This is a genomic window from Cryobacterium lactosi, from assembly GCF_004403945.1.
GTDB classification, from domain to species: Bacteria; Actinomycetota; Actinomycetes; order Actinomycetales; family Microbacteriaceae; genus Cryobacterium; species Cryobacterium lactosi.
On sequence record NZ_SOHM01000039.1, the window covers coordinates 1 to 51074 of the forward strand.

Genomic DNA, 51074 nt, shown 5'->3' on the forward strand with positions numbered 1-51074 from the left:
CCAGGCAACCCAAGCCCCCGGCCCTACCGGGCCGGGCCTGCATCAACGACCCCCGCAAGAAACCCAAACCCAACCTGTCTCAAACAGGTTGACAAATACCGTGCGCCGGACGCAATCGTCCGCTTCGGCAACAGTTGTCCGGCTCGGCTCACCCCAACCCATTCCAACCCAAGGAGAATGACAGTCATGGCCACAATCGGCGTTCAAGCAATGATGCTCAAGGACAACTTCGCAGCGGTTGGCGCGTTCGAAACGCTCCGTGCGGTGAGCGAGATCGGCTATCACGCCGTCGAGATCTCGCAGATTCCGATGACCCCCGCCAACGTCGCTGAGCTCAGCCGCGCTCGCACCGAGCTCGGTATGGACATCGCGTCGCTCTCGGCGTCGCTGTCGACCATGCCCGGCCGACCCGGCGAGTCCCTCACCGAGGGTTTCGACAAGATCGTCAGCGACGCCAAGACGCTGAACACCTCCATGGTGCGTATCGGCATGCTGCCGTTCGAGGCCATGGCGTCGATGGATGCCGTGCTCGAGTTCTGCGACGCCACCAACGCGATGGCCGCCCGGCTGAACGACGAGGGCATCGGGCTGTACTACCACAACCACCACATCGAGTTCGCGAAGTACGACGGCACGCTGCTGCTCGACATCATCGCCGAGCGCGCCCCGCTGATGGGTCTGGAGATCGACGTGCACTGGGTGCAGCGCGGCGGCCTGGACCCGGTCATCACGCTGAAGAAGTACGGCGAGCGGGTGTCGATGGTGCACCTGAAGGACTACCGCATCGGCCAGATCCCGCCCACCGCCTTCGAGGCCCTCGCCGCCGGTGACCACGCCGCATTCATGGCCGCGTTCACCGGAGTCGTGCAGTTCGCGGAGGTCGGCGAGGGCAACCTCGACTTCGCCGCGATCATCGACGCCAGCGAGGAGATCGGCGCCCGCTACCTGCTCGTCGAGCAGGACGAACACTACGGGCGCACCCCGCTGGAGTGCCTGCAGACCTCGTACGACAACCTGGTCGCACTCGGTTACGGGCACCTCTTCTAACGCGCAACTGTTGAGAGTCAGCTGCCCAGCTGGGCGCCGCCCTGGGCAAAGGCCGATTCCAGCATTGCCCTCGGCCACAGCGTGAAAAGAGCGTGGTCGCCGGGGATCTCATCCAGCGAAATGCCGGCGGCCGCACACGAGCGGATGGTGTCGGCCACCTTCTGCAGGGAATCCCTCTGGCGCAGCACGAAGTCCCGGTGCACCACCGCACCGTGGCCCGGCACGACAATGTCTCCCGGCTGGATCATCTGCAGCAGGCCCTCGAGCACGGCGGGCCAGCCCAGCGGGTAGCTCCCGGACCCGAACATGGGCGGGCCGGACTCCTCGACGACGTCGCCGAGCAGCCACACCCGGCAGTCCGGAATGAAGACCGCCAGGTCGGTGTCGGTATGGCCGGGGTCCAGCGGAATCAGCTCGATCGTGCGCCCACCGGCCACGACAGAGAAGGGCGCCGCGACCGGCACGCCGGGCGGGGTGAGCACCACATCGGCCCACCGTTTGTCTGGTTCGCGGGACGGGTCGGCCTGTTGCACGGCAAGCCGTGGACCTTCGTACTCGGCGTAGTGCCGGTCTATGAGGTGGTGGCCGTAGATCGGCGCCGACGGGAGCGCGGCGAAGGACTGGTTGCCGAAGGTGTGATCGTAGTGCGCGTGGGTGTTCACGACCGCCACGATCGGGAGTTGGAACCGGACGGCGATGTCCTGGATGAGCTCGTCGGCCTCGGCCGGGTTGTTGCGGGTGTCGACGACCGTGAGGCCGGTGGGCCCGACCACCACGATCACAGAGACATCCATGGGGTCGTAGCGGCGCTGGAAGACGCCACGACCCACCTCGAGCCAGCTGGATTCGGTCATGGCTCGAGGGTAGTCGCCTCCTGGCTGGGCGCTACTCGGCGTCACCCTCGAGCAGGATCGCGAGCTCGTCGAGTTCGACGTCCCAGCCCTCTCGGTTCTGCTCAAGCCGTTCGCGACGGTAACGGGTGCCGCCGGGGAGTGTGTCGAAGCCCGATTCGATCACCGTGACATCCGTCCCGGTACCAGCATCGGCGACGGTGAAGCTCACGTGCGTCGCGTACTCGTCGAGCTCGTCGGCGGGGATTCCCGACCACCGGAAGCCGAACGATTCGTTGGGCACCACCTCGGTGATTTCAATCGGGAAGCTGCCGTAGCCGTCCCAGTCGATGCTGCCGGTGGCACCGGGCTCGAGCGCGGCGAACCCCACGGCGTCGCCGAACCATTTGACCATCACCTCGGGGTCGGTCAGCGCCGTCCAAACGCGCGCGCGCGGGGCCTCGATGTGCACGGTGCGGGTCACGGTGTGGCCCTTGATTCTTGCGTGGTCAGACACGGTGTTTCCTTCACGTTCGAGCTGAGCTCGACGGGACAGTGCCCGCCGAGCGGCACGTCAACCAGTTCTGCAAACGCGCCTCATCGAGCGTACCCATGATTACGAAATCGTTCACGAGCAAGTGAGACGCTGGTCGCCCGATTCTGCTTGGCGTGAGCGCGCACTGGTCGTCAGCCGCGCGTACATGAACATGTCGCACGGTTTGCCATCGATCCGCTCCCAAGCGCGGAGTAGGCCCTCGCGTTCGTAGCCCGCGCGCTCAGCAGTTCGCCAAGAGCCGCTGTTCCATGGCTCGACGTACAGTTCGACCCGATCAAGTTCGGCGAGGTTCAGCGCCCAGGCCGTGAGTATGCCGAGCGCCTCCGCGGCGTACCCCTGACGGCGTTGGGAGGGCGCGATCCAGTAACCCACACTGGCTCGCGCGCCCGCGCCAGATGAGAAGAACAGTCCGATGTGCCCGACCGCGACGTCCGACGCGTCAGCGATCGCAAAGACATAACCCGCGCGCGTCGCTAGGCGATCTCGTTGGCGAGCAATGAAAGCCAGGGCCTCAGCTTCACCGTCCGTTGACGGGACAGTCGTGAGGATGGGGATCAGGGAGTCCCCGGAGGCTTCTTGAACTATCGGGGCGTCCGAGTCACGCCATTCACGCAGGATCAATCGCCGGCCGTGAAGGGTCGGCAGGTCAAGGGGGCCGTCAGTCATACCGTGATCCTTTCACGGGCTGATGCTCATGGTCGGCCTGGAGTTCTCCGGGGTAGGCCTGTTCGACGGCACGGCGCTGAACAGACCCGGAGGCGTATTCCGTCCCGGCACCTAGGTGAGCCAGTGCCGCGGCCGGCGGAGGACAGCCGGCAGGACGGTTGTGTTGTCGCCCTGTGCTGCATCGATTTGTGATTGGGTGAGAAACAGCGCATTCGATAGGTCCGCACCCTCGAGCCGCGCGTCGCGCAAATCGGCGCCGAGCAAGTCGACCCCCGCCAGGTCGCCTCGTCGAAGATCCGCGGCAATGAGGTACGCGCCACGGAGATCAGCTCCGCACAGACGAATCGATCTCAAGTCGCGGCCGACCAGGTCCGCTGACGGATGCAGGTCGTCGCTCATGCCGGTTTCGGCACTGGCGGCATAGCCACCGCGCGCCTCCTCACTCACATCGATCAACGTTTGCCGGACTGCTGCGCGAATACCTTCGACATCAGACGCGAGGACCGTTGACGCGTCGCCGTCGAGGGTTCGCAGGATCTCCCGTCGGAGCTGGGCCGTCGCCCCACAGAGCTCGGAGGTGGTTGCCCGTTCGGCCGCTTCGACGAGGTACCAGAGCATCTCGTGCAGCTGCCGGACGACGGAAAAACTACTGAACATCTCGGCGCTGGTGTCGGGCCGTTCCCGCCAGCTCTTTCCGCCGAACAGGTTCTGGGACACGTATTGGCCCGCACCGAAGCAATCGAAGACGGTGCACCCGCGAAAGCCACGTGGTCGCAAGGAGTCGTGGATGGAGCACGAGAAATCGTCTGCCAGATTCAGGCATGGAGTGCCCGCCGGCTTGTCGATCGGGAAGTCGGCGGATCTCTGGAACCCGAAGGCTGTGCAGCAGAGGGCGAAGCAGTCGGCGCAGTTCGCGCGGAGGGCCGAGCGGTCGTCAGTGGATGCGTCGGGAGAGTCGGTGGAGGTCATGAGTGAAGGGTCTTTCCGGGATGGTTTCGACAAGGGGCCAGGGTGCGGGGGAACTCCACCGGAGCTCCCCTACCTGGCGCACGAAATCACCGCCCCTCGTTGGAGGAGCGAACGGGTGTCGCTGAAGGGCCTCTGGGTCACAGAGAGAAGGAAGGTTTCACTGACGTCAGGGTAACCCTTCGTGCGCGCTGTCGGAACCCGCCGATGAGCGGGGGTGAATCTGAAATGATCGATTCCGCGCGCACGTTGGACGTGACCCGACGTGCCCGCATCGCTAGCGTGAGGTGCATGTTCGGACGACGCAAGCCATCCCACAGGAACAGCGTGCAGAGCCGCTCGAGCAGTTCGTACCCGGGCCCCGGCGTGTGTCTACGTGCCGGTGGGCGTCGTCACAGCTACTTTCCGCGCTGCGGCGCGACGCGGGGTGGCCGGAGGACCAGTACGTAGAGCGCAACCAGCGCGGCGATGAGGGCAGCCGAGACAAACACGATGATCCACGCGGCCGCGGTCGAGGTCGCTGCTCGTGACGTGTCGGTGTTCGAGGTCAGCGATGTCTCTGACAGGGGGTCGGTGTTCGGTGTGGGGCTGTTGGTCTGCCCAGACGGACCAGGGGTGCTGGTGGGTGTCGGGGCGGAAGACGCGACCACACCCTTCGGCTGCTCTGTGGTCGCGGGATCCGGTGTGGCTGCCACCTTCGGGGTCAGTGTTCCGGCTGGCGTGCCCGACGACGAGTCTGCTCGTGGAGGGGCGACCTCGGGCGCGACTGCAACGGGTGCAGGCGCAGGTGCGACGGCCACTGGTGCGACTGGAGCTGGTGTGACTGCGACAGGCTCTGGTGCGGGGACAGTCACTGGCGCCACGGGAGAGGGCGCTGGGTCAGGAACCGGCTCAGAAGTTGGGGCAGGCTCAGGCACAGGCACAGGCGCCGGGGTCGCATCGGAGGGTGCTTCCCCGGGGGCGGTTGCGTCGCTGGGCGGCATGCAGCCACCGGAGACGAGGGTCCACCCTGGGTTGCAGGTCCCCGCGCTGGCGGGCGTGGCGGCAAAAAGGCCGCCGAGGACGAGCGCACCGGATGCCACAACGGTGAGGAGCGCCCGCGTGAACGTGCGGGTCGCAGGCGGCGCTGCGTCCGGTGGCTCGATCGAATTCATGGTGTTCCCCCCAAAGGAATGTGATGGTGCCCGCTCAGCGTATTGGCTGACGGGTTGGCGCGGTGACGCTGGCGCTCTGGGTCGACGCCGTGTTCAGTTAACGCTTCACGCGGTCGCACTTTTTCTTTGTGTCTGTCTGGCCGGTCATCGTAGTTCGCTTGCGCGCCTTCCCCGGATTGCGCGTCCTCGATCGGTATGCCCCGAGCTGACGGGCCAACTCCAGTGAAGTGGTCACACCTTCGGTCGCCGTGATGCTCTAACGCTGTTATCCACCGCAATGCAGTCTGGCGCCCGCTCCGAAACAGCTACAAGGCGTCCTGCTTGGACCTACCTTCGCCAGGACCATGCGGGTCGGGTGGCTGCCGGCAACGTCAGTGGCGTCAGCTTGCGTCGGGGTCCTCGCCGTTCGCGACGGCTTCGATCCAGTCCGTCGCGGCATCTGAGAGTGAGAAGCCCGCCGGGCCGATGTGATAGATCCACCAGGGATCCGCTATGACCGACCCGCCTGCCGCCCTGATCTCAGTGACCATGTTCGAGGGTATGGATACAGAATCGCCGTTGTTGGCTGTCAGCCACTCCTGCGTCTCAGGCGACAACTTGGTCCACCACTGCTTTATGTCCATGCCCTCGAGTCTGTCACTCGGCACGGGGCCGCGCTGTTCTTATTCCGCGCCAGATTGCGTGCACTACGGCGCTCCCGCTCTCAACCGATTTCTCTTGACAGGCAGGCAAAAGAAAGAACGGGTTTCAGATGTGTCCAATCGGGGCCCGAAGGGCTCAGCCGAAAACGAGAAAACCCCCTGATTCCCTTGAAACACAGGGAAGCAGAGGGTTTATCTGTGGCGGTACCGGTGGGATTTGAACTCGCCGAACAACCCTGAAACGACGGGCCAGCATTCCCACTATCCCGGAATTACGCGGGTTTTGGGTCCGTTTGAATTTGCTCAATCGGAGTGGATTGTGGGGAGTTGTGGGGTTTGCGTGTGGGGTTGCCCGTTTCTTGCACCACTTCCGACTCGCTCGCCAGCTCGGCCATGAGGCGTCCGCGTTCGATGCGGATCAGCTCGGCGGCGATGATTGCGCCGGCTGCGTTGATGCACTCGGTGTATGTGCGGGTGGGCTTGTCCACGGTCATCGGGACTCAGATTCAGGGACCCCAAGTTCGGCAGCGGCGAGCCGCTTCTCGGCCAGGTCGTACATGGCGGCGGCAATGAGGACGCCGGCGCGGGCGAATGCGGCGTCGGACGGTCTGCCGTTGGCGGCCATCAGGCGGCCTGCGATTCGGTCCGTGCGGGCGTGGGGGTCGGCGTGGTGTCATCCATGGGCCGAGGCTATGTGTCTGCGCCAAACTGCCGGTAGCCCCCGATCGGGTCCGACCATGTCGCCCGAGTGGGCGCGATGGTCGCAACGGGGAGCCTGCATCATTTCGTTGGAGTCAACGAAAAGGTCGCGTGCAGCTGCTGGAGGGTCTGCGGAGTGTGCAGACCCTTCGTCCGATCCGGATGTTTTGCCGGCAGGGTCAAATCGTCCCGCCCGTCCCGGACAGGGGTAGGCACCAGACGCGTACCCTCCCGATGGGGTGATCACAGCTCACCCCACCGCGCACACCATATTCGTGACCTCACGAACATGGTCCATGGGCCGTTGAAACGGACCATGTTAGGGGGGTGCCTGAAATGGCCCGCCGGCCGGGGGTCCACACTGTGGACACCCCTGGCGCTCGATGGGGTACGCCAGACGGACCTCACCGCTACCGCTCTGACGTTATGGCCCCGGGCAGGTCGCGTTTCAAACGCGAGATGAATACGACGAAGTCACCGAGAATTTCGGAGGGGTCGCGTTTGAAACGCGACCCTTTGCGAGCTTCGGCTTGGTCGCATTTGATATGCGAGCAAGAGTTGCGGGCCAGCACGGCGGCGGCACGGGCATTGCTCACGCAAGGGGTCCCACGCGGTGGAAACCCTTGTCTCATCCGAAAAGGCACATGTACAGTGCGACCGCCGCGGCCTGGAACCGCCGCGAGGGTACTCAGATCTGAGTACCCTTTGCGAGCTCGGCATTGCCGACCCCATCGACTCCAGATCATTTCCGTGCGATCACGAACATGATCCGGGCTGCGGCATCCGAGGCCCCGCCGATCATTTTAGGGGCGTCCCTAAATCGTTCACGATGAGCGGGAAGGGTCACCACGTTTTTGTGGAACCCCTGCGGAGGTGCCTAAGGTTTGTCCACCGGCAGAGCGTCCAGCCAAGCGAGCAGCTCCTTCACCGTCAGGATCCGCTTGCCGTCGATCCAGCGAACGATGACGTCACCGCGCCTGATGATCTCCTCAAGCTTGGCCGGCGAGATGCCTACTGCCTCGGCGGCGTCCTTGACGGCGTAGTCGAGGGGCTGAGACCTGGGACGGAGGTCGGCAGTCACGGGGTCTTGCGGTCTAGCCAGTGACGGGCCGGCGGCATCGCGCCAGCAATTTTGGCCGGCTGCTCAGTCGGCTTCCATTGCAATCCCCCGAGAAGGAGCCAACCAACCGTGCTGAGCGATCCGAGGATGAACAGGCCAGCCGCAAAAGCCGACATGCCCAAGCCACTCAAGCCCATGGATCCGCTCGCGAGGAACAGCATTACCGAGAGGACCAGGCCGATCGGGCCGATTGCAAACAGTGCTGTCGAGTACGGGTTGGCCTTCATTGTCTGAGGCTAGTGGTCGCTGCACATCGGCGCTGCCCCCGAACCGGGGGCGCGACCACGACCGCCTTACCGCTAACCTCGGCGGGACACCAGGGGGCACCATGACCACACCATTCGTCGAGCCAAAGACCGTACAGGTCGAGCGCCGCAATCCGTTCGAGCTGGCGCTGGGGTTCGGTGCGATCGCTTCCGTGGTCGTCGGGCTCATGCTGTTCGTTGCGGCAACGTCGGCGTACAACCGCAACGGCGACACCGGAGCCCTCGTCTGGGCTGGCCTTGCTACGCAGCTGTGGCAGCTCGGTGTCGTCGTCCTCGTCGGGATGACCTTCTATTGGATGGTGCAGTGGAACAAGTCGAGCACGGAGCGGCGGCCTGTCGACGCCGCATCGATCGACTGAGCGTGAAGTCTCGCCCGGGACGAGAGTTGGCGAGGCCTGCCAGGGCGTCCGCGGCCGTGGACGCCCTCAGGGAGTAGCGAAACGCGACGCCCCTGCGTGAGACGGCGCGGGTCGGGCTGTCGCTACTTCCGTCGCTCAGGACGACAGAACCGTCACGAGGCGCCACCCTGAGCGTGGAGGTAATCGAGCCACGCGTTCACGTCAGCTTCGGAGTACCGCACTAGGCGCCCCATCTTGAATGAGCGAGGCCCAACCGGCTTCCCGTGCTGGGTCTGGGAGCGCCAGTTGCGTAGCGTCTGGACCGGGAGGCTCGTCATCTTCGCAACATCCTCAGTCGTGAGCGCGTGCGGGTTCCGGGCAGAGTGGCTCGGCGCCCCTTCATGCCTTGGAACGTTGGTACCTTCGATGCCCAGATCTAGCAGCGCAGCGCGCACTTCCTCACGAATGATCTGGCGCATAAGGGACTCGAATGTGGCTGACTCGCTTGGTGTCGTCTGTTTCATGGCCAGAGACTATCGACCGCCCGCCATGCCGACACGCCCAGGAATGCCCGCAGCTTGCGCACCGACGAATGATTCGGCGGGGGACCAGTAGGACTCGGGTTCGGTCTCGACGGGCGGCTCCGGGGCAGGTGTTAGATCACTAACACCTCGGCTCGCGGCCAAGTCCTTCGAGATCGTGAAGTTACTCACGCCGACAACCGGAGCAATCGCACGAGTGCTGAGCCCGGCGTCCGAAAGTTCCAATAGGCTCCTGACACTTCATCGGGGGCTTCCTCCAACACTCTGCCCCAGCTAGGCTCAGGCAGCCGATGAGGGGGCACTGTGACTGCTGGGGCTTGGTTCTTGATCGTGGTCGTGCTGCTCGTGATCGGATCAGCCGTCGGACTGTGGAGAGCGGCAGGCGCATCGATGGCGGCGAAACCGAAAGTCAGCTCGGCGTCGTTGGCGCCGGCCGTCATGACAGAAGACGTCCAGTCGGACGCACCCATGGATGCACTCATGGCCGAACTCGCCCGAAATCAGCCCCTTTACGCCGCGGTGCACGAGGCGCGAGTGCTGCGCGGTCGGGACGTGTCCGAATGGCTCTTCGAGGTCAAGCGCTTGAAGGCAGAAGGGCAGCTGGAAGAAGCGCTGGCACTGGCCTATGAATGCTCCGACACCCAGGAGAGATCTCACGCAATCTTCGCCCAGATCACACGTGACGGCGTGCCCATGCGCACATCCCCGTACTGGTCCAAGGACATCGCAATCATCCTGCGGAAGATGAAGGACTACGACGCCGAAGTAGGGTACCTCGAGGAGAAGCTCGACGCTGACCCCGAGAACATGGAGATCAACGCTCGCCTATCGAAGGCTCGCGTCTTGGCGGCAAAGGACGCCGCGCTGTAAACGTCGCGCCGGCAGCAAAAGACGACCGTTCAACTGCGTTAGCGTGGTACAGTTGAACAATGAGCGAGTCAATGAGCGTGAGGGCATCAGCCGCGGTTCTTGGCGTCAGCCCGACAACCATTATGAAGGACCTGAAGCGAGCCGAGGGTTACGCACCGGACGACACCGGCCGGATCGCGGTTGGGAAGGTCATGGGACTCGATGGGAAGGTAAGACCGTCGAGGCGCGTGGACACAACCGAGCGTGACGCTCGCATCTCCGAGCTTCGCGCGTCCGGCATCTCGATTCGAGCCATTGCGACCTCAGTGGGGTGCTCCGTCGGGACGGTACACCGCGTATTGAAGCCGCGCCCAGTCCGCCAATAGCCACCCGGAGCTCACACATGCCGAAACCAACTCCGATCCCCCCGGAAACCCGCCGACGCATCGCCTCGCGCATCAGCATGGGCGCCGGCCGCAATCAGATCGCCCGCGAGTTCGGGATCTCCACTGGAGTGGTGTCCAAGATCGCACGCGAGAACCGGCTCTACTTCGAGAACACCGGTGCTGCATCAGTGGCCACCCAAGCACGACAGATCGACCAGTGGGCCGTGCGCGTCGACCGCGAAGACGAACTGGTCCGGGCGTATCTCGCACTCACCAAGACACAGCGAGCGGACGGCACACAGACGCGAGAAGAGAAGCGGCTGTCCTACGCCCTCTACAACATCAACCGGCACCACAAGGGGCAATACCGCTGAGCGGACGTGAACCGGTCACGCCTACGCGCGCGCAGGCAGTGTGTACGCGTGTACGTCAAGGCCCCGGCTGCGAGTGGTCGCTGCAACGTTCGACAGCAAACGTGCGCAGGCGTGTGCGCGTGTAGGTCACGGTGAGCGCGGCGCAGCTCAAGCACGTTCTCGTGCTCTACCCCGACGCCGGCCGCGATCGCTTCGAATGAGGTGACAGGGGCGTCGTCGTGGGTGAAGATGGCGGGGGTGGTCATGACTGCAACTCCGATACGATTCGGCTCATGGAATGGTGGGGATGGGTTGCCTGGGCGCTGTCTGTGAGCGCCGGTGCGTACGGGGCCTGGCGGTCATGGAGAACGGACCGATCGCTGAAGCTGCTCGGCAAGAAGTGGGAATTTGTGCCCGATGGTGAACACAGGGACATGTACTTGCTCGCCAACCGGATGCCGCGCACTACTCGATATGTCGAAGTCACCGGTCCCATGGGGAAGATCATCGATCGATACCCGAAAACAGACCGCTTGGACTTGGGGCCGAACGAAGAGGCAACCTTCTACATCTTCACGTCGTACGACAATGAACCGGGACCGATGGTGGTCACTTGGAGTCACCGCCGAAACGGGCAGGGGAAGCGGCGAACCTGGCGCGGCCATCTGCCGTCACCTGTTGCACCGCCACCCTTTCAGCGAGGAAAGTGACACGTACCTCACTCGCTCGCTCGTAGGTAACGCTTCACGTCGAGGCGCACGAGGCTGCCTCTGCGCTGTTTGAGCCCGTACTTGTAGCGGAGGTTGGTCTGAGCCAGTTTGCGGCTCCTAAGGCGGTCTGAGAGGGCAGCCATGCGCCTTGCGGTGAACGTGTCATAGTCCAGCTGTTCGGCGACCAGGGCGCGCATTGTCTTCATCCAGGCGTCGTTCTCGGTCTGGTCGACCTCGAGCATCTCCATCTGCATGGCGCGGTTGGCGAGAGCCGCCCACGCTTGGGTGTCATCCCGCGCCGGCCAGCTAGTCCGGGCGCGTTGCACTGTCCCGTTCCTTCTCGTCGCGGATCTCACGCTCAATGAGCTTGGTAACGGTGTTCTGCGACTTCGCCCGGCTCGCCCCCGCCTTGAGTCGCCTGGCCATCTCGGCCCCGAGTCCGCTCTTCGCGGCGGCCAGCGCATCGCCATCGAGCCCAAGCGCGTCGATCTTGGCGAGCTCCTCTGCACGCCACTTGATGGCTTCACTCGCTGCCCGCAGCTTGGCCTTCCGCGTCTCGGTCTTCGAGCGTCTGATGATGTTGTCCGTCATGTGTGCCTCCGGTGTTAGGTCAAGTTGTCAGGTGCTGCGAGCTCGGCGCCGACGATCAGGCGTCATACCCCTGCGAGCGGAGGTAGTCATCCGTGATGCGCTTCTCACGCTTCGTCACTGAGTCCTGCAGCCGCTTCGCTTCGTTGTTGTCGATGAGACCCGCTCTATACGCGTCAACGATGTTCTGCATCGTTGGTATACCGGTGACCGGGTTCGAGTCGAGCCGTGCGAGGAGTTCAGCCATCGTTGCTTTTGCCATGTGATGATCCGTTCGTGTGATGGTGGGTGAGTGCGGGTGCCGCCCAGGAGGCAGCACCCGCGGCCGCCGTGTCCCCCGCGCCTCTCAGCGCGGCAGGGGTGGGACACGACGGAGCTTGTGAGGTCGAGGCTAGCGGCGGTACTTGGCCCGCAGAGCGTCGATAGAGGCGCTCAGGGCATCCGGCTCCGTGTCGTCTCCGTCCTGCCCGTCAGCGCGCTCCTGCGCCTCGATGTCGGCACGGCGTGCAGCCACGGCGGCATCCCTTGACGCCGACACGGTTAGGACACCCGCGCGCTGATGGCGCTCGGCTTGTCGCCACGGAGCACCGACTCGAGCGAGGGACCGTAGGGGATGGTTAGGCCGCCGTGCATCTCTGCGACCTTGTGCGCCGCTGCACGTACCCACAGCGAGGGCTCCTGGGGGATGTAGGTGATGCCGTCGCTGGTCAACGACGTGACCTGATCGCCCTGGGCCACACGCGCGGAGTTGGCCGGGTCGTGCTCGGCCGGGATACCTCCGTCCCATCCGACGACGGCCACGCCGCCGCGGGACATCTCGTGGTACGCGTCATCGAGCAAGGCGGTATTGCCCTTGATGACGATTGCCAGCCGGTCGAGAGCAACCACGGCTTCGTCGTAGGCCACCAGCGGGTCCACGTACTGACCGCCCGTGAACATCTTGGCCACGTCGACCTTGGTCTTCGCGCGGAGGTCGTCAGCGTTCTTGAGGCGCTTCGCCTCCGCTCGGTCTTGAACGCCCTTGAGAACGAGGCGGGCGAACGAGACTCGCTCCTTCGCCGCGGTGAGGTCGGCAACGGTGACGTCGCCGCCGTCGATGACCTGCTGCTCGAGCTGCGCCAGATCAGCTTCGGCTGCTTCGGGGGTGGCGGATTCGGGTGTGGTGGTCATGTCGTTCTCGTTTCTGCCAGCGGTGCTGGCGGTTGGGGTGGTCATACGGCGATTGCCGTCGACCGGTAGAGGACGCCGGTAGTCGGGTGCACGTAGAGGTTCGGCTTCTCTGTGGTCTGGGGCAGGCCGGTGATCGCCACCGCGGTTGAGGTGACCTGCACAGACTTCGCACCAGCCACCAGGGCGGCTGCTGTGGGCGTCACCCGGGCGAACGCGGATCCGGTGGCATTGGAGAGCACCACGCCATCCCCAGCGATCGCAGCGACCCACCCGGCGCCACTCCACGCGAGCCCGGGGTATCCGGAGGGAGTGACACCCAGAGTCGCGGACGGTGAGCCAGCCACGGTGATCTCGCCGCCGGCGCCGACGATGAGGTCACCTGTCAGGAGCGCGTTCCCGATGAGCTTGAGCAGTCCCGCGATGTCGATGTCACCAGTGACGTTGGTCTTGCCGATGATGTTCGTCGCACCCGTGATGTCCGTGTCACCGTCGAGGTCCGTTGGCCCGGTGACGATGACACGGCCGGTAAATGCGGCGTTCCCGTTGACCGCGAGGAGCCCGATGATGTCAAGCAGCCCGGTGACGTACTCCGAGCCGTTGACGATGATAGATCGGGTGCCGTTGAACTCCGTGTGACCGTCCGTGACCGACGTGCGAGCGAGGGGCGTGGCCGTGGCCAGGTTGCGGATCCGCCGGCCGACGTCCTTCTCCGCATTGCGGCCCAGGATGTCTCGTTGCGCCATCACTCACCGCCGATCGGCTGAAAGGTGGGCGTGAACGAGCCAGACAGGTCGCCGTCGATGGCCACCAGGATGTTGGGTGTCCAACCATCAGGGATGATCGGGTCGCCCCACGAGCCGAGCCGGAACGTGTCGCCCATCCGCAGTTCAGCAACGCTCGGGCCACCCTCGGTGCCAGGGGTCAGCATCTTGGCTGACCACTGCTCGGTACCCGTGGAGAAGGTAGCTAGATCGGCGTTAGCGTGCGCCTGGAGCGCGTCGTCACCATCGTCCCTGCCCTTGTACTCTTCGAAGCCTTCGACGGCCACGCTCGAGGTGGCGAGGCGCGCAGTCTTCACCGCCATGAGCATCTCTGACCCCGTGCCAACGGCGAAGGATACGTTGCGCTTCTTGATGCCGTCGCACTCGTATTCGACGTCGAAGAGGGCGGGCTCGTTCGAGTCCAGAGGGAATTCCCACGTGGTCCCAGCCAGCAGCGGGCTTCCGACTCGCAGGTTGATGAAGAACCGGCCGGTGGTCGCGTCCTTCTTCGGCTCCAGGTCGACGTCTGGGCCGTCCGGCATAGTCTGGACTTCCTGCAGCGCCGCCTCGACCGTGGTGAAGTTGAAGTCCTGGAACTTGCGCGTGTACGGGCCCGACTGGTCACCTGCAGTGCTGCCAAGTGGCAGCCCCGTCTCCGCCCGGATCGGCAGGTTGTAGTTCGCTGTCGCCCCCTGTGTGCCCGCCCAGATGATCCAGGGGATCATTGCCTTCAGCGAGAAGCCGGCGAGGTTGAGGATGTTGTCCGTCGTGTCACCCGAGTAGCCGTTGGTGCCGAAGGTGAAGCGCCTCGAGAGCAGCGCACGGAAGTCGACATGCTTGACGGTCCATTCCTTCTTGGCACGGACGTACCTGGAGCCGGTGATGACGCCCCAGTAGATCGGGACACCGTTCCAGGAGGTGACGATGGACCGGTCCCAGTCGCGGGTGAGGTCGAGCCAGTCGAGCTTCGGGGCGTTGGAGTCTCCGAGCTGGAACACGGTGCGCTTCTGGCCGGCTGCCATGCCGAGAGCGCGCCCCCAGCCGGATTCACTGGGGTCGTCGATGGATACGAGCGACTCCCCTGTGTCAGTTCGGACGATGTCGTGGGTGAAAGTCATGCGGATCTTCTCCTTGGTGTGGGTGATGCAAGGTCGTGGGTTGGCAGGGTTCGGGCACGCCGAAGGCGCCGTAGGGCAGGCAGAAGCGGGCTCGCCGGCCGCTGCCAGCTCGGTTGATGACGGATGGCAGCGGCCAGGCACATTGATGCGCAACGATCACCGGCAGTAGGGCACCGTGTCGGCGACGTTCATGACGTCTCTAGCGCCCTGACTCGTTGAGGTCGTGAGACAGCCTCTAGATCGAAGAATCAATGGCACGAAGACATGGCGGTCGATTTCGGAGAAATTGACCCTGATCATTGGTGACTTATCAAGTAACTGGTCTTTAACTAATAGTGCGCAGTTCTTGCCGGTTCGTTACGCGAGAATTGCCGGTTCGTTGTGCAGGAGTTGCCGATGGTGTTGACGCGAATTGCCGATGGTCGGGCGACGATCCGGCAAGACTTGCCGGTTCACTCGTTCCACCGCATCCACTCGGGATCCTTCGCCCGGTAGCTGTCGGGCACGTCGAGCAGGTACACGTTCCTGAGCCATTTTCCATGCACGCTGCGCCGCTTCTCGATCGTCACGACCTTTCGCTCGACGAGCGTCTTGATGTGCGTCTGCACCGTTCGCACGCTCTGCCCGGTGCGATCGGCAATCGTCACGTGGCTGGGGAAGGCGCACCCGTACTCGGGGTTCTCGTGCTCCGCGAGGCAGAGGAGCGTGATCTTCTCCTTCATCGGCGATGACCCCTCGCCCTTGTCCTTCCATCGGACGTCCCAGGCCCAGTTGCGTGCTGAGATGCTCACTCATCACTCGCCTCTCCCGCGGTCGTGTCGTCGCGGATGATCTGACCGGCGGCACCACCGGAGCAGCGGTCCCACGCGTTGGCGGGCGCCATCGTGGCTGCCGTGATGATGAAACGCTCACGCTGATCGGTCGGGTTGTCGGCATTGGCAAGGAACGCCATGGTCAAAGTCCCGGGATCGACCACCCATCCGCTGCGATTGGCAACCTTCCAGGTCTTGGCGCCTTTCAGCGCGTCGGCCAGCACGACGGCCACACGCTCGACGAATCCGAGCGTGGGCACCTTCTCCATCGACTCGACACGCGCCAGGTACTGCGCCTCGCAGCCCACCAGGACAGCCGTGCGCTCGATGGAAAGGCCAGCACGCTCCCGGAGCATGCCCAGCGAATGCACGGCGCTCACAGGGACACCCACCCTGCAGCGCTGGCGGCGTCATTCATGTCGACGCAACGCAGCGCGGCACGGGACAGGTGGAGTGCCATGAGCGAGGCCTGCATGGGGCTGATGTCGTCCACCTCGTGAAAGGTGTCGAGGTCGATCGTCCAAAGCGGCCACGACGCGGCCGACACAACGTAGTCGATCCTCATCGGGACGCCCTCGAGCTCGGGGCCCGTTGATCGGTGCAGGTTCTGGCTCGGATCGTCGGACTCGTGATCGAAGGCGAGGCCCTCGCAGCCGGCGACGGGGCAGTCGATGACGCTGGTCAGGTCCTTGATGCTCCGCACGGCGCTCACAGGGTCACCAGCTCGGCGCGAGGCTGGACCAAAGACAGGTCGGCCAGGTATGCGAACTCCTCGTTCGAGAAGCCGGCCAGGATGAGGCTGGTAGCGGGCTCGTCGGCCCATCCGGGGTGTGCCTCGAGATAGGCGCGCACCTTGGGCGTCTCGCCGACGCTGGCGGTCTTGCGGAGTTCGTTGATAGTGTGATTCACGATTCGTTTCCTTGCTTAGCGGTTGAGGTGCGGTCGTCTTCCCCGGTTACCGTTGGCGCGGTGCCGGGGTTTTTGCTTTTCAGGTGGAGATGGGCGCGGCCCGTGCGACGCGAAACGCGAGCTTCGCACTGCTCGAGGAGCGGCCTGAGGCTGTCCGAGTCGATCCAGAACCGGAGCCCGCTCTCGTGGGTGATCTGGTATCGACCAGGCAGCATGTTGCGGATGGCGCTGTCGGCCGTCGGGTCCCGGTATGTCAGGGAGTTGGAGTCGAGCGAGTGGTCAGCCTGACTTGGTGCGGGAGGTGAGCTAGCTGGCTTCACGGGCAGTCCCGGTGCGAGCGCTGCCCTCGACCCACTCGAGGACCTCGGACTCGACGTAGAGCACCTTCTTGCCGAGCTTTCGATATCGAGGCCCACCAGTGCCGAGGTAGCGCCACTGTGCGAGCTGCCCTCTTGTAATGCCGGGCAGCATCAGGACCACTTGGTCCGGAGCCAAAAAGACAGTGTTCATTTTTCCTCCTGTGAGATTTCAGCACTCATCCGTGTGATTTGTGATGAATTCGAACGTAGCACATGATCACGCAACGCATCACACAATCATTTGATACTGTGATGAAATGGAACTCTTCGACGGTCCGACCATTGGTGCCCGTGTGGCGCGCTATCGCAAGATGAACGGTCAGAGCGCGGAGGAGCTGGCGTTGCGCGCCGGTGCAGGATTCTCGCGTCCCGTGATCGCGAATATCGAAACCGGGCGCAAGAAGGAGTTGTCCGTTTCTCAGCTAGTCGGACTCTCAGTCGGGCTCGGGATCGCACCAGCCGCCCTACTGTTCGACATCTACAAGCCCTTCGGCAATAGCGGCATAAGACGCATCAACGGCAGCCAAGATGGTTCATATGCGCAGGTCATAACTGCAGTCGCATGGTTGGCCGGCCGCGCCACACTGCCCGAACTCGGGGATGAGATGGCTGCGGAAACCCATACTCAATCCGTTCTCGGGGGCACACAGCTACTTGATGCGGAGCGATTCCAGCAGGATGCCAACCGTGACCAGATCGCGCGGCTGCAACGGCAGATGGACACGACCGGATTGCCCGCGCGTGAAGTTGGCTGGCTTGAGTACCTCAAGGACCAGATGCAGGCTAGGGAGCAGAGAATCGCCGAGCTAGTCACGCAACTCACCGCCCTAGGGGTAGAAGTGTCGGAACCGAGCGAATGATAGGGCGCTGCATTGGAGCTGCAAGGACAGCCCGCCGGACGCAATACCGGTTTCACCCACGGTGCGCTGTGGCGTTGGCGAAACGAGTGCCTGCGACATCACGCAGCCACACCCCACCGTGCGGAGCTCTCCACCCAGGCGACCACCTCCGACTCGACGTACAGCACGGTCTTCGGCGTCGGCTTCCTGTAGTTCGGTCCCTTGCCGGTGAAGCGGAGCTGGGCGAGCTTGCCGCGGGTGAGGCCGGGGAGCATGGTGGCGACCTGGTCGGGGGTGAGGTAGACGGGCATGGTGTTCTTTCGGTCGAGTTTCCGGCAGCGACGCTCTCTTCGCCTCCGGAGAAACCAATAGGTGGTTCCAATAGAGGGCCATGCGGCACAACTCGCCGCTCCCCCGAAAACACGCGGATGTTGACCATCGACAGGGCCCGCCGCACAAGAGTCGCCGCATTCCTTAGAAGTAGAGGCACTTTCGCCCCTACGAACGGAGCACAGCATGGGTAGCGTCAACGCGTACGAGACATCAGAGGGCAAGCGATACCGGGTCAGGTACCGCGACCCCGACCGCAAGTCCCGCGAGAAGGGCGGCTTCGTCCGCAAGAGGGACGCTGAGGACTACCTTGCGAGCATCACCGTCTCCACACTGCGGGGCGAGTACGTCAACCCCCAGACGGCGAAGTCCACCATCGCGGACCTCGGCGCCGAGTGGATCAGCAACCAGACACACCTCAAGCCTTCCTCGTATCGTTCGCAGGAGAGCGCCTGGCGGGTACACGTCGAGCCGATGTGGGGTGCCCGTCGAGTTGGCGAGATCTCTCACTCCGACGTGAAGAACTGGGTGACGAAGCTCACGCCGGGTCGCTCTGCGACGGTGGTCATCCGCGCCTACGGTGTGCTCGCCGCAATCCTTGACGTCGCGGTGATGGATCGGCGACTGACGACGAACCCCGCCCGGGGCGTGAAGCTTCCGCGCAAGTCGAAGAAGCAGCGCAACTACCTCACGGCGGCACAGGTGGAACTGCTGGCGGCGCAGGCTGGCCCCAACACCACGCTCGTCTACTTCATGGCCTACACGGGCCTGCGTTGGGGCGAGGTAACCGGCATCCGGCTCCGCGCGTTAGACGCCCTGCGAAGGCGCGTCTTCATCGCCGAGAACGCGGTGGCGGTCGGGTCCCAGATCATCGTCGGGACCCCAAAGACCCACGAAGCCCGCAGCGTGCCCTATCCCAAGTTCCTCTCCGAGGCGATCGCCCGCCAATGCGAGGGCAAGGGCCGGGATGGGCTGCTGTTCGGGGACGGTGTCCGCCATCAGCCGCAGTCGAACAGTCACGGCGGCTGGTTCGCGAACGCAGTCGCGAGAGCGCAGGAAGTCGACCCAGACTTCCCCATGATCACCCCGCATGATCTCCGCCACACTGCAGCCAGCCTGGCCATCAGCGCCGGCGCGAACGTGAAGGCGGTACAGCGGATGCTCGGTCACGCGTCCGCCGCCATGACGCTCGACACGTACGCGGACCTCTTCGAGGACGATCTGAACGACGTTTCAGACCGCATGGATGCTGCACGGACTCAATCAGTTGTGGGGTTTTCGTGGGAATTGGCCGCTTCTGAGTAGCAAAAAACCCCCTGCTTCCCAATGAAACAAAGGGATGCAGGGGGTTTGATCGTGGCGGTACCGGTGGGATTTGAACCCACGGTGGAGTCTCCCCCACACAACTTTTCGAGAGTTGCACCTTCGGCCGCTCGGACACGGTACCGAGAGCGATTGTAGTTGAGAGAAGGGGTCTCGCGCGAATCCGGGCAACTGTCAGTAGCCGGATGTACTCTCTCGACGTGACAAACGACAGCTCTACTCCCCGCACTCTCGCCCTCACGGCCGGCGCCGTGGCCACCACCGCCGGCATCGGCGCCGCCGGCGCGGTCGCCTACCGGCGCATCCGTCGGATGCTGGCCGCCAACGCCGCCGAACTCAACGAGACCCTGCCGATCAACTCGCTCTGGTGGCGCACGCACGCCAAGGAAAAAGGCGACCTGCTCTACGTGGCCATCGGCGACAGCGCCGCGCAGGGCATCGGGGCCAGCACGCCCAACCGCGGCTATGTCGGCATCCTCGCCGACCACATCCGCCTGGCCACCGGCCGCACCCTGCGGGTGATCAACCTCAGCGTCTCCGGTGCCACCGTGGAGCTGGCCGTGCGCGACCAGCTGCCGCGCTTCGCCAAGCTGCAGCCCGACTTCGTCACGGTCGCCATCGGCGCCAACGACATCGCCCAATGGGATGCGGCCACGTTCGAGTCCGGCATCCGAGAGGTGTTCGCGGCCCTGCCGCCGCACGCACTGGTGGCCGATCTGCCCTGTTTCCACCTGCCGCACAACGAACGCAAGGTGGCCGAGGCGAACCGGATCGTCCGCGAGGTCGCGGCCGAGCACGGTCTCACCGTGGCGCCGTTGCATGCGACCACCCACCGTGAGGGCTGGCGCAGCGTGTTCACCCAGGTCGCCAACGACATGTTCCACCCGAACGACCGCGGCTACCGCGTCTGGGCCGAGGCGTTCCTGCCCGAGCTCAGCGCCGTCGTAGCGCACCGGATTCCCCAGGACGCCCCGGCCTGAACCACCGGTGTCGGCGGCCGCAGCTAGGCTCGCTGACATGGCTAAACCCGTCTCGAATTTCCGCTGCACCGAGTGTGGCTGGACCACTCTGAAATGGGCGGGCCGCTGCGGCGAATGCCAGCAGTGGGGAACCGTGGTCGAAGCCGCGGAAAAGACCGGAATCAGCCGGTCCGTCACCCCCTCTGTCGTGAGCGGTACCGGCGTGGCCCGGCCGATCACCCACGTTGATACGACCGCGGTGGCGCACTGGCCCACTGGCATCAACGAGTTCGACCGGGTTCTCGGCGGCGGCATCGTGCCCGGCTCGGTGATCCTGCTCAGCGGCGAGCCCGGGGTGGGCAAGTCCACGCTGCTGCTCGAGGTCGCGTCCAAGGCGGCCGTGGCCAAGTCCCGGGTGCTCTACGTGAGCGCCGAGGAGTCGGTGTCGCAGGTACGCCTGCGCGCCGAACGCACCGGCGCACTGCAGCCGGAGCTCTTCATCGCCGCCGAGACCGACCTGGCCACCATCCTCGGCCAGATCGACGCGGTCAAGCCCGACCTGGTCATCATCGACTCCGTGCAGACCGTGTCCAGCTCCCTCAACGACGGCCAGGCCGGGCAGCCCGGCCAGGTGCGCGAGGTCGCGTCCACGCTCATCCGCCTCGCCAAGGACCGCAACCTGCCGGTGCTGCTGGTGGGTCACGTCACCAAGGACGGCACCATCGCCGGACCCCGGCTGCTCGAGCACCTGGTGGATGTGGTCTGCCAGTTCGAGGGCGACCGGCACACCGCGCTGCGGTTTGTGCGGGCCCTCAAGAACCGATTCGGCTCCACCGATGAAGTGGGATGTTTCGAAATGACCGGAGACGGCATCAGCGAGGTCGCCGACCCGAGCGGGCTGTTCCTCAGCCGCGGCACCGCAGCGGTCTCCGGCACGTGTGTGACCGTGGCGATGGAGGGCCGTCGCGCCCTGCCGGTGGAGGTGCAGGCGCTGGTTATCGACACCGCCATGCCCAACCCGCGCCGGGTGACCAACGGCGTGGACGGCTCCCGCGTGGCGATGCTGCTAGCCGTGCTGGAGAAGCGGGCGGGCTACCCGCTGTCGAAGAAGGACGTGTACGTGTCGACGGTCGGCGGGGTTCGGCTGGTGGAACCGGCCGCGGACCTGGCCATCGCGATCGCGGTCGCTTCGGCGCTCAAGGACGAGCCCATCGCCCACAACGTGGTGGCATTCGGCGAGATCAGCCTGGCCGGCGAGATCCGTCCGGTGTCCGCGGCCAAGCAGCGCGCCGCCGAGGCCGCACGGATGGGGTTCAGCACCCGCATCGACGCCTCAAGCAGCACCGTGCAGACCGCGGTGAACCGGGCTCTGGGCACCGGCATTTCCCGGCGCGACGCCGAACTGGATGACGCGTTCCGGTAGCCCGTCGGGCTCAGGCGGCTACGGGGCGGGGTCCGGCTCGACCGCGTCGGCGCTGCCGTTCTCCAGGGGTCCGAGCGCGCGCAGCAGGTCGGCCGGAGCCGCCTGCATCACGGCGGGGCCGGCCACGTCGAAGAACACCATCTCCAAAGTCTCGCTGTGCACGGTGAGGAACTCCCTCAGCCACTGGCCGTCGGCGACCATCACCTGCGGATCAACCTCGTCGGGGATCATGCGGGCGTAGTTCTCGCCGGAGGAGAACAGGAGCAGGGTGCGCTTGTCGCTGCCCTCCCGCCCGAAGACCCGCACCTGCTCGGCGGAGCCTTTGACCACGAGCAGCGGCGCGATCACCACATCGTTGCGGAGCGCGTATGCCACCGCCGCCACATCCTGCTTGGCCAGGGCGCTGGCCAGGGCATCTGATCGGGTTTCTGCAGTCGCGTCTGTCACGTGCTCCATTCAATCATTCGCGGCCGGAGCGGGGCCACTCGAGGCCTCAGCCCGGAGCGAACACCGCCGGCGGGGCCGGCCGGTCGTCAGTTCAGCAGGAACTGGGTGGGGCTGGCGGACTCGACGCCGCCCACGCTGACCGTGAGGTAGTACGACGCGCCCTCGGCCGGCACGGCCTCCCGGTCGGTGATCTCGCAGGTCTCCGGGCTAGACCGGGTGCGGTCCCAGGTGAGCGGGGTCTTGGTGCTGACGGCGACGTTGGGTTCCAGGGTCACGGTGGCGTCAGCCGGGTCGCTCTGGCAGTCGGTGGACGTCCAGTACACATCCGCACCGCTGGTGATCGTGAACACCTGGGTGGAGGTGCCGGCGTTCAGGTCGCAGGGCGTGGTGCCGGTGTTGGTCACACTGAGTGAGAGTTCCGGGTCGTCGTCCGGGTCGTAGGAGCCCTGGTCGGTGATCGCCTCGACCTGCACAGTGGCGGGATCACACGCGGTGGTCGCGGGATCGCCGCCGGCGGGAGCCGCGGGATCGGCAGCGGCTGCGGGATCGGCGGTCGCCGCCGGGGACGGGGCGACGGCCTGGTCGTCCCCGCCGCCAGGTCGAAAGAAGATCAGCAGGATGATGGCGAGCACAGCGAGAACGCCGAGCCCCACCACGAGACGCCGGCGCCGGTAGACGCTGCTGGCCTGGGGGCCGACGGGATGTTTGGTCGTCGACATGATCCAAGGCTAGCGAGGTCCACCGGCGCCGCCGGTATCGCGCTGCGTGTCGGCTACGAATCCATGGAAATCCGGCGACGACGCATCAGCGCGGCGCCGAGCAGCAGCATCAGCGCGCCGCCGGCCAGCCACGGGCTGGCGTCCAGCCCGGTCTGGGCGAGGGACGCGGCCGGGGTGACGCCGGCGACGGTGATCTCGGTCCAGCCGATGACGGCACCCGCCGCATCCTGCACGATGATGCTGTGCGTGCCGGCGGCGAGGCCGGCCGGCACCACCGCGGTGACGGTGCCCGCGGCGCTGACACGCTGCCAGCCGCCGAGGTTGATCGGCGTGGAGCGAACCCAGACGGACACGTACTGGCCGGCGAACGCGGTTCCGACGTCGATGGTGAGCTTGTCGCCGGCGGCCACCGTGGAGTCATTGACCGTGATCTTGTTCTGCAGGGCCTTGGTCAGAGCGGACTCCGCCGCGGCCGTCGGTGCGCTCGCGGGAGCGGACGGGCCGGTCTGGGGCAGCTCGGTCGGGGCCGGGGTCGGCTCCGGGGTCGGAACCGGCGTCGGTTCCGTCACCGGGGCGGTGACGGCCAGGGGCACCCGCACCGTGGTGCCGGATTCCTTGGCTGTCAGGGTGATCTCGCTGGCGGCCGGCGCGTCGGCGGGTACCGTCACGGTGACCGTTGCGGCGCCGGTGGCGTCGACGGATGCCGGGGCGAAGACCGTCGTGCTGCCACCCCAGGTGACGGCGAGTTCGCTGTTCTTCGGCGAGCCCAGCGAGGTGAGGTTGAGTTGACCCACCGTGAAGCTCACGGAGTCACCGGGCGTGACCGCAGCGGCCGGAACGCCGGTCACGGAGGCCTGGGCTGCCGCGAACGACGGCGACAGCGGGCTCTTGGCCGTGATGTAGGAGATCCAGGCGTCCCGGTCGACGAGACCGGAGTCGCGGGTGCCGGTGCCCTCGGTGAAGGCGCGGAAGTTGTCGCCGCCGGTGAGCAGGAAGTTGAACGAACCGATGCGGTAGCCGCGGTCCAGGTCGATGGGTGCCCCGTCGATCCAGATTCCCGTGATCCGGTCGCCCTCGGGGCGGGTCGCGTCGAACGTGTAGTTCACGTTGTCGGAGAGTCCCAGTTGCAGGTACGGGCGGCTCGGTACTTCGTTCTTGGAGTCACGCTGCCACTGCTGCTCGAGCGCGACCTTGAACTGGGCACCGGTGAGGGTGGTGGTCCAGAGGTTGTTCAGGAACGGCAAGACCGCGTTGGCCTCGGAGAAGCTGACGTCGGAGTCCGGGGTCGTGGAGAGCTCGGCGCGCATGCCGCCGGGGTTGACGATGCCGATCTCGGCACCACCCTTGGCCGGGTCGGCAAGGGACTCGCGCAGGGAGTTGGCGACCAGCGTGCCCATGGTCGACGGCGCGGAACGGTCCTCGACCACCGGGGACGCGCCGCCGATGGAGGCACGGCTGATCGGTGCGGTGATCGAGCCGACCTTCACATTGCCGGTGATGGCGGCCTGGGCGAGCGCCGCGTCCGTGATGGATTTGACCTCGGCAACCCGCGGGAACGCGCTCACCAGATCGGCGTCGGCGGTCGTGCTGCGCTTCACGTTCTGGTTGGTCACCGTCGTGGTGGCCTTGGTGACGGTGTCGTAGCTGAGCACGACCTGGCCGATGTTCTCGCCGTAGTTGCCCGTCTGCAGAATCGGGCGGGTCACGCCCGCCGCGGCGCCTGGCACCTGGGCGTTCCAGGAGTAGAGCTTGTGGGTGTGGCCCGTGAAGATGGCGTCGACGGCCGGTGAGGTCTCGGTGACGATCTTGGCGAAGGCGCTGTCGGTGAGGGCCAGTTCCTGCTCGAGGGTGGCGTTCTCCACGGTGCCGGCGCCGGCGCCCTCGTGGTACTCGGCGACGATGACGTCGGCTTCGCCGTTGGCGGGGTCGCCGTCGGTGAGCTGAGCGGTGACGCGGTTGACCGCGTCAACAGGGTCTCCGAAGCTGATCGACGAGATGCCGTTGGGCGAGACCAGAGTGGGGGTTTCCTCGGTCACGGCGCCGATGACGGCCACGGTGACACCCTGCACCTCGTGCAGGGAGTACTCCTTCAGCGCGGGCGTCTGGGTGCCGGCCAGGTAGACGTTGGCACCGAGGTAGTCGAAGTTCGCCTTGTCGGCGACCCGTCCGGTGAGGTCGTCGAAGCCCTGGTCGAACTCGTGGTTGCCGACACCCGAGGCGGCCAGTTCGAGCGCGTTGAGAACGTCGAGGGTCGGGGTGTCGTCCTGCGAGGCGGATGCGTAGAGCGAGGCGCCGATGTTGTCACCGTCGGAGAGGAAGAGGGTGTTGTCGGGGAACTGGGCGCGCAGGGTTTCCACGGTGCCGGCGAACTTCACGGTGTTCGCGTCGATCCGCCCGTGGAAGTCGTTGATGTTCAGCAGGTTGAGCTGCACAGTGGCCGGGTCCGCGAAGGCCGGGACGGCGACAACGGGAGCGCCCACCAGGCACGCTCCGATCACTGCAGCGAAGGCCAGCCGAAGCGGGCGGGACGGATTGAGCGACATTGTTCTCCTCGAAAGTGGTGCCATGGGGTGACGGGGATGCAGGTGAAGGCCGGTGGGCCGCGCTCGACAAGCGGCGACGGCACCGGACGGACGGGCTGTTGGGGGCAGCCTAACGACGCCGGATGTCCGGCGGGTTACGGCCAGGGAACTTGCTCCGATGAGCACAAAACGGCCGACGAGGCCAACTTCTGCGCAGCGGGAGCGCACGTACCGGGCGCCGGTGGGCCGGCGCCCGGTACGGACGGGGCCGGTTAGGCGCCCGAGCCGGCGGCGCGGCGGCGGCGCATGAGCAGCGCACCGAGCATCAGCAGGAGCAGCGCACCGACCAGAGCCGGCGCGGTGTCGACGCCGGTGCTGGCGAGGGTGCCGGTCGCCGCGGTGCCGGCGGCGACGACGGTGATCTCGGTCCAGCCGATCACGGCGCCCGCGGCATCCTGCACGATGATGCGGTGGGTGCCGGCGGTCAGGTCCTTCGGCAGCGCCGTGGTCACGGTGCCCGCGGCGCTGACCTGCAGCCAACCGCCGAGGTTGACCGGGGTGGAGCGCACCCAGGCAGACACGAACTCACCGGCGTGCTGGCTGGGGACTGTGATGGTGATGGCGGACCCGGCCGCGTACCGGGACGCGTTGGTGCTGATCGTGTCGCGAAGGGCCGCGGTGAGGGCGCTCTCCGGAGCGGCGGTCGGGGCGACCGGCGGCGCCGTGGCCGCCGGGACCGTGGGCGTCGTGGTCGGGACCGGGGTCGGCTCCGTCGTCGGGACCGGGGTCGGCTCCGTGGGGCTGGCCAGGTTCAGGCCCAGGATCGCCGGGTCGTGATCAGACGAGCGGAAGGGGTCTGCGACGTAGAAGTCGGTGACGTTGTTGTTGTACCGGCTGTATTCCAGCGCCACGGATTCGACCGAGTTGATGTTCCAGACGTCCACGTCGCTCACGACGGCATCCGCTTCGGCAGAGGCGAAGACGTGGTCGAGGGATCCGACGGAACCGCCGAACGCGTAGGTGTACTCGCCGCTCTTGGCTTCCTGGTTCAGGTAGCCGGCGTCGGTGATCACCTTGATCGGGTCTTCCTGGTCGTAGGCGTTGAAGTCACCGGTGAGGAACACCCGGTCGATGCCGGTGGATGCTGACATGGTGTCGGCGAAGGCCACCAGGGCGGTGGCCTGGTTGACGCGGGACGCGTTGGAGGCGCCCTGGCCGTCGCCCATGTCGGCGTCCACGCCGGTGCCGGAGCCCTTGGACTTGAAGTGGTTGACGATGGTGAGGAATCGGCTTCCGCTGTCGCCGACCAGCTGGAAGGCTTGGGCGAGCGGCTGGCGGGCGTTGCTGAAGGCTGCTGAGCCGGTGAGGATCGTCGATCCGCCGACGGTCTCCACGGCCGCCTTCTGGTAGATGAACGCGGTGCGGATGACGTCTTCGTTGGCCGGCAGCACGGCCGGGGACGGCACGAACGCCCAGGTGTCCTGGCCGAGGTCGGCGTTCAGCGCGGCGACGAGGGTGGCCAGGGCGGTGTCACGGTCCTTGCCGAACACGGCGGAGTTCTCAATCTCTTCGAGGGAGATGACCTGGGCGTCGAGGGCGTTGATGGCCGCAACGATCTTGGCCTGCTGGCGCAGGAAGTTCGCCTGGTCGGCAGCGCCGCGGGCATCGCAGCCGCCACTGACGGTGGTCTTGGCGCCGGCACGGTCGGTGTAGTACTGGCAGCCGGTGAGGGTGTCCCCGGTGGTGGAGAAGTAGTTCAACACGTTGAAGGTGCCCAGGCGGATGTCACCGCCCACGTTCTCCGGGGCGTCGGTGCGCGTGTTCTCGAAGGTGGCCGGCTGCACGGTGGCGGCGTTCGCCGGCACCAGGGCGGTTGTCGGCTGCAGCTTCCAGGCACTGTTGCGGAAATCCAGGATCATCGGCTTGGTGAAGGTGACCGCGGCTCCGATCCGCACCGGGGCGGTGGTGGAGAGGTACGGCACCGGCAGGCCCTTGTTGGACGAGCCCAGGTAGTTGGTGCTCGCCCCGTCGTCCAGGGTGATGGCGCGTGCGGCGTTGGCGGCGATGGCGGCGGTGTAGCCGTCGCTGCCCGGGCGGTCGGTGACGGTGGGGTTGACCAGCGGCGTCGTGCCGGCCGCCAGGCCGATCTCGGCGTACTGGTTGGTGGTGTAGTTGTTCGTCACGGTGTAGTCGCCGGCCGGAGCGACGAGCATGCCCTCGAGCCGTTCCCGGTCAGCATCTGTGGCCGGCAGCTGCAGGGTCGACGGCACCGGCGCAGTGATACCGGAGCGATCGAGCGGGGCGATGTCGGCGAGGGTGTTGATGGTCAGCTGAGTCAGACCGTAGTACTCGCTCACGGCTCCGGTGACGCTCACGTAGTCGCCGACGGCAACAGTGCTGGTGAGGGTCTTGGTGTACACGAAGATTCCGTGGGAGGCCGGGTCGGTGGTGGTACCGCCGGTGCCAGGGGTCTGCAGGTAGAAACCCGCAAGCCCACCGGTGGGATAGGCGGCGGTGACGACGCCGACGGTGTTCACCGTGCTGCCGGCCAGCGGGCTGGTGTCAGACGTGCCCTGGATGGCACTGATCGCGGTGGTGCCGGTGGGCGGGGTCGTTGTCGGCACCGGTTCCGGGGTTCCGGTGGGCACCGGCGCGGGTGTCTCGCCGGCCGAGCCGGTGGAGTTGGTGGGGGTGATCGTGGCCGACAGGGTGATGTCGGCGGCGTTGTTGTCGGTGTCCACGGCGGTGCTCCGGTTCAGCGACTTGACGTCGGTGTTGGAGCTCGGCGCGGGCGCGACGGCGCCCTCGAAGGTGAGGGAGGCGCCGTAGCCGACCAGGTCGATCACGTCGGGGTTGGCGGCGGAGTCGCCGGCATCCAGGGTGAGTGCCGCGGTGGACTTGGCGAGGATCAGGGTGCCGGTGGTGCCGCTCGGGTTCAGGGTCGAGGTCTGGTCCGGGGTGGGGAGGGCCGCGCCGGTGGTGCCGTTCGAGCCGCCGGAGACGAGGTAGTGGCCCTTGGCCGGGATCGTTCCGGTGAGGGCGACGAAACTCGGCTTGTCGGCGACGGTGCCGGTGGCCTTGCGGTACTGCAGCGACCAGGCCGAGAGGTCGATCGCGGCATCCGTGGGGTTGTACAGCTCGATGAACTTGTTCGCGAATGCAGCGTCTTTGCTTCCGCCGCTGAGGTAGGCCTCGTTGATGACGACGCCGGTGCCGGCGGTGTCGGCCTGGGCGGGGAATGCCACAACAGGGGCGACGGCGAGGCACGCTCCGATCAGCGAGGCGAGGGCCAGCCGGAGCGGGCGGGGTGGGGCGAGCGACATGGAGTCTCCTGGAGGGGTGCGATGAACGGTGTGACGAACAGGGTGCAGGGCAGGCGCAGGGTAAGACGCGGTGGAGCTCGGGTTTTGGGTACACCGAACGTGCCAGTGGGCACGCCACGAACCCCGCGGGGCGGGTGGCGCACGAACGATGCAGGTTGGCCGGAGTGCTTGGGGGCAGCCTAACGACCGTCTATGTCCGGTGGGTTACACGACCGGGAACATGCTCAGATGAGCAGAAAAAGGCCGACCGGGCCCACATCTGAGCGAGCCGGCGTCGAATCAGGCCAGGCGCTTGAGCATCCGGGTATTGCCGAGGGTGTTCGGCTTGACGCGGGCGAGGTCGAGGAACTCCGCGACACCCTCGTCGGGCGAGCGCACCAGTTCCGCGTACACGGCCGGGTCGACGGTTTCGGTGCCCATGTCGACGAAGCCGTTCCTGGTGAAGAATTCCACCTCGAACGTCAGACAGAACAGGCGGCTGAGGCCGAGTTCCCTGGCGTCGGCTTCCAGACGACCGATGAGCGCGTGCCCGACGCCCTTGCCGAGCCAGTCCTCCGACACGGCCAGAGTGCGCACCTCGCCGAGGTCCTCCCACATCACGTGCAGGGCGCCGCAGCCGACGAGGTTCCCGTCCAGGTCTTCGACCACCCGGAACTCCTGCACGGCCTCGTAGAAGACCACGCGGTCCTTGCCGAGCAGGATGCGTTGTTGCACGAGGGGTTCGACGAGGGCCTGGATGAGCGGCACGTCGCGGGTCTGAGCCCGGCGCACGATGAACTCCTGGTGTGTCACGTCCGCCCGCTCTCCTGGCCGCTCACTGCGACCGATTCAGTTTCGCCGAAAGCCCAAGTCTATGGGCGAGACGACGAACGGCCCGGCGGATGTCCGCCGGGCCGTTCGGGTGGTGCTGACCTTCTTAGTCGCTGGTGATGGCCAGATCGGGCGTGCCTGATCCGGTACCCACGCTGGCGGCGGTGTTGATGCCTACCGAGACGGCTTCGTTGCGGTTCGTCGTGGTGAACACGTACTCCCCGTCGACGAAGTCCACGTGCACGTGGTCGCCGGCGTTCAGCTCGCCGTGCAGGATCTTCTCGCTCAGACGGTCCTCCACCTCACGCTGGATCGCGCGACGCAGCGGCCGGGCGCCCAGTGCGGGGTCGAAGCCCACCTCGATGAGGTGTTCCTTCACCGCCAGGGTCAGGTCGATGGTCATGTCGCGGTCGAGCAGCCGGTCGCCCAGGCGCTTGATGAACAGGTCCACGATCTGCAGCAGTTCCGGCTTGGACAGCTGCGGGAAGACGATGATCTCGTCGACACGGTTGAGGAACTCGGGCTTGAAGTGCTTCTTCAGTTCCTCGTTCACCTTTCCGCGCATCCGGTCGTAGCTGGTGGCGGTGTCGCCCTCGAGCTGGAACCCGACGGGCGAGCCGCTGATGTCCCTGGTGCCGAGGTTGGTGGTCATGATGATGACGGTGTTCTTGAAGTCGATCACGCGACCCTGGCCATCCGTCAACCGGCCCTCTTCCAGAATCTGGAGGAGCGAGTTGAAGATGTCGGGGTGCGCCTTCTCGATCTCGTCGAACAGCACCACGGAGAACGGCTTGCGACGCACCTTCTCGGTGAGCTGGCCGCCCTCTTCGAAGCCGACGAACCCGGGAGGAGCACCGAACAGGCGGGAGACCGTGTGCTTCTCGCCGTACTCACTCATGTCGAGCGAGATCATGGCGGCCTCGTCGTCGAAGAGGAACTCGGCGAGCGCCTTGGCGAGCTCGGTCTTACCGACACCGGTGGGGCCGGCGAAGATGAACGAACCGCTGGGACGCTTCGGGTCCTTGAGTCCCGCACGGGTGCGACGGATGGTCTTGGCGAGCGCCGAGATGGCCTCTTCCTGACCGATGACGCGCTGGTGCAGGGCCTTCTCCATGAAGACCAGCCGCGAGGATTCTTCCTCGGTGAGCTTGAACACGGGGATGCCGGTTGCCTGGGCGAGGACCTCGGCGATCAGGCCCTCGTCGACCACGGCTGTGGTCTTGACGTCGCCGGACTTCCACTTCTTCTCCAGGCGCAGACGCTCGCCGAGGAGGTTCTTCTCCTCGTCGCGGAGGCCCGCGGCCTTTTCGAAGTCCTGGTCCTCGATCGCGGTCTCCTTGGCGGCACGCACCACGGCGATCTTCTCGTCGAATTCGCGCAGCTCCGGCGGGCTGGACAGGATCGAGAGGCGCAGGCGTGCGCCGGCCTCGTCGATCAGGTCGATGGCCTTGTCGGGCAGGAATCGGTCGGAGACGTAGCGGTCGGCGAGGTTGGCCGCGGCCACGAGGGCGCCATCGGTGATGGAGACCTTGTGGTGCGCCTCGTAGCGGTCCCGCAGGCCCTTGAGGATGTTGATGGTGTGCGGCAGCGACGGCTCGTTCACCTGGATGGGCTGGAAGCGGCGCTCGAGCGCGGCATCCTTCTCGAAGTGCTTGCGGTACTCATCGAGCGTGGTGGCGCCGATGGTCTGCAGTTCACCGCGGGCCAGCAGGGGCTTGAGGATCGAGGCCGCGTCGATGGCGCCCTCGGCGGCACCTGCTCCGACGAGGGTGTGGATCTCGTCGATGAACACGATGATGTCGCCGCGGGTGCGGATCTCCTTGGTGACCTTCTTCAGGCGTTCCTCGAAGTCACCGCGGTAACGGCTGCCGGCGATCAGCGAGCCGAGGTCGAGCGAGTAGAGCTGCTTGTCCTTCAGCGTCTCCGGAACATCGCCCTTGACGATCGCCTGGGCGAGGCCCTCGACGACGGCCGTCTTGCCGACGCCGGGTTCACCGATGAGCACGGGGTTGTTCTTGGAGCGGCGGGAGAGGATCTGCATGACCCGCTCGATCTCCTTCTCGCGCCCGATCACCGGATCGAGTTTGTTGTCGCGGGCGGCCTGGGTGAGGTTGCGCCCGAACTGGTCGAGAATCTGGCTGCCCGCGGGGTTGGCTGCGGTCTCGTTCGCGCCCACCTGCACCTGCTCCTTTCCCTGGTAGCCGGAAAGGAGCTGGATGACCTGCTGGCGCACCCGGTTGAGGTCGGCGCCGAGCTTGACCAGCACCTGGGCGGCAACGCCCTCGCCCTCGCGGATGAGCCCGAGCAGGATGTGCTCGGTTCCGATGTAGTTGTGGCCGAGCTGCAGGGCTTCGCGCAGGCTCAGCTCGAGGACCTTCTTGGCGCGCGGCGTGAACGGGATGTGACCCGTGGGCTGCTGCTGGCCCTGGCCGATGATGTCCTGCACCTGTTCGCGCACGGCATCCAGGGAGATGCCGAGGCTCTCCAGGGCCTTGGCGGCCACGCCTTCACCCTCGTGGATGAGCCCGAGCAGAATGTGCTCGGTTCCGATGTAGTTGTGGTTGAGCATCTTGGCCTCTTCCTGGGCCAGGACGACGACACGACGAGCTCGGTCGGTAAATCTCTCAAACATATGAACACTCCCTTGGCGCCAGGGCGGTTATGGCACCGATACAAAGAGAGTAACCAGCGCAAGCCCGGATGCGTGCCTCTGTTCGCCGTGGGCGTGACGGATGTGACCCGCGAGTTCGTCTCCGCGGCACGGTGCGCCCTCGTCGGCGCGGCGTTTCCCCCGACCTGCCCCCGATCGGACGAGTTGCCCCGGCGCACCGGGGCAACTCGACCGCAGCGGGGCAACTCGGCGGGAACCCTTGCGTGCCGCAACGATAATCGATATGGTCAAACCAATCTCACGTATCGATAATCGTTAGGAGAAGCTGATGGCGCAGAACACCCTCGCCGACAAGGCGGACCGCACGGCCCGGTTGGAACGACGGCTCGGCCGGGTTCTCACCTGGCTGATTCTTGGCGGCGCCCTACTCTGGGGCCTGCTGGGGACCGGCATCGGTGCCACCATCCTGATCGGGCAGCTCCTGCACGACCGGTTCGCCGTCACACTGATTGCGGATGCGCCCCTGCCGCCGGCCGCGTCCGCCGGCACGGCGCAGATCACAGGCGGCACTTTCGATTCGGCTGGGGTCACCGTCTCCGGCCTCAGCGCCCTGCCCCGCTTCCTGCTCACTCTGGAGGGCTCCACAACCGTCGCCACGACCCTGCTGGTCTCGGCGACGGTGGCCTACTTCTGTTGGAGCGTGCTGCGACGCCGTCCCTTCAACCGACCGGTGTTCTGGCTCGTTGCGCTGGTGGGCTACGCGCTCATCCTCGGCACCGTCCTTGGGCAGGGCTTTGGCGGGCTCGGCCGGATGATCGCCGCCGGTGAGCTGAACGGAGCCGCCCCGGACGGCTTCTGGCCGTTGGCCACCCTCGTGGACCTCGCACCCGCAGGGACCGGACTCGTGCTCCTCGTCGCCGCCGCCGCGATCTCCCTCGGCCAGCGCCTGCAGCGCGAGACCGACGGACTCGTCTAGTGGTCGCCGCCGATGAGGAGGCCACCGGCATCCACTGCCGGCTCGACGAGCTGCTGCTTGACCGTGGGATGACCCTTACCCGGCTCAGCGAGCTGGTCGGCATCAGTGTGGTGAACCTGTCGGTGCTCAAGAACGACCGGGCCAGGGCCATCCGGTATTCGACCCTGGCCGCGGTGTGCGCCGCCCTGGACTGCGAGGTCGGCGACCTGCTCGTGCGCCAAGGCTAGCGACGCGCCCCCTTGCGGGGGGTCCTGATGGCGCAAATACTGTCAGCAATCGGCTCCACGATTTCGCGACCTCAGAACAGCAGGCGAAAGGCGGCGGCACCATGGACGGCACCCCGAACCCCGCCGGAACCCGCAAGGCGGGCCCGAACGGATCCAGAGTCACAGATCCGGCCGATGAGATCGCCAGGCTCTCCGCCGAGAATGCCCGGCTGCGCGGTCAACTCGGTCCGGCCGCTGAGCACCGTGCGGCCGCCAGATGGCGGGCGTTCTTCGCGGCGCTGCTCATCGCCATCGGGGTGGTCCTGGCCCCGGTGAGCGTGGTGGCGTACTGGACGAAGGGCTACATCAACGACACCGACAGGTTCGTCGCCTCGCTCGCCCCACTCGCGGACGACCCGGCCGTACAGGCCTACCTGGTCGACGAGATCGTCACCGTGGTCAATGACAACATCGACATCGACGGCATCACCAAAGACCTCTTCGCCGGGCTCTCGAACCTCGACATCCCACCGGCCGCCAAGAACGCCCTGACGCTGCTCGAACAACCGGCCATTCAGGGTGTGCAGAGCTTGATCCGGTCGGCCGCCACGAACATCGTCGCCTCCGACGCCTTCGCCCAGCTCTGGGAACAGGCGCTGCGGACCAGCCAGACCCAGGTCATCGCCGCGCTGGAGGGCGACACCAGCTCGGCGTTGGTGATCAGCGACACCGGTGAACTCGGCATCCAGCTCGGCCCGATCATCGAGGAGGTGAAGAAGGAACTCGTCGCCCGGGGCTTCACGCTGGCGCAGAACATCCCCGCAGTCGATCGCACCATCGTGGTGGCCCAGTCCGATTCCCTGGTGCAGGCGCGCACCGGCTATCAGTTGCTGAACGTGCTCGGTTTCGTGTTGCCGTTGGTGAGCCTGGGCCTGATCGTCCTCGGAGTGCTGGTGGCCAGACGGCGCTCCCGCACCATGATCTGGGCCGGCCTCACCCTGGCATTGTCGATGGCGCTGCTTGCCGCCGGGATCGCGGTGGGCCGGATCCTGTTCGTCAGTGCCGTCTCGCCGACCTATCTGCCCAACAATGTGGCCCAGGCGCTCTACGACGCCGTGGTGCCGTTCATCAACGCCACCGCCCTGTCGGTCGGGCTGGTCGGCTTCACCGTGGCCGTCGTGGCGTACCTGGCCGGGCCGTTCCGCGGCGGGACCATCGTGCGCCGGGGCACCATCGGCACGGCCGCCCGGATCCGGGCGGCGGCAGCGAACGCCGGAATCACGACGGGCGGTTTCGGAGATTTTCTCTACCACTACCGCCGTCTGGCGCACGTGCTCATCGGGTTGGCCGCCGCCGCCGTCGCCATCTTCTGGCGGCCGCTCACCCCACCGGTGATCATCTGGACAGCGGTGCTGGCGCTGCTGGCCGTGTTGCTGGTCGAGCTGTTGCAGCGTCCGCCGGTCAGCCCCGACGTACGCCCGGCATCCGGCACCCCGCCTGGTGCCCCTCCCGGCGCCGGTCCCGGACCGCAGGAGCCGCCGGCCGGCGACACCCGGGACCAGCCCACCCTGCCGTTGCCGCCCGGAGACCCGGACGATCTGGCCGGCCAGACCGGCCCCACCGAACCCCTCGAACCGATCCGCACGACGGGTCGTCCGGATTAGGCTCGCAGTGTGAGCAACCTCGAAACCGAACCGGCCGAGATCGTCAGCGATGCCCCCGCCGTTCCGGGAGCCGACCCCGTCGTCCTCCTGCAGCCCAGGGATGTGCCCCTGGGCGGTCCGCGAGCCATGGGTGTGCGTCGCACACTCCCCCAGCGTGAGCGCAGCCTGATCGGCGCCTGGTGCTTCGTCGACCACTACGGCCCCGACGACGTCTCGTTGACCGGCGGGATGGTGGTGCCGCCGCATCCGCATACCGGGTTGCAGACGGCGAGTTGGCTGTTCGCCGGCGAGGTGGAGCACCGAGACAGCGTCGGTAGCCTCGCCCTCGTGCGTCCAGGCGAACTGAACCTGATGACCGCGGGCGCCGGTATCAGCCACTCCGAGGTGTCCACCCCCAACACCACCGCGCTACACGGGGTGCAGCTGTGGATCGCGCTGCCCGAGCTCACCCGGCACCAGGAACCGCATTTCGAGAACCACGTCATCGCGCCGATCCTGCGTGCCGGGGTCACCCTGCACGTGTTCCTGGGCAGCCTGGCCGGACACACCGCGGCCGCCACCGGGGACACCCCGCTGGTCGGCGCGCAGATCGACCTGCCTGCCGGGTCGTCGATCGACCTGGAGGTCGAGGGGTCCTTCGAGCACGGCGTCCTCGTCGACACCGGCACCGTCCGGTTCGCAGGCGCAACGGTGCAGCAGAATGAGCTGGGCTTTGTGCGGGCCGGTCGCACAGGCATCCACCTGGCGAACACCGGCGACGGACCGGCGCGGGTGGTGCTGCTGGGCGGCGAGCCGCTCGGCGAGCAGATCGTGATGTGGTGGAACTTCATCGGCCGCAGCCACGAGGAGATCACCGCCTGGCGGGCCCAGTGGCAGCTCGAGGTGATCGACGAGGCGGATCCGGCAGGTCGGTTCGGCCAGGTGGCGTACCACGGCAAGGCGCTGCCGGCACCGACGCTGCCGACCGTGCGGCTCAAACCGCGCAGCTGACGGTCGCCGCGCGGCGACCCCGCTTCCGCGTCGCGCCTACTGCACGGCCGAGGTCAGCCTGGCCAGGTTGTCGAGGATCGTGGAGCGCAACGGCTGCCGCATCCACTCCTCGAGGGTGAGTTCGCGGCTGTCGGCCCGGTAGCCGTCCTCCACGGCGCGCAGCGCCTGCACGAACGAGGATCCGCGCACCATCAGCGATACCTCGAAGTTAAGACTGAACGAGCGCATATCCATGTTGCTGGAGCCGATCACGGCGACGTCGTCGTCGATGGTGAAGTGCTTGGCGTGCAGAACGTACGGCGCTTTGTACATGTAGATCTTCACGCCGGCGCGAAGCAGCTCCTCGTAGTACGAACGCTGCGCGTGGTACACCAGAGCCTGGTCGCCGATCTCGGAGACGAACAGTTCCACGTGCAGTCCGCGTTGCACGGCCGTCGTGATCGCGTACATGATCGACTCGTCCGGCACGAAGTACGGGCTGGTGATCACGATGCGTTCCTGCGCGTAGTAGAGCAGCGCCAGGAACAGGCGCAGGTTGTTCTCACCCTTGAAGCCAGGGCCGCTGGGCACGACCTGGCAGTCGAGGGCGTCGGAGATCTGCTCCGGATGCACAGGTTCGATGTCGCGGGTGAGCAGCTCGTTGGTCTCGCTGTACCAGTCGGTGATGAAGATCGCGTTCAGGCCCGACACGATGGGCCCCTCCAGGCGCACCATGAGGTCTTTCCACTTGAGGCCGCGGCGGATGTTCCGCTTCATGTTGTAGGTGCGATCGATCACGTTCTGCGAGCCCATGAAGCCCACCCGTCCGTCGACGATGACGAGCTTGCGATGGTTGCGCAGGTCCGGCCGCTGCCACTGGCCCTTGAACGGCTGCAACGGCAACATCAGCTGCCACTGCACGCCGGAGGCGGTCAGCCGGCGTTTGGTCTCCTTGAAGCCGGGCTTCCGCATCGACTGGATGTGGTCCATCAGCACCCGCACGGTGACGCCGCGCTTGACGGCGTTCTCCAGGGCGTCGAAGAACGGCGCGGTGGTGTGGTCCAGCGAGATGATGTAGAACTCGACGTGCACGTACTTGGTGGCCCGGTCGATGTCGGCGGCCATCGCGGCGAGGGTTTCCTCGTAGTCGCCGTGCAGCCTGGCGCGGTTATCACCCACCAGGGGCATCGAGCCCAGGTTGCGGTTGAGCTGCACAACAGATTCGAGCCAGCCTGGCCACGGATGTTCGCGGGTGACCCGCTCCATTCCGGCGGTGCTGTCCAGGATGAACTGGTTGATCTCCGCCTGCATCTCGACACGGCGCTTGGGCAGCGTGCGGAAGCCGATCAGCAGGAACAGGAGCGCGCCGAAGTACGGGATCAGGAAGATCGCCAGCAGCCAGGCCATCCCGGAGGTGGGCCGGCGGTTGCGCGGAACCACGATGATGGCCACCACGCGGATGGCGAAGTCCACCAAGAATGCCACCACAAGAAAGATGGTGGACAGGTCAATGCCGAACACGGTCAGCTAGCCGGTTTGTCGAGGCCGAGTCTGGCCCGTTCCTCCGCTTCGACGCGCGCGTACGCGTTTCGTTCGGACCGGTCGGCGCGGATGATGGCACGCATGATGATCCAGAAGATCACGCCGACCAGAACCGTGGGCGCGAGCGAGAACAGTGCGTTGGCCCAGAAGTCATCCATAGTCACTCCAGCCTACGCTGTCCCGCCCCCGCCCCATCCGCGAGCTGTGACTTAAGCACCAGGATTCGCGGGTTTTGGGTGCTTATCTCACGGTTCGCGAGAGCGGCCGGGGGTTACTTGACGAGAATGCCCCAGATGCCCGAACCCAGCAGGTACAGGCCCACGGCCCCCACCACGACCCAGATCATGATCCGGTTGTTCGACGGACCCTTCTTGCCGCCGTCGTCGTCGGGCTTCAGCTCGTCCTTGGGCAGAAAAGTCATCATGCGGTCACTTTACCAACGGGAAGAGGATGGTTTCGCGGATGCCGAGGCCGGTGAGGGCCATCAGCAGCCGGTCGATGCCCATGCCCATGCCGCCGGTGGGCGGCATGCCGTGCTCGAGAGCGCGCAGGAATTCCTCGTCCAGGCGCATCGCCTCGGGGTCGCCGCCGGCCGCGAGCCTGGCCTGCTCCACGAAACGTTCGCGCTGCACGACGGGGTCGACGAGCTCCGAGTAGCCGGTGGCCAGTTCGAAGCCGCGGATGTAGAGGTCCCACTTCTCCACAACACCGTCGATGGAACGGTGACCGCGCACGAGCGGGCTGGTGTCGACCGGGAAGTCGAGAACGAACGTGGGGCGTACCAGATCACCCTTGACGAAGTGCTCCCAGAGTTCCTCCACGTACTTGCCGTGGATGGGGTGGTCGACGTCGACATCTTCGGCTGCGGCAAGGGCCTGCAGCTCGGCGAGCGGGGTGGCGGGGCTGATCGTGCGCCCGACGGCGGCCGAGAGGCTGTCGTACATGCTGATGCGGTCCCACTGGCCGCCCAGGTCGAACTCGGTGCCGTCGGCCCAGGTCACCACGTGCGAGCCGCCGGTGATGGCCGCGGCGGCATCCTGGATCAGGGTCTGGGTGAGCTCGGCGATGGAGGTGTAGTCGCCGTAGGCCTCGTAGGCCTCGAGCATGGCGAACTCGGGCGAGTGGGTGGAGTCTGCACCCTCGTTGCGGAAGTTGCGGTTGATCTCGTAGACCCGGTCGATACCGCCGACGACGGCGCGCTTGAGGAACAGCTCCGGTGCGATGCGCAGGAACAGTTCGGTGTCGAACGCGTTGCTGTGCGTGGAGAACGGTCGGGCGGAGGCGCCGCCGTGCATGGTCTGCAGCATCGGCGTCTCGATCTCGAGGAACCCGCGGCCGGTGAAGGTGGCACGGAGGCTCGCGACGGCCTGGGAGCGCTGCACGACGGTGCGGCGGGCCTGCTCGCGGGCGATGAGGTCCAGGTAGCGGCTGCGCACCCTGGTCTCCTCGCTGAGCGCGGAGTGCAGGTTGGGCAGCGGCAGCAGGGCCTTGGCGGCGATCTGCCATTCGGTCACCATGACCGACAGTTCGCCGCGACGGGAAGAAATGACCTCACCGGCGACGAAGACGTGGTCGCCGAGGTCGACGAGGTCCTTCCACGCCGCGAGCGACTCCTCGCCGACGGCGGCGAGGGAGACCATCGCCTGGATGCGGCTGCCGTCGCCGGACTGCAGGCTGGCGAAGCACAGCTTGCCGGTGTTGCGCAGGTGCACAATGCGCCCGGCCAGGCCCACCGTGACGCCGGTCGCGGCATCCGCTTCGAGCTCGTTGTACTCGGCGCGCACGGCCGGGATGGTGTGGGTGACGGGCACCGACACCGGGTAGGCGCCGCCGCCGGCGCTGGTCGCGGCCGCGTTCAAGCGGTCCCGTTTGGCCAGCCGCACGGCCTTCTGCTCGGTCAGTTCGGCCTGGGCCTGTGCGTCATCGTTGTCGTCGGGCACGGCGTCGGGGGTGGTGCTCATGCGGATTCTCCATCGGTGGGCGTACACGGGCCAAGCCGGTACCCCGTTGAAATGCGGTTAGGGGATGTCCAGGGAAATGTTGTCGATCAGCCGGGTGCTGCCGACCACCGCGGCGACCAGCATCCTGGCCTGGCCTCGGTAGTCGTCGTCGACCGGCAGGTAGGTGTGCGGATGCACGACAACGAGATAGTCCAGTTTAACCAGAGGCGCGGCACCGATCACCGCGTGGGCGGCCACGATCGCGGCCGGCACCCCGGCATGGGCGGCTGCGGCAGCAGCGGTCAGGCCGACCGAGAGCGATCTGGCCGCGGTACGAGCGGGCTCGTCGAGGTTGCGGTTACGGCTGGACAGGGCCAGGCCGTTGTCTTCCCGCACGGTGGGCACGACCTCGATCCGCACCCGCAGGTTGAGGTCGGCGACCATCCGCTCCACCAAGAACACCTGCTGGGCGTCCTTCTGGCCGAAGACCGCGATGTCCGGCTCGACGATGTTGAACAGCTTCGCCACGACGGTGAGCATGCCGTCGAAGTGGCCGGGCCGGGCCGCGCCTTCGTAGAGGCCACCGACCGCGCCGGCGGTCAGCCGGGTCGAGGCGGCGCCGTCGGGGTACATCTCGCGGGTGTGCGGGGCGAAGACGAAGTCAGCGCCCTCCTCGGCCAGGGCCGCCACGTCGGTCTCGAGGGTGCGCGGGTAGGTGTCGAGGTCTTCGTCGACGCCGAACTGCAGCGGGTTGACGAAGATCGACACGACCACGATGTCGCCCGCAGCGACGGCACGCCGAACCAGAGCGCGGTGACCATCGTGCAGGGCGCCCATGGTGGGGACGAGCACGACGTGGGCGTCGCCGCCCTTGGCCGCGACGTTCTGCTTGGCAAGGCAGAGGCGGCTGCGCAGTTCGTCGATCGTGTCGATGACTTCTGGCTTGGTGAGCACAGTCACTGGTCCTCCGGGTCGAACGGGTGTGGCGGGTATGGCGGGTCAAGCAGGTGGGTGGCCTCGTCGAGTAGAGCAGGGTCGTCGAGCGGATGCCGGGCACCGGTGCGGGTGAGGGCGTTCTCGATGGCCGAGCGCACCAACGGCGCGATGACGGCCCCCGGATAGTCGATGCCGATCTCGTTGAGCAGGCGGGTGGACTGTTCGACGATCGAGCTGGAGAACGCCGTGGCGGTCTCGATCGCCTCGGCATAGACCTCCCGGTCCCCTTCGGCCACGATCACCGGTTCGCCGCCCATCTCCACGACGAGAGCCTGCGCGATCGGCAGCACCGGCGCCGGGGCGGTCACGGCGAAGTAGCTGTCGGCGAGGCGGCTGATATCCAAGCTGGTGCCCGTGAACGACATCGCCGGGTGGATGGCCAACGGGATCGCGCCGTTTCGTTGGGCGGGCAGCAGCACGTTTGTGCCGTACCGGGCCGAGGTGTGCAGAACGAGCTGGCCCGGCTGCCAGGTCCCCGTGGCGGCGAGGCCGTTCACCAGGCTTTCCAGTTGATCGTCCGGAACCGCGATGATCACCAGCTCGCTGCGCTCGACCACTTCGGGCACGGTGAGCACCGGCACCCCCGGCAGGATCGCCTCAGCGCGGTCCCGGCTGGCCTGCGAGATCGCGGAGATTCCGGTCAGGGCGTGCCCGGCTCCGGCGAGGGCGGCGGCAAGGATGGGGCCGACGTGACCGGCGCCGATGATGCCGATGCCCAGCCGCCCCGGACGCTGGCTCACGGGGTCACCTCGGTGGCGGTGGGGCCGGTGAGGGCCGCGGCGGTCCGGGTGGGGGTGAGGTCGATGTCCTGGCGGCTCCAGTGGTGGCTGGTGTCGGAATCCGCGGAGGCGACGGCTCCGGCGGTGACGGTCTCCAGCAGGCGCTCGGCCTCGCCGACGTCGATCACTCCCAGGGTGGCGCTGACCGGCCCGGCCACGGTGTGCAGCCGGGCGCCGGCCAGACGCAGCCGGCGGCGAACGGGACCCTGGCTGATTCCGACGCTCTGCAGCCGGGCCAGGGGCACGAGCACGAGTTCCCTGGACAGCACGCCGCGGCGAAGCAGCACGGCGCCGGCCGACACCGCGTAACCGGTGCGGCGCCACGAGAACGGGCGGAGCCAGGCGGCCCGGCGCGGCGCGTTGACGAAGCCGTCGTCGCCGCCGCGGGAGGTGAGGCCGCGCTGGATCAGGGCGCGCGACTCGTCGATCGCGAACCCCGGCAGGATCAGTTCGAGGACCTTCGCCACATCTGCCAGCGATCCGACCGGCAGCACGGTGGTCGCCGCCTGGCCGGCGGCGCCGTCGTTGGTGGAGTGGCCGGCCTTGTTGATGCTGATCTGCCACCAGCCGAACGGCCTCCAGGCCAGCGGCTGGGTCACGCCGATGGCGTGGATGCGGCCGGGCGGGAGCGTCTCGTTGCTGGTCGTGAGCAGGCCGAAGCCCACCCGCACGCCGTCACTGGTGCCGGCGATGCTGTAGCGCAGCGACTTGGTGAACCTGGACACGTAGTAGCCGACACTGGCGATCAGGCCGGGGAAGATCGCGATCAGCAGCCATTCGCTGCCGCCGACGATGACGCTCACGATGAGGGCGACGATCGCGATGGCGACGAAGACAGTGAAGCCGCTGAAGACGATCGAGCCGATCAGTCGGAGTAGGGGTATGCGCACGACCGACTCCGGCGGGGCGGCATCCGGGTCGAGTTCGGGGGCGAGGAACTCGCCCACCCGGGCGCTGGCGTAGTCGTTCAGCGCGTGACGGCGGGCGGCCTGCGCGGCGGTCGGCGGGCCGGCGGGCATCAGGGCCGGGTCGACGGCCGGGTGTTCCGGGGCCGGCTCGCCCGCGGCGGGACGGGGCTGCCGGGCACCGGAGGCCAGCTGCAGGATGTCGCGGCGCAGCCCGTCGGCAAGCGCAGACCCGAGGTAGGCCAGCTGCACATTGGCGTCCTGACCGGCGACGCTCACTTCGAGCTTGGCCGTCCCGAACAGACGCGGGACGAGCGGGCGCACGATGTTGACGCCCTGGATGCGGTCGAGGCGGGCCTGCCGGTGGCTGCGGAACAGGATGCCGCTGCGCACCTCGACGGATTCGTCGCTGACCCTGAAGGTGTGCATCCGCCAGGACAGGGTGAACGCGACGAGGATGACGATCAGGATCACGGCCGCGGCGAGAAGGGCCCAGCCGACGGCGCCGCGTTCGTAGATCTCGTCGAGGGGGTCGCCTGACTCCCGCGGGATGCCGAAGACCAGGTCGACGAGGCGCTCACGCAGGTTCGCGATAACGAACCCGAGCAGCGCGAAAACGAAGATGCCGCCGCGCAGCAGCGGGCTCGCGGGGTGCAGGCGGTGCCAGTCCCCGTCGGCGAGTGAGGTCACAACCCGGCCCGCCGGCTCTCGGCCAGTTCCACGAGGCGGTCGCGGAGGGCATCCGCGTCGGCCTCGGCGAGACCGGGGATCGCGACGCCGGAGGTGGCCGCGGCCGTGACGAATTTGAGGTCGGCGAGGCCGAGCAGGCGCGCGACGGGGCCGCGGGTGATGTCCACCAACTGCATGCGGCCGTATGGCACGGAGACGAAGCGCTGGTACATGATGCCGCGCCGGAAGAGCAGGTCGTCTGCGCGCAACTGGTAGCCGATCGAACGCACCCTGCGGGGTTCGAGGGCGAGGGAGATCAGGGTGATCAGCGCGATCAGCGCACCCACCCAGGCGGCCCAGACCTGGTCAAGCAACAGCCAGAGTGTGCCGGCCACGGCGCAGACGATGAGCAGGAAGAACACGGTTCCCACGATTTCGACCATGACGTACTTCGGCGAGACGCGCTTCCATTCGCCGGCCTCCGGCAGGTCGAGGCGGGCGCCGACGGGCGCCACGGCCGCGGTGCTGTCGCTGACCGGTGCGTCGTCGACAGGTTCTCCACTGGCGGGGACGACGCTGGCCGGCACGTCGCTGGCCGGCACATAGCCGGTCGGGTAGTCGCGGCTGGGATTCTCGCTGCCGGGTAGGTCAGGCACGGGCTGCTCCGCCATCGTTGGGTCCCCCATTGTCGTGATCGTGGTCGTCCGGCGGCAGTGTGCAGAAGTGCTCCGCCACGAGACCGCCCGCGAGGAGGATCACGGCGCCGAGCGCCATCCCGATCGCGAGCCACAACGATGTTACCGCCGGGACCACCGACCGGGTGAGGATGAAGACCACGATGCCCAAGCCAACGCCGAGCAGCAACGCACTGGAGAGACTGGACGCCTTGGCGAGCAGGGCCACGCGCATCGCCCGGAACGGGTCGACACGTTTGGTCGCCCGGCCCCTGGTGGCCTGGCGGATGGGCCAGGCCAGCGACACCAGGATCACGGCGATCAGGACCAGCGCGAGGGGAAGCGTGACCGGTGGAACGATGATCGGCGCGCTCCACGCGGTGGCCGCGAGCTCGACCAGGAACCCGACGACGAGCCCGGCCAGGCCCAGCGCGACCAGCGGGGTGGGATGGGTGCGCTTCATCGGCGGGGGCCCTCCGAACCGGTCTGGTGTGCGGGGTCAGCGCGCGTCGTCACCGGATGCGCCCGCGCGGTGCGGTCAGCGACGGCGAGAAGCTCACGCACCCTCCCGCGGCCCGGCAGTTCGGCGTCCGGGTCGATGTCGAGCCAGGGTGCCAGCACGAAGTCGCGTTCGGCGGCGCGCGGGTGCGGGAGGGTGAGCCTCTCGTCGTCCTGCCGAAGATCGCCCAGGCAGATCAGGTCGATGTCCAGGGTGCGATCGCCCCAGCGTTCCTCTCGGGTCCGGCCATGGTCGTTCTCGATGCCGTTGACGGCGTCGAGAAGGGCATCCGGCTCGCGCGACCAGAGCAGGCTCACCACAAGGTTGAGGTAGCCGGGAGCGTCCAGGTCCACCCCGTCGGGCTTGACGGCGTCGGAGGCGTAGACCGGTGAGACGGCGGTGAGCTCTGCCCCCGGCAGGTCGGCGATGGCACGCACGGCGGCGGCCAGGGTGTCCTCCCGGTCGCCGAGGTTGCTGCCTAGGGCCAGCACGGCCTTGCGCGCCGGGGCGGAAGCGGCGGCTCTCATGCCGGCCTTCCCGCGGTGCGCGCGCGTTCAATTTGCGCGCGTTCGATTTGTACCGACACGTCCGCGAACGGGATCTCGATGGGAGCCTGCGGTTTGTGCACAGTCACCCGCACGCGTTCGGCGGCGTCGTGACCGAGCACCACATCGGCGATGCGCTCGGCGAGGGTCTCGATCAGGTCCACCGGGTCGCGGCGCACAGCCTCGGCCACCTCCAGCGCGAGTTCGCCGTAGTGGATGGTGCTGGCCAGGTCGTCACCGGACGCCGCGGCCCGGAAATCCAGCCAGACCGTCACGTCGATGACGAACTCCTGGCCGTTCTCGCGTTCGAAGTCGAAGACTCCGTGGTGCGCGGTGATCCGCAGCCCGGTAAGGGTGATCGAGTCGGTGCTCATGACCCTATTCTGGCCGAATCGACTCGGACGAGCACGTTGAGGGCCGCCCGGCTGCCGGCAACGTCATGCACCCGCACGGCCCAGGCGCCCGCCTGCGCGGCCAGCACGCTGAGCACAGCGGTCGGCAGGTCCCGGTCGATAATGGCGGCGTCCGCCGGCAGCACGCCGGCCAGGAAGCGTTTGCGGGAAGCACCGACCATCACGGGCAGGCCGAGCGGGGCGAACGCGTCCAGGCGGGCGAATACCCGCCAGTTCTGGTCAGCGTCCTTGCTGAAGCCCAGTCCAGGGTCCAGCACGATCTGGCCCCGCTGAACCCCGGCGGCCTCGAGTGCGGTGACCCGCCCGGTGAGCTCGGCGACCACGGTGTCGACCACGTCGTCGTAATCAGCGAGCGTGTCCATGGTGCGGGCGTGGCCGCGCCAGTGCATCGCGATGTAGGTCAGCCCGGTACGGGCAACCACGGCCGCCATGTCGGGGTCGGCGAGGCCGCCGGAGACGTCGTTGATGATGTCCACTCCGGCGTCGGCGGCGAGTTCGGCGGTCCTGGCGTTGAGGGTGTCGACGCTCGTCCTGATGCCCAGGCGGCTCAATTCGGCGATCACGGGCAGCACCCGGTCCTGCTCGAGTCCCGGGGACACCCGGTCTGCACCGGGCCGGGTGGATTCGCCGCCGACGTCGATGAGGTCGGCGCCGTCGGCGATGAGGTCGACGGCGTGCTGCACGGCCGCTTCGGTGCTCGCCCAGCGACCGCCGTCGCTGAACGAGTCGGGCGTGACGTTGAGCACGCCCATCACGAGAGTCACCGTGCGGCCTGCGGGCCGCCGATGAGGGCGATGATCTCCGAGCGGGCAATGGGCAACGCCAGGTCCCCGCGGCTGGCCATGGTCACAGTGGAACTGTGAGTCTGGCGAGGACCCCGCGTGGTGACGCAGCCGTGGCTGGCGTCCAGGACCACCAGGATCCCGCGCGGTGCCAGTCCGGTTTCGAGCGCGTCGGCGATCTCTTCGGTCAGTCGTTCCTGCAATTGGGGCCTGGCCGCGAGGGTTTCCACGACGTTGGCCAGTTTGCCCAGGCCCACGATGCGATCACCCGGCAGGTACGCCAGGTGGGCGGTTCCCAGGAACGGGAGCAGGTGGTGCTCGCAGACCGAGCGGAACTCGATGTCGCGCAGGAGCACGAGTTCACCGGTGCGGTCGCCGACCGGCACGGTGTCACGCAGGTGGTCGAGCGGGTCCTGGCCGAGACCGGCGAAGAACTCGGCGTAGGCCGCCGCCACCCGTTGCGGGGTCGTCGCCAGACCGGGCCGCCCGAGATCCTCTCCGATGGCGGCGAGGATCTCGGCGACGGCCGCTTCGATGCGTGGCTGGTCCACTCCCACGAGCGCCGGTCTACGCGGTTGCTGGGCGTGGTTTGCGGGCGGGCGCGCGCTTGGGCTTCTCGGTGTCGCCACTCGAGATGCCGCTGTCGACGGCGGCCCCGTCGATGGGCGCCTTCGGTGCGGGCATCGCGATGGGAGGCAGGTCGGAGACCGGCCGCTTGTCGCTGGACAGCCACTGTGGGCGCGGCGGCAGCTTCTGCACGCCGGCGAAGATATCCACCAGGGCGGTCTGGTCGAGCGTCTCGTGCTCGAGCAGTTTTGCGGCCAGGTCGTCGAGGATCGCGCGGTTGGCGTTGATCACCGTGTAGGCCTCGTCGTGGGCGTTCTCGAGCAGCTGGCGCACCTCGGTGTCCACCCGCTCGGCGAGCCGCTCCGAGTAGTCCCTCTGGTGGCCCATGTCGCGGCCGAACATCATCTCGCCGGAGGCCGATCCGAGCTTGAGCGGTCCGACATCGGAGCTCATGCCGAACTCCGTGACCATCTTGCGGGCCGTCGCGGTGGCCTTCTCGATGTCGTTCGATGCGCCGGTGGTGGGGTCGTGGAAGATGATCTCCTCGGCGACCCTGCCGCCCATGGCGTAGGCGAGCTGGTCGAGCAGTTCGTTGCGCGTCACCGAGTAGCGGTCCTCGAGCGGCATCACCATCGTGTAGCCGAGGGCACGACCGCGGGGCAGGATGGTGATCTTGGTGACCGGGTCGGTGTTGCGCATGGCCGTCGCCACGAGCGCGTGTCCGCCCTCGTGGTACGCGGTGATCAGCTTCTCCTGGTCGCGCATCACACGGGTGCGGCGCTGCGGTCCGGCCATCACACGGTCGACGGCTTCGTCGAGGGCCCGGTTGTCGATCAGCTGGGCGTTGGAACGCGCGGTGAGCAGGGCGGCCTCGTTGAGCACGTTGGCCAGGTCGGCGCCGGTGAACCCCGGCGTCTTGCGGGCGAGCACCTCGAGGTCGACGCCGGCGGCCATCGGCTTGCCCTTTGAGTGCACCTCGAGGATGCGCTTGCGGCCGAGCATGTCCGGCGCGTCAACACCGATCTGCCGGTCGAAACGGCCGGGACGCAGCAGCGCCGGGTCCAGGATGTCCGGTCGGTTGGTGGCCGCGATCAGGATGACGTTGGTCTTGACGTCGAAGCCGTCCATCTCCACCAGCAGCTGGTTGAGGGTCTGCTCGCGCTCGTCGTGGCCGCCGCCCATGCCGGCACCGCGGTGCCGGCCGACGGCGTCGATCTCGTCGACGAAGATGATGGCCGGGGAGTTCTCCTTGGCCTGCTGGAACAGGTCGCGCACCCGGCTGGCGCCGACACCGACGAACATCTCGACGAAGTCTGAACCTGAGATCGAGTAGAACGGCACCCCGGCCTCACCGGCGACGGCGCGGGCCAGCAGGGTCTTACCGGTTCCGGGAGGGCCGTAGAGCAGCACACCCTTGGGGATCCGGGCGCCGACGGCCTGGAACTTGGCCGGTTCCTTGAGGAAGTCCTTGATCTCCTGCAGTTCCTCAATGGCTTCGTCGGCTCCGGCGACGTCGCTGAAGAAGACCTGCGGGGTCTCCTTGGAGACCAGTTTGGCCTTCGACTTGCCGAACTGCATGACCTTGTTGCCGCCACCCTGCATGCCGGAGAGCATCAGCCAGAAGAACGCACCGATCAGCAGGACCGGCAGGAGGATGCCGAGCAGCGACAGGAACCAGCTGGCCTGGGGCACCTCGTCGGTGAAGCCGTCCTTCGGGTCGGCGTTCGTGACGGCGGTGATGACCTCTTCACCGCGCGGAGCGACGTAATAGAACTGCACCTGTTCGCCGTAGGTCGAGTCGGCCTTGCTGAGGGTGAGGTCGACGCGCTGTTCACCGTCGACGATTTTCGCCTCAGCCACCTTGCCGTCCTTGAGGAAGTCCAGCCCCTGCTGGGTGGAAATCTCGCGGAAGCCAGACATGGTGAGGAGGCTCGACCCTACCCAGACGGCGATAACCGCGAGAATGATGTAGAGGAGCGGCCCGCGCAGAAGTTTCTTGACGTTCATGGTGGTCACAGGCTACCGCTCTCGTACTGGGCGAACACCGAGTGTTCGCCCAAAGGTGAACTTGATCAGTCGTACGGGTGTGAACCTACTCGCCTGTGGAGTAAACGTGCGGCGCCAGGACGCCGACCGAGCGCAGGTTGCGGTATTTCTCGGCGTAATCCAGGCCGTAGCCGACGACGAACTGGTTGGGGATGTCGAAGCCCAGGTACTTGACGTCGATTTCGACGCGGGCCGCATCGGGCTTCCGCAGCAGGGCGCAGATTTCCAGCGACGCCGGCCCGCGGGACTTGAGGTTGGCCATCAGCCAGGACAGCGTGAGGCCGGAGTCGATGATGTCCTCGACGATGAGCACGTGGCGGCCGTGCAGGTCGGTGTCGAGGTCCTTGAGGATGCGCACGACGCCGCTGGACTGGGTGCCGGACCCGTAGGAGCTGACGGCCATCCAGTCCATGGTGACCGGGTGCACGAGTTCGCGGGCCAGGTCGGCCATCACCATAACGGCGCCCTTGAGCACGCCGACCAGGAGGAGGTCCTTGCCCGCGTAGTCCGCTTCGATCTGCCGCGACATCTCAGCCAGGCGAGCTCGAATCTCGGTCTCTTCGATCAGGATTTCGGTGAGGTCGCCGTCAATGTCACGAGGTTCCATGGGAGCGGAAGAGTCCTTTGTTTGGGGTGTGTCGAGGAGCTGAAAACAGAAGCATCCCCCCCTGCCGTTCCACTCTAACGCCTGGCAGGTCGAGCGCATTCTGCCCGTGCCAATCGGTGACCAGCCGTGCGACGGCCAGCGTGTGGCTGCGTTCGAGGGACACACCGAACCCGCTGGCCGCCGCCAGGCGGATCATCCGTTGCCGCAATGCCGCCGGGTTAGCGGCCAACCCGGCAACCGAAATGGCGACGCCGGCTTCGGCCGGTTCGCTGATCTCAGCCAGGATCGCGACCGCCATGGCGTCGAGGGCGTCGGCGTCCTCACGAAGGGTTTCAGCCGTGCGGGCCAGCGCCTCGGCGATACCGGGCCCGAGTTCGTCTTCGAGCACCGGCAGCACTCGTTCGCGCACCCGCACCCGGGCGTACCTGGGGTCGACGTTCTGCGGGTCCGACCAGGGCAGCAGCTCGGCGTCCCGGCAGGCCTGCCTGGTCTGGGCGCGGCGGATGCCCAGCAGCGGCCGCCGATACGGGCCACTGACCGCGGCCATGCCCTGCAGGCTCGTCGCCCCCGAGCCGCGGGCCAGGCCGAGCAGAACGGTCTCGGCCTGGTCGTCAAGGGTGTGACCGAGCAGCACCGCGACCGCTCCGGTGCTCTCCAGCACCGTCTCGAAGGCGCCATAGCGTGCGGTGCGCGCTGCCGCCTCCGGTCCGTCGCCATCAGCATCCGTGACCGACACCGGCACGATCAACACCGGATCCAGTCCGAGCGCCGTGGCCTGGCGGGCAGCCGCCGCGGCCGTCTCGGCCGAGCCGGCCTGCAGGCCGTGGTCGACGATCACGGCGCCGGCGCGGAGCCCCGCCCTGGGGGCTTCGAACGCGGTCGCGGCGGCCAGAGCCAGGGAATCCGCTCCCCCGCTCAGCCCCACCAGCACCAGGCCGGCCTCCGGCAGCGCGGCCCGCACGGCACGGCGCAGGTCGGCGATGGCCGGCGACAGTCGCGGGCGGCAGGTGGACTCCATCCAGTAACGTTATCCGCAGACTTCGAATAAGGGAGATACCAGGCCATGGCCGAATACGACGCAGTCATTGAAATCCCACGCGGTAGCCGCAACAAGTACGAGGTGGACCACGAAACCGGTCGGGTCTACCTCGACCGGGTGCTGTACACGAGCTTCGTGTACCCCACCGACTACGGGTTCTTCGAGAACACCCTGGGCCTGGACGGCGACCCCGTCGACGTCCTGGTGCTGCTCGACTTCCCGTTGTTCCCCGGCGTCGGCGTGTCCGTGCGCCCCGTCGGCGTGTTCAACATGACCGACGACGGCGGCTCAGACGCCAAGGTCATCGCGGTTCCGGCCGGCGACCCGCGCTGGGACTACATCCAGGACGTCACCGATATCCCGGAGTACACCCGCAAGGAGATCGAGCACTTCTTCGAGCACTACAAGGACCTCGAACCCAACAAGTGGGTCAAGACCGAGGGCTGGGGCGACGCCGCAGAGGCCGACCAGATCGTGCGCGACGGCCTCAAGAAGCTCGTCGACGAAGGTCACTGACCTCTCGGACTGAGCTCAGACGCCAGAAGCCGCTTCCCTGCCGGGGAGCGGCTTCTGTTGTTCTGTGGAGCTGACGGTCAGGACGGCCGGCCGACGTACGGTGCGACCTGTCCTGGCGACCAGATGCTGTGCACCCGGACCGGCTTGCCCACGTCCGGCGCCTCGAGGATCTGTCCGCCGCCGACGTAGATGGCCACGTGGTAGTAGTTGCCCGGCGATCCCCAGAACACGAGGTCGCCGACCTGCACCTGCGAGAACGAGACGAGCTTGCCCTGGCCGGCCATGGTGTTGTACTGGTTGGTGGCCGAGTGGGTGCCGATGTAGATGCCCGCTGCGGCGTACGCGGCCTTGGTGAGGCCCGAGCAGTCCCAGACGTCGGGGCCTGAGCCGCCCAACCTGTAGCCCTTGCCGAGCTGTGCCCTGGCGAAGGCGAGCGCGGTCTCGACGGCCGACGCGTTGGGCGCCGACGGGGCGGTGACAATGGGCGCCGGCGCGGTGCCTCCGGACGCGGGCGCGCTCCCTGAGCCGCCGGTGGCGGGCGCGGCAGGGGCGGCGGGGGCCGCTGGAGCAGCCGGTGCGGGAGCCGCCGGTGCG

61 protein-coding genes and 1 tRNA gene are annotated in these 51074 nt (G+C 66.9%); 15 read left to right on the plus strand and 47 right to left on the minus strand.

The genetic code is table 11. The annotated features are described in order from the left end of the window. The first annotated feature begins 186 nt into the window (after positions 1-186). Positions 187-1047 carry a sugar phosphate isomerase/epimerase family protein gene (locus E3T61_RS18365; RefSeq protein ID WP_241992674.1) on the plus strand — a complete coding sequence of 287 codons (861 nt, stop codon included), beginning with the start codon at positions 187-189 and terminating at the stop codon, positions 1045-1047. 17 nt (positions 1048-1064) lie between these two features. Here E3T61_RS18365 and E3T61_RS18370 read toward each other — a convergent pair whose 3' ends face one another. From E3T61_RS18370 to E3T61_RS18410, 9 genes are all read right to left on the minus strand, one after another. After that, a complete protein-coding gene (locus tag E3T61_RS18370) occupies positions 1065-1901 on the minus strand; it encodes an MBL fold metallo-hydrolase (RefSeq protein ID WP_134642300.1) in 837 nt (278 codons plus the stop codon). 31 nt (positions 1902-1932) lie between these two features. Further along, positions 1933-2394, minus strand: a complete 462-nt coding sequence (locus E3T61_RS18375) for an SRPBCC domain-containing protein (protein ID WP_166793305.1) — start codon at positions 2392-2394, stop codon at positions 1933-1935. Between the two features lie 111 nt (positions 2395-2505). Continuing rightward, complete coding sequence (locus E3T61_RS18380; RefSeq protein WP_134642302.1) at positions 2506-3099, minus strand: GNAT family N-acetyltransferase; 594 nt, start codon at positions 3097-3099, stop codon at positions 2506-2508. Positions 3100-3210: 111 nt separating this feature from the next. Then, the gene (locus E3T61_RS18385) at positions 3211-4068 is read right to left on the minus strand and encodes a pentapeptide repeat-containing protein (RefSeq protein WP_134642303.1); all 858 of its coding nucleotides are present in this window, start codon (positions 4066-4068) and stop codon (positions 3211-3213) included. 395 nt (positions 4069-4463) lie between these two features. Then, positions 4464-4760 carry a hypothetical protein gene (locus E3T61_RS18390; protein WP_134642304.1) on the minus strand — a complete coding sequence of 99 codons (297 nt, stop codon included), beginning with the start codon at positions 4758-4760 and terminating at the stop codon, positions 4464-4466. An 839-nt stretch (positions 4761-5599) separates the two neighbouring features. Beyond that, a complete protein-coding gene (locus E3T61_RS18395; RefSeq protein WP_134642305.1) occupies positions 5600-5842 on the minus strand; it encodes a hypothetical protein in 243 nt (80 codons plus the stop codon). A gap of 290 nt (positions 5843-6132) precedes the next feature. Beyond that, a complete protein-coding gene (locus E3T61_RS18400) occupies positions 6133-6354 on the minus strand; it encodes a hypothetical protein (protein ID WP_134642306.1) in 222 nt (73 codons plus the stop codon). Between the two features lie 1082 nt (positions 6355-7436). Then, on the minus strand, positions 7437-7640 hold the full coding sequence (locus tag E3T61_RS18405) for a DNA-binding protein (RefSeq protein WP_134642307.1): 204 nt from the start codon (positions 7638-7640) through the stop codon (positions 7437-7439). Then, positions 7637-7906, minus strand: coding sequence for a hypothetical protein (locus tag E3T61_RS18410; RefSeq protein WP_134642308.1), 270 nt, complete (start codon positions 7904-7906; stop codon positions 7637-7639). Before E3T61_RS18410 ends, E3T61_RS18405 begins: the two co-directional genes overlap by 4 nt. A 101-nt stretch (positions 7907-8007) precedes the next feature. Between E3T61_RS18410 and E3T61_RS18415 the strand changes: the two genes are divergently transcribed. Continuing rightward, positions 8008-8304: a hypothetical protein gene (locus tag E3T61_RS18415; RefSeq protein WP_134642309.1), complete on the plus strand. Its 297-nt coding sequence runs from the start codon at positions 8008-8010 to the stop codon at positions 8302-8304. A 152-nt stretch (positions 8305-8456) separates the two neighbouring features. Here E3T61_RS18415 and E3T61_RS22510 read toward each other — a convergent pair whose 3' ends face one another. Beyond that, the gene (locus tag E3T61_RS22510) at positions 8457-8807 is read right to left on the minus strand and encodes a helix-turn-helix transcriptional regulator (RefSeq protein ID WP_338145544.1); all 351 of its coding nucleotides are present in this window, start codon (positions 8805-8807) and stop codon (positions 8457-8459) included. Between the two features lie 348 nt (positions 8808-9155). Here E3T61_RS22510 and E3T61_RS18425 point away from each other — a divergent pair, with 348 nt between their 5' ends. From E3T61_RS18425 to E3T61_RS18440, 4 genes are all read left to right on the plus strand, one after another. After that, positions 9156-9695, plus strand: a complete 540-nt coding sequence (locus E3T61_RS18425) for a hypothetical protein (RefSeq protein WP_134642310.1) — start codon at positions 9156-9158, stop codon at positions 9693-9695. Positions 9696-9886: 191 nt separating this feature from the next. Continuing rightward, positions 9887-10060: a helix-turn-helix domain-containing protein gene (locus E3T61_RS22720; RefSeq protein ID WP_420898503.1), complete on the plus strand. Its 174-nt coding sequence runs from the start codon at positions 9887-9889 to the stop codon at positions 10058-10060. Between the two features lie 17 nt (positions 10061-10077). Then, positions 10078-10434 (plus strand): hypothetical protein, encoded by a 357-nt coding sequence (locus E3T61_RS18435; RefSeq protein WP_134642312.1) that lies wholly within the window; start codon positions 10078-10080, stop codon positions 10432-10434. Between the two features lie 272 nt (positions 10435-10706). Next, positions 10707-11123 carry a hypothetical protein gene (locus E3T61_RS18440; RefSeq protein ID WP_134642313.1) on the plus strand — a complete coding sequence of 139 codons (417 nt, stop codon included), beginning with the start codon at positions 10707-10709 and terminating at the stop codon, positions 11121-11123. Between the two features lie 8 nt (positions 11124-11131). Here E3T61_RS18440 and E3T61_RS18445 read toward each other — a convergent pair whose 3' ends face one another. The 12 genes from E3T61_RS18445 to E3T61_RS18495 all read right to left on the minus strand — a co-directional run bounded on the left by E3T61_RS18445 (position 11132) and on the right by E3T61_RS18495 (position 16991). Continuing rightward, positions 11132-11449 (minus strand): hypothetical protein, encoded by a 318-nt coding sequence (locus E3T61_RS18445; RefSeq protein WP_134642314.1) that lies wholly within the window; start codon positions 11447-11449, stop codon positions 11132-11134. Continuing rightward, positions 11430-11714, minus strand: coding sequence for a hypothetical protein (locus tag E3T61_RS18450; protein ID WP_134642315.1), 285 nt, complete (start codon positions 11712-11714; stop codon positions 11430-11432). The genes E3T61_RS18445 and E3T61_RS18450 overlap by 20 nt, the downstream gene beginning before the upstream one ends. A gap of 55 nt (positions 11715-11769) precedes the next feature. Continuing rightward, positions 11770-11973: a hypothetical protein gene (locus E3T61_RS18455; RefSeq protein ID WP_134642316.1), complete on the minus strand. Its 204-nt coding sequence runs from the start codon at positions 11971-11973 to the stop codon at positions 11770-11772. A 129-nt stretch (positions 11974-12102) separates the two neighbouring features. Further along, complete coding sequence (locus E3T61_RS22515) at positions 12103-12225, minus strand: hypothetical protein (protein WP_255455712.1); 123 nt, start codon at positions 12223-12225, stop codon at positions 12103-12105. Between the two features lie 26 nt (positions 12226-12251). Beyond that, positions 12252-12881 (minus strand): hypothetical protein, encoded by a 630-nt coding sequence (locus E3T61_RS18460; protein WP_134642317.1) that lies wholly within the window; start codon positions 12879-12881, stop codon positions 12252-12254. 41 nt (positions 12882-12922) lie between these two features. Further along, entirely contained in the window at positions 12923-13624 is a 702-nt protein-coding gene (locus tag E3T61_RS18465; protein ID WP_134642318.1) for a hypothetical protein, read from the minus strand. Then, positions 13624-14760, minus strand: a complete 1137-nt coding sequence (locus E3T61_RS18470) for a hypothetical protein (RefSeq protein ID WP_134642319.1) — start codon at positions 14758-14760, stop codon at positions 13624-13626. Before E3T61_RS18470 ends, E3T61_RS18465 begins: the two co-directional genes overlap by 1 nt. 452 nt (positions 14761-15212) lie before the next feature. Continuing rightward, positions 15213-15551 carry a helix-turn-helix domain-containing protein gene (locus E3T61_RS18475; RefSeq protein ID WP_134642320.1) on the minus strand — a complete coding sequence of 113 codons (339 nt, stop codon included), beginning with the start codon at positions 15549-15551 and terminating at the stop codon, positions 15213-15215. Next, entirely contained in the window at positions 15548-15952 is a 405-nt protein-coding gene (locus E3T61_RS18480; protein ID WP_134642321.1) for a helix-turn-helix domain-containing protein, read from the minus strand. The genes E3T61_RS18475 and E3T61_RS18480 overlap by 4 nt, the downstream gene beginning before the upstream one ends. Beyond that, a complete protein-coding gene (locus E3T61_RS18485) occupies positions 15949-16284 on the minus strand; it encodes a hypothetical protein (protein ID WP_134642322.1) in 336 nt (111 codons plus the stop codon). The genes E3T61_RS18480 and E3T61_RS18485 overlap by 4 nt, the downstream gene beginning before the upstream one ends. Then, on the minus strand, positions 16281-16481 hold the full coding sequence (locus tag E3T61_RS18490; protein ID WP_134642323.1) for a hypothetical protein: 201 nt from the start codon (positions 16479-16481) through the stop codon (positions 16281-16283). The genes E3T61_RS18485 and E3T61_RS18490 overlap by 4 nt, the downstream gene beginning before the upstream one ends. Before the next feature lie 306 nt (positions 16482-16787). After that, a complete protein-coding gene (locus tag E3T61_RS18495) occupies positions 16788-16991 on the minus strand; it encodes a hypothetical protein (protein ID WP_134642324.1) in 204 nt (67 codons plus the stop codon). 106 nt (positions 16992-17097) lie between these two features. On the opposite strand from E3T61_RS18495, the gene E3T61_RS18500 reads away from it, so the two are divergent. After that, a complete protein-coding gene (locus E3T61_RS18500; protein ID WP_134642325.1) occupies positions 17098-17700 on the plus strand; it encodes a helix-turn-helix domain-containing protein in 603 nt (200 codons plus the stop codon). Between the two features lie 98 nt (positions 17701-17798). Here the strand turns inward: E3T61_RS18500 and E3T61_RS18505 are convergent, their stop codons facing one another. Then, positions 17799-17990, minus strand: coding sequence for a helix-turn-helix transcriptional regulator (locus tag E3T61_RS18505; RefSeq protein ID WP_134642326.1), 192 nt, complete (start codon positions 17988-17990; stop codon positions 17799-17801). Positions 17991-18195: 205 nt separating this feature from the next. Between E3T61_RS18505 and E3T61_RS18510 the strand changes: the two genes are divergently transcribed. Next, positions 18196-19314: a tyrosine-type recombinase/integrase gene (locus E3T61_RS18510; protein ID WP_134642327.1), complete on the plus strand. Its 1119-nt coding sequence runs from the start codon at positions 18196-18198 to the stop codon at positions 19312-19314. A 52-nt stretch (positions 19315-19366) separates the two neighbouring features. Here the strand turns inward: E3T61_RS18510 and E3T61_RS18515 are convergent. Further along, a tRNA-Ser gene (locus E3T61_RS18515) sits at positions 19367-19456 on the minus strand. Positions 19457-19532: 76 nt separating this feature from the next. On the opposite strand from E3T61_RS18515, the gene E3T61_RS18520 reads away from it, so the two are divergent. Both E3T61_RS18520 and radA read left to right on the plus strand, forming a co-directional pair. Next, positions 19533-20312, plus strand: coding sequence for an SGNH/GDSL hydrolase family protein (locus E3T61_RS18520; protein WP_241992675.1), 780 nt, complete (start codon positions 19533-19535; stop codon positions 20310-20312). Positions 20313-20349: 37 nt separating this feature from the next. Beyond that, positions 20350-21714 carry a DNA repair protein RadA gene (gene radA / locus E3T61_RS18525; protein WP_134642328.1) on the plus strand — a complete coding sequence of 455 codons (1365 nt, stop codon included), beginning with the start codon at positions 20350-20352 and terminating at the stop codon, positions 21712-21714. Positions 21715-21732: 18 nt separating this feature from the next. Here radA and E3T61_RS18530 read toward each other — a convergent pair whose 3' ends face one another. From E3T61_RS18530 to E3T61_RS18555, 6 genes are all read right to left on the minus strand, one after another. After that, positions 21733-22161 carry a dehydrogenase gene (locus E3T61_RS18530; protein WP_420898502.1) on the minus strand — a complete coding sequence of 143 codons (429 nt, stop codon included), beginning with the start codon at positions 22159-22161 and terminating at the stop codon, positions 21733-21735. Positions 22162-22247: 86 nt separating this feature from the next. Further along, positions 22248-22880, minus strand: coding sequence for a hypothetical protein (locus E3T61_RS18535; protein WP_134642330.1), 633 nt, complete (start codon positions 22878-22880; stop codon positions 22248-22250). A gap of 53 nt (positions 22881-22933) precedes the next feature. Next, positions 22934-25423 carry a bifunctional metallophosphatase/5'-nucleotidase gene (locus tag E3T61_RS18540; protein ID WP_241992676.1) on the minus strand — a complete coding sequence of 830 codons (2490 nt, stop codon included), beginning with the start codon at positions 25421-25423 and terminating at the stop codon, positions 22934-22936. Positions 25424-25674: 251 nt separating this feature from the next. After that, the gene (locus tag E3T61_RS18545) at positions 25675-28725 is read right to left on the minus strand and encodes an ExeM/NucH family extracellular endonuclease (protein WP_134642332.1); all 3051 of its coding nucleotides are present in this window, start codon (positions 28723-28725) and stop codon (positions 25675-25677) included. 279 nt (positions 28726-29004) lie between these two features. After that, entirely contained in the window at positions 29005-29517 is a 513-nt protein-coding gene (locus E3T61_RS18550; protein WP_134642333.1) for an amino-acid N-acetyltransferase, read from the minus strand. A gap of 124 nt (positions 29518-29641) precedes the next feature. Beyond that, positions 29642-32167, minus strand: a complete 2526-nt coding sequence (locus E3T61_RS18555; RefSeq protein WP_134642334.1) for an ATP-dependent Clp protease ATP-binding subunit — start codon at positions 32165-32167, stop codon at positions 29642-29644. A gap of 307 nt (positions 32168-32474) precedes the next feature. On the opposite strand from E3T61_RS18555, the gene E3T61_RS18560 reads away from it, so the two are divergent. From E3T61_RS18560 to E3T61_RS18575, 4 genes are all read left to right on the plus strand, one after another. Beyond that, positions 32475-33122 carry a hypothetical protein gene (locus E3T61_RS18560; RefSeq protein WP_134642335.1) on the plus strand — a complete coding sequence of 216 codons (648 nt, stop codon included), beginning with the start codon at positions 32475-32477 and terminating at the stop codon, positions 33120-33122. After that, complete coding sequence (locus E3T61_RS18565) at positions 33122-33349, plus strand: helix-turn-helix domain-containing protein (RefSeq protein WP_134642336.1); 228 nt, start codon at positions 33122-33124, stop codon at positions 33347-33349. Before E3T61_RS18560 ends, E3T61_RS18565 begins: the two co-directional genes overlap by 1 nt. Positions 33350-33450: 101 nt before the next feature. Further along, the gene (locus E3T61_RS18570) at positions 33451-34992 is read left to right on the plus strand and encodes a hypothetical protein (RefSeq protein ID WP_134642337.1); all 1542 of its coding nucleotides are present in this window, start codon (positions 33451-33453) and stop codon (positions 34990-34992) included. Positions 34993-35001: 9 nt separating this feature from the next. Continuing rightward, positions 35002-35982, plus strand: coding sequence for a pirin family protein (locus E3T61_RS18575; protein WP_134642338.1), 981 nt, complete (start codon positions 35002-35004; stop codon positions 35980-35982). 36 nt (positions 35983-36018) lie between these two features. Here E3T61_RS18575 and cls read toward each other — a convergent pair whose 3' ends face one another. The 16 genes from cls to tilS form a co-directional block, all read right to left on the minus strand. Further along, positions 36019-37473, minus strand: a complete 1455-nt coding sequence (gene cls, locus E3T61_RS18580) for a cardiolipin synthase (protein ID WP_420898504.1) — start codon at positions 37471-37473, stop codon at positions 36019-36021. A gap of 11 nt (positions 37474-37484) precedes the next feature. Continuing rightward, positions 37485-37661 (minus strand): hypothetical protein, encoded by a 177-nt coding sequence (locus tag E3T61_RS21965; RefSeq protein ID WP_165384898.1) that lies wholly within the window; start codon positions 37659-37661, stop codon positions 37485-37487. 113 nt (positions 37662-37774) lie between these two features. After that, on the minus strand, positions 37775-37927 hold the full coding sequence (locus E3T61_RS21970; protein ID WP_166793306.1) for a hypothetical protein: 153 nt from the start codon (positions 37925-37927) through the stop codon (positions 37775-37777). Between the two features lie 4 nt (positions 37928-37931). After that, on the minus strand, positions 37932-39464 hold the full coding sequence (gene lysS / locus E3T61_RS18585) for a lysine--tRNA ligase (RefSeq protein WP_134642339.1): 1533 nt from the start codon (positions 39462-39464) through the stop codon (positions 37932-37934). Positions 39465-39521: 57 nt separating this feature from the next. Further along, positions 39522-40397, minus strand: a complete 876-nt coding sequence (panC, locus tag E3T61_RS18590) for a pantoate--beta-alanine ligase (protein WP_420898505.1) — start codon at positions 40395-40397, stop codon at positions 39522-39524. Between the two features lie 2 nt (positions 40398-40399). After that, positions 40400-41179, minus strand: a complete 780-nt coding sequence (locus E3T61_RS18595) for a Rossmann-like and DUF2520 domain-containing protein (protein WP_134642341.1) — start codon at positions 41177-41179, stop codon at positions 40400-40402. Beyond that, positions 41176-42813, minus strand: coding sequence for a PH domain-containing protein (locus tag E3T61_RS18600; RefSeq protein WP_134642342.1), 1638 nt, complete (start codon positions 42811-42813; stop codon positions 41176-41178). Before E3T61_RS18600 ends, E3T61_RS18595 begins: the two co-directional genes overlap by 4 nt. After that, positions 42810-43235: a PH domain-containing protein gene (locus E3T61_RS18605; RefSeq protein WP_134642354.1), complete on the minus strand. Its 426-nt coding sequence runs from the start codon at positions 43233-43235 to the stop codon at positions 42810-42812. The genes E3T61_RS18600 and E3T61_RS18605 overlap by 4 nt, the downstream gene beginning before the upstream one ends. 205 nt (positions 43236-43440) lie before the next feature. After that, positions 43441-43929, minus strand: a complete 489-nt coding sequence (locus tag E3T61_RS18610) for a DUF3180 domain-containing protein (protein WP_134642343.1) — start codon at positions 43927-43929, stop codon at positions 43441-43443. Beyond that, complete coding sequence (folK, locus tag E3T61_RS18615; RefSeq protein WP_134642344.1) at positions 43926-44492, minus strand: 2-amino-4-hydroxy-6-hydroxymethyldihydropteridine diphosphokinase; 567 nt, start codon at positions 44490-44492, stop codon at positions 43926-43928. Before folK ends, E3T61_RS18610 begins: the two co-directional genes overlap by 4 nt. Then, the gene (folB, locus tag E3T61_RS18620) at positions 44489-44884 is read right to left on the minus strand and encodes a dihydroneopterin aldolase (RefSeq protein WP_134642345.1); all 396 of its coding nucleotides are present in this window, start codon (positions 44882-44884) and stop codon (positions 44489-44491) included. Before folB ends, folK begins: the two co-directional genes overlap by 4 nt. Continuing rightward, positions 44881-45687: a dihydropteroate synthase gene (folP, locus tag E3T61_RS18625; protein WP_134642346.1), complete on the minus strand. Its 807-nt coding sequence runs from the start codon at positions 45685-45687 to the stop codon at positions 44881-44883. Before folP ends, folB begins: the two co-directional genes overlap by 4 nt. Beyond that, entirely contained in the window at positions 45684-46262 is a 579-nt protein-coding gene (gene folE / locus E3T61_RS18630; protein ID WP_134642347.1) for a GTP cyclohydrolase I, read from the minus strand. The genes folP and folE overlap by 4 nt, the downstream gene beginning before the upstream one ends. Positions 46263-46272: 10 nt before the next feature. Further along, on the minus strand, positions 46273-48279 hold the full coding sequence (ftsH, locus tag E3T61_RS18635) for an ATP-dependent zinc metalloprotease FtsH (protein WP_134642348.1): 2007 nt from the start codon (positions 48277-48279) through the stop codon (positions 46273-46275). An 85-nt stretch (positions 48280-48364) separates the two neighbouring features. Then, positions 48365-48925, minus strand: coding sequence for a hypoxanthine phosphoribosyltransferase (gene hpt, locus E3T61_RS18640; RefSeq protein WP_088457319.1), 561 nt, complete (start codon positions 48923-48925; stop codon positions 48365-48367). Further along, positions 48912-49943: a tRNA lysidine(34) synthetase TilS gene (gene tilS, locus E3T61_RS18645; protein WP_134642349.1), complete on the minus strand. Its 1032-nt coding sequence runs from the start codon at positions 49941-49943 to the stop codon at positions 48912-48914. Before tilS ends, hpt begins: the two co-directional genes overlap by 14 nt. Before the next feature lie 45 nt (positions 49944-49988). On the opposite strand from tilS, the gene E3T61_RS18650 reads away from it, so the two are divergent. Beyond that, positions 49989-50480, plus strand: coding sequence for an inorganic diphosphatase (locus E3T61_RS18650; RefSeq protein WP_088457321.1), 492 nt, complete (start codon positions 49989-49991; stop codon positions 50478-50480). Positions 50481-50557: 77 nt separating this feature from the next. Here the strand turns inward: E3T61_RS18650 and E3T61_RS18655 are convergent. After that, positions 50558-51074, minus strand: a 517-nt coding sequence (locus E3T61_RS18655) for a C40 family peptidase (RefSeq protein WP_166793307.1), incomplete at its 5' end; no start/stop codon positions are given.

Excerpts from the sequence above, each read along its gene's own strand:
- E3T61_RS18650 (WP_088457321.1), top strand. The coding sequence starts at position 49,989 with ATGGCCGAATACGACGCAGTCATTGAAATCCCACGCGGTAGCCGCAAC.
- E3T61_RS22720 (WP_420898503.1), top strand. The coding sequence starts at position 9,887 with ATGGGACTCGATGGGAAGGTAAGACCGTCGAGGCGCGTGGACACAACC.
- E3T61_RS18395 (WP_134642305.1), bottom strand. The coding sequence starts at position 5,842 with ATGGACATAAAGCAGTGGTGGACCAAGTTGTCGCCTGAGACGCAGGAG.
- E3T61_RS18605 (WP_134642354.1), bottom strand. The coding sequence starts at position 43,235 with ATGGTCGAAATCGTGGGAACCGTGTTCTTCCTGCTCATCGTCTGCGCC.
- E3T61_RS18415 (WP_134642309.1), top strand. The coding sequence starts at position 8,008 with ATGACCACACCATTCGTCGAGCCAAAGACCGTACAGGTCGAGCGCCGC.
- E3T61_RS18535 (WP_134642330.1), bottom strand. The coding sequence starts at position 22,880 with ATGTCGACGACCAAACATCCCGTCGGCCCCCAGGCCAGCAGCGTCTAC.
- E3T61_RS18470 (WP_134642319.1), bottom strand. The coding sequence starts at position 14,760 with ATGACTTTCACCCACGACATCGTCCGAACTGACACAGGGGAGTCGCTC.
- E3T61_RS18365 (WP_241992674.1), top strand. The coding sequence starts at position 187 with ATGGCCACAATCGGCGTTCAAGCAATGATGCTCAAGGACAACTTCGCA.
- E3T61_RS18435 (WP_134642312.1), top strand. The coding sequence starts at position 10,078 with ATGCCGAAACCAACTCCGATCCCCCCGGAAACCCGCCGACGCATCGCC.
- E3T61_RS18500 (WP_134642325.1), top strand. The coding sequence starts at position 17,098 with ATGGAACTCTTCGACGGTCCGACCATTGGTGCCCGTGTGGCGCGCTAT.
- E3T61_RS18400 (WP_134642306.1), bottom strand. The coding sequence starts at position 6,354 with ATGACCGTGGACAAGCCCACCCGCACATACACCGAGTGCATCAACGCA.
- E3T61_RS18455 (WP_134642316.1), bottom strand. The coding sequence starts at position 11,973 with ATGGCAAAAGCAACGATGGCTGAACTCCTCGCACGGCTCGACTCGAAC.
- E3T61_RS18555 (WP_134642334.1), bottom strand. The coding sequence starts at position 32,167 with ATGTTTGAGAGATTTACCGACCGAGCTCGTCGTGTCGTCGTCCTGGCC.
- radA (WP_134642328.1), top strand. The coding sequence starts at position 20,350 with ATGGCTAAACCCGTCTCGAATTTCCGCTGCACCGAGTGTGGCTGGACC.
- E3T61_RS18540 (WP_241992676.1), bottom strand. The coding sequence starts at position 25,423 with ATGTCGCTCAATCCGTCCCGCCCGCTTCGGCTGGCCTTCGCTGCAGTG.
- E3T61_RS18545 (WP_134642332.1), bottom strand. The coding sequence starts at position 28,725 with ATGTCGCTCGCCCCACCCCGCCCGCTCCGGCTGGCCCTCGCCTCGCTG.
- hpt (WP_088457319.1), bottom strand. The coding sequence starts at position 48,925 with ATGGAACCTCGTGACATTGACGGCGACCTCACCGAAATCCTGATCGAA.
- E3T61_RS18505 (WP_134642326.1), bottom strand. The coding sequence starts at position 17,990 with ATGCCCGTCTACCTCACCCCCGACCAGGTCGCCACCATGCTCCCCGGC.
- E3T61_RS21965 (WP_165384898.1), bottom strand. The coding sequence starts at position 37,661 with ATGGATGACTTCTGGGCCAACGCACTGTTCTCGCTCGCGCCCACGGTT.
- E3T61_RS22510 (WP_338145544.1), bottom strand. The coding sequence starts at position 8,807 with ATGAAACAGACGACACCAAGCGAGTCAGCCACATTCGAGTCCCTTATG.
- E3T61_RS21970 (WP_166793306.1), bottom strand. The coding sequence starts at position 37,927 with ATGATGACTTTTCTGCCCAAGGACGAGCTGAAGCCCGACGACGACGGC.
- E3T61_RS18385 (WP_134642303.1), bottom strand. The coding sequence starts at position 4,068 with ATGACCTCCACCGACTCTCCCGACGCATCCACTGACGACCGCTCGGCC.
- E3T61_RS18370 (WP_134642300.1), bottom strand. The coding sequence starts at position 1,901 with ATGACCGAATCCAGCTGGCTCGAGGTGGGTCGTGGCGTCTTCCAGCGC.
- E3T61_RS18495 (WP_134642324.1), bottom strand. The coding sequence starts at position 16,991 with ATGAACACTGTCTTTTTGGCTCCGGACCAAGTGGTCCTGATGCTGCCC.
- E3T61_RS18440 (WP_134642313.1), top strand. The coding sequence starts at position 10,707 with ATGGAATGGTGGGGATGGGTTGCCTGGGCGCTGTCTGTGAGCGCCGGT.
- E3T61_RS18460 (WP_134642317.1), bottom strand. The coding sequence starts at position 12,881 with ATGACCACCACACCCGAATCCGCCACCCCCGAAGCAGCCGAAGCTGAT.
- folK (WP_134642344.1), bottom strand. The coding sequence starts at position 44,492 with ATGAGAGCCGCCGCTTCCGCCCCGGCGCGCAAGGCCGTGCTGGCCCTA.
- ftsH (WP_134642348.1), bottom strand. The coding sequence starts at position 48,279 with ATGAACGTCAAGAAACTTCTGCGCGGGCCGCTCCTCTACATCATTCTC.
- E3T61_RS18380 (WP_134642302.1), bottom strand. The coding sequence starts at position 3,099 with ATGACTGACGGCCCCCTTGACCTGCCGACCCTTCACGGCCGGCGATTG.
- folB (WP_134642345.1), bottom strand. The coding sequence starts at position 44,884 with ATGAGCACCGACTCGATCACCCTTACCGGGCTGCGGATCACCGCGCAC.
- E3T61_RS18610 (WP_134642343.1), bottom strand. The coding sequence starts at position 43,929 with ATGAAGCGCACCCATCCCACCCCGCTGGTCGCGCTGGGCCTGGCCGGG.
- E3T61_RS18465 (WP_134642318.1), bottom strand. The coding sequence starts at position 13,624 with ATGGCGCAACGAGACATCCTGGGCCGCAATGCGGAGAAGGACGTCGGC.
- E3T61_RS18410 (WP_134642308.1), bottom strand. The coding sequence starts at position 7,906 with ATGAAGGCCAACCCGTACTCGACAGCACTGTTTGCAATCGGCCCGATC.
- E3T61_RS18570 (WP_134642337.1), top strand. The coding sequence starts at position 33,451 with ATGGACGGCACCCCGAACCCCGCCGGAACCCGCAAGGCGGGCCCGAAC.
- E3T61_RS18510 (WP_134642327.1), top strand. The coding sequence starts at position 18,196 with ATGGGTAGCGTCAACGCGTACGAGACATCAGAGGGCAAGCGATACCGG.
- lysS (WP_134642339.1), bottom strand. The coding sequence starts at position 39,464 with ATGAGCACCACCCCCGACGCCGTGCCCGACGACAACGATGACGCACAG.
- E3T61_RS18560 (WP_134642335.1), top strand. The coding sequence starts at position 32,475 with ATGGCGCAGAACACCCTCGCCGACAAGGCGGACCGCACGGCCCGGTTG.
- E3T61_RS18450 (WP_134642315.1), bottom strand. The coding sequence starts at position 11,714 with ATGACGGACAACATCATCAGACGCTCGAAGACCGAGACGCGGAAGGCC.
- tilS (WP_134642349.1), bottom strand. The coding sequence starts at position 49,943 with ATGGAGTCCACCTGCCGCCCGCGACTGTCGCCGGCCATCGCCGACCTG.